This is a genomic window from Pseudomarimonas arenosa (assembly GCF_014841215.1).
Classification (GTDB): domain Bacteria; phylum Pseudomonadota; class Gammaproteobacteria; order Xanthomonadales; family Xanthomonadaceae; genus Pseudomarimonas; species Pseudomarimonas arenosa.
In genome coordinates this window covers 1-57,671 of the sequence record NZ_JACYTR010000023.1, presented here as the reverse complement: position 1 = coordinate 57,671, position 57,671 = coordinate 1, and the positions used below count along the sequence as shown (strand labels likewise).

The window sequence follows — 57,671 nt, the reverse complement described above, 5'->3', positions numbered from 1 at the left end:
CAGGGCCTGTGGCTACTATGCCAGCGTGACCCTGATTCGGCCCCTGCTGTGGTGCCTGCTCGGCCTGCTCTGGCCGCCCTTGCTCGTCGCCAGCATGGTGGGCGAACCACTGTTCCAGACTGTGTCGGGCACTGACGAGACGGCCAATGGCATCATCACGGCGATTGCCCAGGACCGGCGCGGCCTGATCTGGTACGGCAGCACCGAGGGTCTGTTCCATTTCGATGGCTACCAGCTGCGGCGCTATCGGCATCAGCCCGGCGACCCCAATTCGCTGGGCGATGACTACGTGCGGGCTCTGCTGGCGCGCCCGGACGGCACCCTGTGGGTTGCCACCCAGAGCGGTGGCATCTCGGTCTATCACCCGGATCGTGATGCCTTCGACGTGCTACAGCCGCAGGAGGGGAATCCCAACAGCCTGGCCCACGTCGGCGTGGTGTCGCTGGCCGCCGATCCCGATGGCAGCGTGTGGATCGGCTACGGCGTGCGCGGTTTGGACCGCTACGACCCGAGCAGTGGCGAGTTTCAGCGCTTTCGTGCCGATCATGATGATCCGACTGCCCTCAGTCATGACACCGTGCGCAGTCTGTTGGTCGACCGGCGCGGCGACCTGTGGGCGGGCACCAGCGACGGCCTGAATCGCCTGCGCCGCGGTCAATCCTCCTTTGAGCGCATTGCGCCAGGCAGCAAGCTCGACAATCAGTATGTGTACTCGTTGTTCCAGGCCAGTGATGGCCGAATCTGGATCGGCACCCAGTCCGAGGGGGCTGCCGTGCTGCAGCCGGAGACGCTGGAGCTGCAGTTCTTGCCTCTGGGAGAGGCGGGGATCAGTCACCCCTGGGTCGATGGCTTCGTGGAGCCGCGCCCCGGGCGGATCTGGATTGCCAGCTTCGGCGGCGGCCTGGATGTTTACGACAGCCTCACCCTGCAGAAAGTGCGGCGAATCCGCAGCGATCCGAGCATCCCCGGCAGTCTGGCGATGGATCGAATCGTGCAGCCGATGCGGGCCACGTCGGGCTTGATCTGGATTGGCACCTGGGGCGGTGGATTGCAATGGCACAACCCCCGCAATGCCGACGCGTTCCGCATGGTCCGCTACAGTCCGATGCGCCCCGATGGTCTGTCGAATTCCTCAGCCATGAGCCTGATGGAGCTGGAAAGCGGCCATATCTGGGTCGGTACCGATGGTGGCGGCATCGATGAGCTGGATCTTGAGCGCGGTGTGGTACGCAACTGGAATACCCGCAACGCCGCGTCGGTCGGGCTGGGCGACGATACCATCCGCGCCCTGGCACGCACCGCGGATGGCAGTCGCTGGGTTGGCACCCAGCAGGCTGGCTTGCTGCGATTTGATCCCACTCGCCAGACCTTTCGTCGTGTTGCCGTAGGTGCGCAGGATCGACGCATATCGCATCTGCTGGCCTCGCAGGCCGGCGGGCTGTGGGTGGCGGCACAGCGCGGCCTCGCCTGGCTGGATTCGGCCAGCGAAGCGGTCGAGATGCTGAACCTGGAGGACGGTCGACCGTTCAGTGATTCGGTCTGGGCGTTGCGCGAGGATGCCGAAGGTCGGCTGTGGATAGGCACCGCCGGCGCCAGCTATGTCTGCCTGCCCGGCGAGCGGGTGATGCGTGCGCTGTCCGCGGGAGCGCCCGAGGCGGTGATGGATTTCTGGTTGCCGGCCTCCGGAGAGATCTGGACCATCGGTCCTGCCGGCATTCACCGTGCCGCCCATCGCCATCAGGAAACTCTGCGCTTCGCGCCCTGGGGCAAACAGCTGCAGCCGACCGATCCGAGCTTTGGTCGGCAGTTCCTGCCCGACGAGCAGGGGCGGCTTTGGACGCCCAATCATCTGCTGCAGCCCGACCCGGCGCAGGCCATCGAGATCGGACGGGCCGACGGCGTTGACGTCGGCAATGTCGATATTGGCGCTCGCCTGAAGACCCGTGAGGGCATCCTGCTGTTCGGCGGCACCCGCGGCCTGCTGGTGATTCGCCCGGAGCTGTATCAGCCCTGGCAATTCCGGGCGCCGATCCTGGTCACCTCCTTGGAGATCAATGGTCAGAAGCAATCGCTGGCGCAAATGGAGGCAGGACTGAGCGTGCCGTTCGGTCGTCGGATCGCGGTCGAGTTCGCCCTGCTCGACTACTCATCGCCCAATCGCCATCACTACGCCTACCGCCTGTTCGGTGTGGACGATGAGTGGATCAATACCGACAGTTCGCGCCGACTTGCCAGCTATACCCGCCTTTGGCCCGGCACCTATGAATTGCAGCTGCGCGGCATGGGGCGCAACGGCGAGTGGAGTGATGTGTACAGTCTGCCGCTGCGCGTGCTGCCGGCCTGGTGGCAGACGAACTGGTTCATCGCCCTGAGTCTGGTTCTGCTCGGGCTGGCCACCTATGCCCTGATCCATTGGCGTACCCTGCGTCTTCGCCAGGCCCAGGTGACCCTGCAGCAGCTGGTAGCGGAGCGGACCGCTGAGCTGTCCACGGCCAAGCAGCACGCCGAGCGCGCACTGGAGGAGTTGCGCGGCGCACAAAGTCAGTTGGTGGTGGCAGAGAAGATGGCTTCGCTGGGTCAGCTGGTGGCTGGCGTGGCGCATGAGATCAATACACCCATTGGCATCGCGGTGACGGCCGCATCGCATCTGCTGGAGGAGAATCGAAGCAGTCAGGCCAAGCTTGACTCCAACACCTTGACCCGCGGCGATCTCAAGCGTTGGCGGGAGACCGTCGACGAGGCGGGACGGCTGGTGCTGAGCAGCCTGGAACGCGCCAATGTGCTGATCACCAGCTTCAAGCAGGTCTCGGTGGATCAGACCAGCGAACATCGCCGACGCTTTGACCTGGCCACCTTCCTCGGTGAAGTGAAGACCTCGTTGTTGCCCAGCTTCCGCCGATCGACCCATCGGCTGGAGATCGACTGTCCGAGCGGACTGGAACTCGATACCTATCCCGGCGCCTTGTTCCAGATCATGATGAACTTGGTCAACAATGCCGTGGTGCACGCGTTTGAGCCCGATCAGGCCGGTATCATGCGCATTCGTGCCGAGTTGCGCGGCGAGCGAGTGATCCTGGTGTTCAGTGACAATGGCAAGGGCATGGAGGCCGCCACCGCCACTCGCGCCTTCGATCCGTTCTTCACCACGCGACGCGGTCGCGGTGGTTCCGGCCTCGGGTTGCATGTGGTGTACAACCTCACCACCCAGTTGCTGGGCGGCAAACTCGATATGCATACCGTTCCCGGTCAGGGCACCGAATTTGTATTCGAGCTGCCGCGGGTGGCCGGAACCCCGCTAAGCGAGAACTGAGCGTTCGTTGGCGCCGTTGAGGCTCAACCACCACGGCTAGCGGGAGCCACCGCCGGCTATTCGACGTAGTGCGGCTGCTGCAGTTCGATCGCCGGCTGGTAGCCGGCCTGCTGGCGTCGCAGCACGCTGTTATGAATCTTGAGTTCGGGGCCGGGCTTGCGTGCAGCGCCGCGATTGCGAATCCACACCGTTTCCCAGCGGTCGGCATCGATCGGGCGACGGCGTGGGATCGGCAGCGGTTCGATTGCCTTCCACCACCAGCGCGCTTCCAGCTCGTCGTGAGCAGGCGCCAGCGCGTGGCGCTCACTCAGTTGTTCGACAAACCGGGCTTGCGAGTCGAGCTCGGTGCCAAGCAGGTGACGGCTTACCCGGGGGCGAAAACGCAGCCCGGCAGCGCGCGCTTCGCGCACCATCCAGGCGAGCGGAATCAGACTCAGGCCGGCCTCGGGTTCGGCATAGCCGCCGCCGACATCGGAATGCACCCCCGCGAACCAGACCTGCTGTACATCGGTGCTGCGCAGTGCCGCCTCATCTTCGCGCCAGCGGTTCTGTACGAACATAACACGTCGTTCGTCCAGGGCCAGGGCGTGGCGGACGGTCTTCACCCGCGGGTTGTGCGCGGTGCGGGGGAAATAGCGCGGTACCCAAGGTAGCCCCACCGCACTGACAGAATCGAACAGGCCGACAAAACCGATCCGTGAGACATAGCGGCCGTAGTGGGCGCGAAAGCGCCGTGCCACATCGCGGTTTCCCGGCGTGCGATAGGTGTCCCAGGCGAAGCGGATCATCGGGTCGAAACCAGGGTGCAGGACGCCGACCTTGCTGATCATGCCGGCCAGCACGCGCACTGAAAAGGCGCCGCGACTGAAGCCAAAACAGCAGATTTCATCGCCTTCCCGATAGTGATTCATCAAGAAGCGATAGGCCGAGGTGACATGCTGCTGCATCAGCCAGGCTGATGCGCCATCCACCGCCATCATCAGCTTGCGGCCGATACGGCTGGTGACCGTGCCGGGTTCGATCGTGCCGACCCCAGGCTGATAGTAGGTCAGCTGGGTGTCGTCGCGAGCCAGCATGCGAAACAGGCGCTGGATATTGGTGTAGCCGCTGTTCGGATAGTTGTTGGTGCCATCGATGCAGATGATCAGGCGGCGCGACATGCAGTTTCCCCGGCTCAAGGCGCCGCTGCATGGTAGCGCGAAGTGCTGCCGTCGGCTCACCTGCGGTGGGCAGTGGCATCGCGCCGCCCTGGTTTCATCGTCAAGACCGGTCAGCCATAGTGCATGCGCGACACGCTTTCCGCTTCGATGCTGTGACCGAGCTTGCTACACAGCCGCCGATACCAGTTGCTTTGCAGCACGGCGTGCGGGTCGAACAGTTGCTTGGCCCGAATCCAGTGATCGATGTCCGGATAGGCCTGGCGCAGCTGGTCGGCCCGGGCGTGCAGACCGTAGGTCAGATAGAAGCTGCCGCCGCGAGTCAGTGCCAGGTCATACAGTTGCTGCATATCCAGCTGCAACTGGCGGAAGCCCTGGTCGTCGTGGCGAACATGCAGGTTCAGCACGACGCAGGCCCAATCCTGCCGCGCCCAGGCCAGTACGGTCTCGGCGTCGCGACGAATGACCCGTACGGTGCCGTAGACGACATCAATGGCCCGCTGTCGGCAGGTCTCCGCCAGCTCGCCGAGGAAGGCATCCAAGTCATCCAGCGGAACATACAGCTCGCAGATGGTGTCTGAACCCTTGTAGCCGAGTCGCTCGTCGATCTCCTGATGATAGCCCTCGAGATAGACGCCGAATTGATGCTCGTCAGAGGTGTAGTGCTGGCCGTCGCTGTTGAGATAGAACTCGCTGTAGCGGCGAAAGGCTTCGCTCTTGTTGCAGTGCGCCAGCCACAGCAGTTCGCGCCATTGTTCGGCTGACAGGCTGGATTGCGAACTGGCCTGCGCTGAGGCGGCGCGCGGCGTCAGCGCACGGGTTGGCTGATAGCTGGCAAACACGCCGAGGTTGAGGAAGTCCTTGCTGGCCGGGTCGATGGCAAACTGAAAATCGCCGAACTCGGCACCCTGTGCACGAGCCTGAGCAAACGATGCGCTCAGTTCATGGCGCCGCAACATCTGAACATTGCGTTTCAGTGTCGTGCGCGGCCGCAGGCGCAGGGTGAGGTCCGAGACCACGCCGAACATGCCGTAGCCGCCCACGGCCAGCGAAAAAAGATCGGGTTCGCGTTGCCGGTCGACCAGTAGGGTGAAGCCATCGGCCATCACCAGATTGAAGTTCTCGATGTCGGCCACCAGCGGGGCTGAATCGAGTCCGCGGCCGTGAATATTGGAGGCCAGCGAGCCACCCAGGCTGAAATCGTCGGCGCCGGTCTGCTTTTGCCGAATGCTCCAGCCAAAGCCCTCGGCGTCGAAGCGGGCGGAAAGAAAACGCTGAACTTGCGGCCAGCGGGTGCCAGCGGCGACCTGCAGCAGGCCCTGCTCACGATCAAAATCCAGCACACCGTTCAAGCGGCGCGTGTCCATCAGCCAGCCATCGCCGAGAAACTGCTGACCCCCCATGGCATTCTGCGCGCCGGCAACGGCGACGTTTTTGCCGGCGCGACGCGCTTCCTGCAGGACATCGGCGACTGCTTCGGCGGTTTCCGGCACGAACACTCGAGCGTGCCGGGTTACGTTCATGCCGCTGTGCAGATCATTGCGGAATCGATTGCGTTCGTTGCTTTGATTGTCCATGGCGATTTCCCCGGTGAGTGGGGCAAGACAACCGCAAGCCGCGGCGCCGCTCAAGCGCTAAGAGCAAAGTATCAGAATGCGATACGTCGGGGTCCGTTTCGAGCGACTGCCGAGTTAAGGAATTGCAAAGTCAACCTTGGGCCATCTCGGACCTGCGGGCGCCGGAGTCGCTAATCGTCGGCGAGGCGCGCGCCCGAGACTGAGCCACTCTTGGCATTTGCTGTGGCGACCGAATCGTTTGTTAAAGGATCGTTTTCCGCTACTCGCTCCGTGTGTTCATGGCGCCGTCGTTGAGGCCAGGGAAACGATATCTGCATGTTTGCTTTCCGGCAATCGGATAGCGTGACTGCCGGAATTCGAGATGCCCTGAGGTTCTCCAGGATGAGGATCTCAGAGGCTGGTAGCCGCCGGTCTCGAAGCCGTCATTGAATAGCACCCCCGGCTCGAACAGCGCGTACCAGCCGGCGCGACAGGCGCTGAACTCGAAGCGAGTGGCGCCCGCCGATACCGCCTGCCGGCGACCTGGGCAGGCTTGCTCGAAGGGCTGCCAGCGCTGCGTGACGGGGTCGAACACGCGTAGGCTCACTACGCCGTCGAAGCGGCCCGACGCTACAAATGCGGCGTGGGCATCTTGCGACAGGAGCAAGTCGCCGCCATCCAGTGCGCCGAAGAGCATACCCATACCTACCGGTTGCCAGCCCGGGGGGTTCGTCGTCTTCGCCGCTTGCTGGTCGCCGGGCACGTATTCGGAGAGATAGAGTTCGCGCGTCGAAGTCACGCTCCCCGCCATCACTTCGAGTTCCGCCCAATAGTCCTCCAGGCGCTTGATCGAGGCCGGTGCACCTGCCGTCGTCATGTTGGTGCCTTGATTGGCCGACGCCTGGCCTACCGATTGCGGCAACATGGCGACAAACTCGATGACCCGATAATTCAGGTACAGCGAAGCCTCCGCGGGAAAGACGTTGCAGCCCGGGTCGGGTAGCACGGGGTGGGTGCGCCAGTTGGGTGGGTCGACCTCGGGGTGACCTGCTGTCGCGCCGAGCAGCACCCGTCCGGCGATCGGCGGGATCTTGATCACCGACGGCACCCGCGCCCGGCCGTCGAACAGCATGTCGCCATTGCTCAACTGGGCGAAGGGGCCAACGATCTGCGGTGCGCCGGCATCGGGCTGATGGAACGTGTAGGCGGGCGTGATGGCGTTTCCTGGAAACAGCTGGGTCCGGAGGATGAGGCCGGAGCGCTCAGTTGTGCTGAAGTTGATGTCTGCGACGTGCTCACCCAGCGTTACTGGAAACCAGCCGGTGACGCCGTCGTACTGGGTGTCGCCGACAAAGTCGTTGTCGCCGCCGCCGGGAGCCGTGCCCGTTGGGGGCGCCAGCGCGAACTCGTGACAGGCGGCACCTTCCCAGGCGAGGCGATAGTCGCCGGGATCACTCACCACGAAACTGTGTGTTGCGGTGACCGGCGCGCGGGCCAGAGGGAGAACGACGCCGCTTCGGAAAAGCAGCCATTCACCTCCGCCGTTGCGGTCGGGGTCGAACGGGCCGCGCACGCCGTCGAAGTCGAGGTCGTGCCAGGCACTGACCGTGATCCGCGCGCGCTCGGGGTTGAGTCCGGCATCCACGCTGGCGCGTGGCCGGTCGGGCCGCAGGGCAAACGGGGCCGTTTCCAACCGGCCTTCGGAGACCAGATCAAAGTTGCTGTCGCGGGTAGGATCGCTGCCGAGGCCACTGGGAACCGCCGCGAACACCGAATCAAAGTCGATGCTGAGCAAGGCATTGGTCGGCTGATTGCACAGACAGTGCGCGCGCAGCTCGTAGTCGCCATTGGCATCGGTGATCGCTTGCGCCAGCGGGCTGGTCGACCCTTCTAGACGTACCGACACCACGTGGCCGGGCAGGCCGGGTTCGCCGTCTTCGCGCGTGCCCAGCGGCGTGCCGTCGCGCCATACCTTGCCGCGCAGCAGGGTGCCGCGGTGCAGGCCGGCATCCAGCGTGTCGTACCAGTCGATGGTTTGCAGCGGCGGGGTCTGCTCAGCAAAGAATCCGCGTTCGCCGCCCGGGGCTTCGGCAGTGGGCACTGGCCGTTGGGCTGAGAAATCGCTGTCGAGGGTCGGATCGCTGCCCTGCAGCCAGCGGCTGGGCAGCGACGGTGCCAGGTCGCTCAATGCGCTGAATACGGCAAGCTGGTAGTCGCCTGGTGCGATGTCTTCGAAAGCATAGCGACCGTCGCTGCCGCTCTGCACATAACGCGGGGTTCCGTTGGCATCTCGCAGGCCGAAGCGGATGCCTGCCAGGGGCGGCTCGCCCGGGTCGCGCAGGCCGTCGCCGTTGAGGTCTTCCCAGGCAATTCCGCGCACCCGCGACGCGAACAGCCCGGCATCCAGCTCGCTGCGCTGCGCGGTCGGCGCGCTATCGGGCAGGCGCAGCTCCGCCCAGCGTTGACCGGCACTGCCGCCGAGCGAGAAGTCGTTGTCGATTTGATCGTTGGTGGTGACCTGTCGCGGCGAAACAGCCCGGCCGCCCAGATCGGCCACTCTGAGTTCCACATCCAGTGTGGTGCGGTTGCAGGCGCAGCCGACACCCCTGAGCTGCCACCATCCGTTGGCGTCGGTCAGCGTTTCCGCCCGTTTGCTACCGTCGATGTAGAGTTCAATCCGTTCACCGGCAAGCCCCGGCTCCTGCGGATTCTCGATGCCGCGCTCGGTGGTTTCACGCCATACGCGGCCCGAGAGCTGTAAGCCATGATGCAAGCCTGCGTCGATGTCGAGCCGCGCCTCGCCCTCGGCCACCGTCACATTGGCGGCGTATTGCAGCCGGTCATCGCGTTGCGAGCTGATCCGCGTCGGGTCGATGTCGCTGTCGCGTGTGGCGTCGCCGCCGATGCCCTGCGCCGTGGGCAGCCAGGCCGAGCCATCGCTCTGGTTTGGCAGCACGCCGACCTCGATCGTGTAGGGACCCGCTTGCAGGCCGTCAAAGCGATAGCGGCCCTGCAGGTCGCTGGTCTGGCTGGCGATCAGCGTGCCGGTTGCAAGGAGGTAAACCGGTACCTGGGTGACCGGGCCGTCCTCGACATCCTGAATGCCATTGCCATTGCGGTCCTCCCAGATCCGTCCGCCGATGCTGGCCGGTTGGGCCACCGCTTGGTATTCGACTTCGGTCTGCGCTCCGTTGTCGCCGGGATTGGCATCGCCCGGGGTCGACTGCAGCAGGGCGCTAGCGAGGTCGTAAAGACCTGCCTGGTCCGGCGTGTCGACATCGGTGACCAGGCGCAGTTCCTGGCTGGCCCCCACGTCGAGGGCGCCCAGCGTCCAACGCAGGGTGGCCGGGTCGAAGCTGCCCCCAGCCGGCACGGCCTGCACCAGGGTCTGGCCCGGCGAGAGCTGGCCCTGAATAGTGACGGCGGAGAACGGTCGTGCGACCTGGCCGTCGTGGCTCACGCGCAGCGTGTAGACGATTTGCGTGCCTGCCTGCACCGCCGTCTGAGTGACGCTCAGATTGGGCAGCTCACGCAGCAGGGTGAAGCGAGCTTGGTCGTTGCTGCTGTCCTGGTTGCCGCTGGTCGCGGTGAGGTCTGCCGACAGCGTCAGCTGGTCGCTGCCGGTAGATGGGTCGAAGTCCACGTTAAGCACCAGCGTGGCCTGCGCGCCGGTGCTTAAGGCGCCCGCGCTCCAGTTGCCGGCGCTGTAGCTGCCCTGGCTGGGCGTGGCGCTGAGCGTCCGCAGGCCGCTCTCTGGCAGCACGCTGAGGCTGACACCGCTGGCGCCATTGTTGCCGAGGTGACGAACCCGCAGGGAAATCTGGAAAACCCCTGGCTGGAGCTCCTGGTAGAGCGGCTCCAGTGCGAGATCGTCGAAGCTCTGGCTTGCGCCCAGCAGTTCGCAGTCGGCGATCGCATTCATGCCGCCGTTGTCCACTCCGCCGCAGACCAGCAGTCGGCCGTCCAGAAGGCGGACGGCGCTGGCCCTGGCACGTGCCTTGTTTAGGTTGGGACCCGAGACCAAAATGCCCCCCGTGTCGATCAGGGTCGACGCCAGCGGGTTGACTTGATCGTCCCAGCCGCCGATGACCATCGGCCCCGACGGGGATTCGACCAACGCGTAGTGCGAACGATAGGTCATGGAGGCAGCGAGCCCGCCCAGCACCTCAACCCTGTCATTGCTGCCAACCACCACCGCCCCGTTGCTCCTCCGCAGTAGCACGGCATTGCCGACGACCCGGCTGGGGAACAGCAGCAGGGTGTCCGGGGCGCTGCCGTCCAGCGGGTGGCGGATTAGGCTACCGCCGTTGATCGCGAACAGGGGCAGACCACTGTCCATCAGGACGCCGCGGAAAGGCGGCTCGAAGACTGATCCGTTCTGGCCAGCGCGAATCAGCTGCCAACGGCTGTCCCCGGAGCGCCAGCGCCACAGAGCGGTGCCATTGAGTACGGCGACATCGCCCGAATCCAGCCGGACCGCAGCGTGCGACTCCGCGGCACCGATCGCGTTGTCCGCAAGAGTGAAGCTCAATGTTGCGGGGTCGAACAGTTCGACGACGTCGCTGACGCCGCCAAAAGCCTCTCGGCCCCCGACCACCAGCACCTTGCCATTGGGCAGGCGCGTGGCGGTGTGGAAATACCGCGTCGAGGTTGAGCTGCCGACATCGGTCCACAGGCCGGTTGACGGATCGAATACTTCGGCGTTGCCGATAAAGTTGCCGGCGCTTATCCCGCCCAGCGCCAGCACCCGCCCATCGGCGAGCAAGGTGAGGCTGTGGCCAAAGCGCGGGATCGACATCGGGGCGGCCATCTGCCACTGCGCCCACGATCGATCATAGGGCAGCAAAACTAGCAGCAAGCACCAAACCAGTCGGACGACCATGACGTTCTACTCCAGGAAGAGGGAGGCGGATTTGCAGGACCAAGGCATGGCAGCTCGTGGCGCGCCTGCTTCTCGAGGCAACCGGACAGCCTGCGCTGCTCCGGCCACCTTTCGCTAAAGAAGCCCCGGGCGGAGCTTCCCGGCAGCCTGCTAGGGGCCTTCGAAGCCGTTTGAGAAGATGCGATTGCCGGCGGGCGGTGGACTGCTGTCGTCGTTGCGAATACGGCCAGAGGCGGCATCGGCCAGCGGGTCGATCGAGCCTCCGTTGCGCGGATTGCCTAACTGCACGCGGAAGTCCTCATCGCCTTCTGCGGCGGTATCTCCTGCGACTTGAACAGTGAGTTCAACGCTTAGCACGCCCGGTGGAAAGCTCACTTGCCCAGAAGGAAGGGTTGCACCAACAAAGTCGTCGGCGCTTGCGGGCTGTGCGCCACTGCCTACCGCCGACCAACTGATGGTGGCGGCCTGCTGGGTTGTTCCGCTGCGGTCGACACGGAAGCGATACGGGTTCGCGCCGGCGTTGCCCTCTGCCCGGTCAGCATCAACCGCGCTGATGCTGAACAAGCTGTCGTCGTTGAACACGGTGCTAAATACTTCGCGCGCATTTTGGTTGATGACGCAGCCGGAAGGGGCGCCGAGACTGACTGCAAACTGCTCGTCACCCTCGAATTCACTGTCGGCCTGGATCCGAACCTCGAGATCCGCTGTGGTCTCTCCTGGCGCCAGCTGATAAGGCAGGGCCACGCCGAGATTGCCGCTGAACAGGTCGCCCTGCTCGATCGGATCCGAACTAGCCCCTTGGATGGTGAGCGTGAAACTGCAGAAGCCGGACGTGTCTTGGGTTCGGGTGACGCGGAAGCGATGGGTGCCATAGAAGGTGGAGCCTTCGGGCTGATTGATCACAACAGGCGTGAGCGCCAGCGTGGCTACCGAGCCAAAGCTGCTGTCATCGTTAAGTACGATGCCGCTGGCGCTGGTACGCGTGCCGGGCAGGCCACCGCTGATCTGAGTCAGTTGCAGCCTGAACGTCTCATCAAACTCGGCATTGGAGTCGCCGGCGACCTGCACGGTGACGGTGGTCTCGGCTTCGTCCTGGGCAAAGAATGCGCTTCCGAACGGAAGCGCCGCGGCTGCAAAGTCAGCGGCGTCGACCGGATGCGATCCCTGACCCTGAACTTCCCATTGCACTGAGGTCGAACCTCGCAGGTCGCCGTTGCGGCGTAGGTTGAACGTAAATGGAGTCGTTCCACTGTTTCCCTCGGGCAGGGCGACTTGAGCCGTGTCGAGATCGACTTGCGGGTCCTGCAGTTCGAACGCGCCAATGTCGACGCCGTTGCCGTCGTCGCGCGCGAAGCCTGCACCACGTTGATCATTCGGCCTGCTGGAGTTGCCGGTATTGATGATGGACGTTGCGAATGAAGAGTGCGGTCGCAGCTTGACGCAGCGATCGCCGAGGTAGCCGATCTTGGTTGCGCATCCATAGTCACCCAGGCTGCCAAAAGCCGCTACTGCGGTGAATACGTTGTTGCTGTTGCTGCCATTGATCTCACCGGCCGAGTCCGGTGGCGTGAGCAGACTGTGCTGCATGTTGACGGTGGTCGTGCCACGTCGCCACAGGTTGCCCTCACCAAACTGGGTGTTCGACAACACGCTGTTTCGAATCGAAACGTTGGCATTCATCGCTTCGATGCCGCTTGCGCCCTGGCCGCTTGAGGCAAAGGTATCGTTGTTGATCAGCGAGCTGTCGTTGAGCTGCAGGGAGCCGCCGTCCAGTCGGATGCCCGCCGTGGTGGCACCTACTCCGTCACTGCCGTGGTTGGACGTGTTGTCGGCGAAGGTGCTGGAAACGATGTCCAAGTTTGCAGCGCCAGCAGAAATCGCCGCCACATTGTCCGCAACCTGATTGTTGCCAAAGCTGCTGCCGACGATGCTTACCTGCGAGTACGAGCCCACCCGTAGTGGCGTTGCAGTGTTTCCCTCGAACATGGAGTTGCCGACCACCAGGAACGCCGGCTGGCCATTGTTGCTGGCAAAGAAATCGACTGCAGGACTTGCCGCGTTATTTGCCACCAGGCTGTCGAACATCAGCAAGTTGGCAAAGCGCGTCGATATCGCCGAGCCACCGCCATTCGACGCATTGCTCTCGAACGTGCTCCCTCGCAGGGTAAGCTGGCTGCCCAGCGAGTAGATTGCGCCACCCTCTCCTCCGCTGGTGAGCACCTGTGCGATGTTGTTTGTGAACAGGCTTCGCTCGACGGTCAAATTGGAGGCGACGGAAAGAATCGCCCCGCCGTGCCCGTAGCTGGCGCTGCCGCTGTCCTCGACACGATTGTTGTTGAACACGCTGTCTTCGATCTTGATCGAGGATGCGGCATTCAAGCTGATGTAGATCGCGCCGCCGCCGCTGATGTTGGACGGATCCACGGCAGTGACTTGATTGTCTGCGAAGAAGAGATTCTGCAGTCGCACATGGACGTCGTTGAATGCGCTGTCGACGCGCATCGCGGCGCCGCGGCCCTGGCCAAAAACGCCCGCATATGCGTATCGGGCGCCGCTGAGCTGCAGGTTTCGAATCGTGTAATTGCCATCGGCTGAGGGCAGGACATCGAGCAGCCGTGTGGTCATGCCGGTCGCAGGTCGAATGATTTGCCGATTGTTCGGGCCGACGATTTCGGCGGGCCGCTTGAGTTGTAAGGTGCTGGTAAGTTCGATGGCTGAGAGCCCGCTGGCGATCGTGATTCTATCCACGCCGTTCCCGCCGGCGCAGTCGCTCCATAGCTGGGTTTGGAATTCATTGTTGTCCAGCGCTTCGCGCAAGGTGCAGGCACCGTCGTTCGCCAGCGTGTCGGCATTCGAATCGACCAGAATGTCCGCGGCCTGAAGGGCGAACGGTGTGTTCATCACAAGAAGCGCGATTGCGTACTTGAACGCGATGTTTCGCCTACTTGGTGCACGGGATTGCGAGGCAGTTAGGATCATTGTTTTTCCCCAATGGTGTTAACGTGGTCATGTCAAACAGGGTCGGTCCGCGCATCCCACTCGGTTGAATGGGCGTGACGAGTTGTTCGCGAGCGCTCCGGGCGATCAGATGTCGGGCGCTGCGCTACCACTGGGCTGCCCGGGCGATCGCCGATGGCTTTCAGCCTCTGGCGTGGCGCCGCTGGTCGTTTGCTCTTCGACGATCTCCAGCTTGGTCGTGCGCTCTCAGAGCAGGGAGCAAGGTGAGGATCGAAAGATGGGCTGGCATGGCCGACGGACTCCTGGGTGTTGAGATGTAAGGGCCCCAGAGCAATCTGCGTGCCAACATGAGAAATGACGTCGAATCAGCGAGTTGCGATGATGTTCGGCGCCCCGCTCGTGCGGAGACGCGAACTCGATGCGCGCTGGTTTGGGTACCTCGTTCGGCAACGCGAACGATGCGAGTTGAACTGTGGCCGACGCACTTGGTTGCGCAGCAGGCGATTCAGAGAGACGTGGGTGGTTGAACCTCGATGAACGCGAGCGAGCGTTCGGAGTTCGCATTTGCGAACTGCCCGACTTATCCTGCGACTTTGATTCCTTTGCGTTTCGTCCATGGCCGATATTCGCTACAGCATTGAGGTCTTGCATCCGCCGGGTTTGCCCCTGACCCGGCGGCAACTCGCGGTGGGCCGCTTTGTCCTTGGGCGCTCTTCGAGCTGCGATCTTCCCCTTGAGGCACGCGGGGTCTCGCGCGAGCATGTCGCCCTACAGGTCCTGGAGGACGGTGGCATATGTTTGAGCGATTTGGGGTCGACCAACGGTTCATTGCTCGATGGCAAGCGCTTTCACGAGCGGGCGATCAGTGGCGACTTTGTGCTGGAATTAGGCGAGGTGCGGCTGCGATTTAGGGAGCACGAACCTGAGCTCGGCGCGCTGGCTTTTCGTACAGGGCCGCAGATGGCGCCGACGAAAGAAGCAATGGCGTCGGCCAATGACGATGAGCCGCAGACTCAGGTCGACAGCCAGTTTCGTCGCTTGCGCGAAAGCCTCTCCTCATTTCTGATCATCAATCCAACGCAGGCGCCGCTCAGTGCCCTGCTAGGCGCTGCACTGCCAGCGCTCGGCGCGCGCGCCCTTTGCCTTCGCGATGCCGCCGGGCGGGTGCTCGCTGCGGCGGGGGAATCGGGCATGACCTTGCGCGACTGGATCAAGACTGAGGCGCTGAGCCTCGCGATGGATGCGGAATGTCAGCCGAGCGCCGCCACCGAGCGGGCGCTTCGACAACTGCTCAACTGGTGGTCAGTGGAGACCGGCCAGATTCAGGCCAAACCCGAGGCGACGCCGGTGTTCCCAGGAGTGGCCAGCGAGCACTCCCCTCTGAAGACTTCCTTGCGCGCCCTGGCTCGGGTGGCCAAGACACGGGTGGGGGTGTTGATACTGGGCGAATCTGGTACGGGCAAGGAGTTGGTGGCGCGCTGGGTGCATGCCTGCTCGGCGCGAGCTGCGGGACCATTCATTGCGATCAACTGCGCGGCATTGCCGCGTGACCTGCTGGAAGCTGAGTTGTTTGGCATCGAAAAAGGGGCGGCTACGGGCGTTGACGCCCGCCCGGGCGTCTTTGAACGCGCGCACGGCGGGACCTTGTTCCTCGATGAGCTGGGCGATATGCCACCGGAGACGCAGGTGCGGTTGCTGCGCGCGGTGGAAGACGGCCGAATTCATCGGGTAGGTGGCAAGCGCTTGATGGAAGTTGATGTCCGGTTGGTGGCGGCCACCCATGCCGATCTGCAGCAAGCCATCGAAAGCAAACAGTTTCGACTGGACCTTTTCCATCGAGTGGCGGGATTCGAGGTGCTGTTGCCGCCCTTGCGCGAGCGCGTGGCAGACATCGCGCCGCTGGCCTTTCATTTCTTTGCCGCTGCCCTGCAGCAAAACGGCACCCGCAGCCCTGGGATGACCGAAGCTGCCTTGCGCTGCCTACAGCACTGGCACTGGCCAGGCAATGTCAGAGAGCTGCGTCAGGCCATAGAAGGCGCCACGGCAACCCTGCTCGACGGTGAAGCGCTCGACGCGCAGCATTTGCCGCCACGCATCGCGCGCCGCACTGAGCCTTCAGCGGCGTCGAGCAACCACTCCAGCGAAAGTGCGGTGTTGAGTCTGGCCGAAGCCGTGGCGCGGGCCGAGCGTCTTGCGCTTGAGCGAGCCCTGCACGCAGCGGGTGATGTGCCGGAGCTTGCATGGGGATTGCTTGGAATCGGCAAGACCACCTTTTACAAGAAGCTGAAGGAACATCGCATTCAACGCGAGCATGACGACTCAGATGGCATGGAGGCATCGCCTTGATGCAGTACGAAGACGGCGACAAGACCGATCTGCTGGCGCTCACCGAGCGCGTTCGCAAGGTTCACAAGGAGGACAAGCGCACTCTGTCGTCAGGAACCTGCTTCGGTCGCTACCGAATCGAGGCGTTGATTGGCGAAGGCGGGATGGGCGCGGTGTACCTTGCCACGCAAACCGAGCCGGTGAAGCGGTCTGTTGCGATCAAGGTTTGCCTTGAGCGCAGGCTGGAAGACGAGGACCTGTCCCGCTTCTTGGTTGAGCGGCAAGTCCTGGCGCGAATGAGCCATCCGGCCATTGCCCAGCTCTTGGATGCCGGTACCTTGGACGATGGTACGCCTTTCTTCGTGATGGAATACGTGGCCGGTGACCGGGTGACGCGCTTTGTTCGGCAGCGTCAGTTGACGGTTGAGCAGCGTATCCAACTGTTCTGCGAATTCTGCCACGGTGTGGAACACGCACATCGCCGCGGCGTGATTCACTGTGATCTCAAGCCGTCGAATCTATTGGTCACCGAAGTGGAAGGGCGGCTGCAGCCCAAGGTGATCGACTTTGGCATCGCGCGCGCGATGGCGCACGAGTCCACGCAAGGCACGTCGGCCGGCACGCCTGGCTACATGAGTCCTGAGCAGGCCTCGGGAATGGTCGACCTCGATACGCGAACCGATGTGTTCAGTCTCGGTGTGCTGTTGTACGAGCTGTTGGCCGAGCGTCCGTTTGCGCAGGCCGATGCGGCGGCTGCGCCAGCGCTTGAACAGCGCTTGTTGGCGTTCGCAGGTGACGCCGGGCGGCCTGAACTGCACAGTTTGAAACTGTCCGGCCTTGCGCGGTCGCGCTGGCGTGAGCTCGACGCAATCGTCAATCGAGCGACCGCGGGTGCGCGCGAGCAGCGTTACGGAAGCACGGCCCAGCTGGCCGAGGATCTTCAGCTTTGGCTGCGGCGTGAGGCCATTCCTGCCTACTCCTCGTCCTGGATATATCGGGGCGCCTGCGTCTTACGTCGTCACGCGCTGCTCGCCACCATCTCCGGGCTTGCGCTTCTGAGCATTGCAGTGCTCGGCGCGCAACTGGTTGCTCAGTATCAGGAAGTCAGTCGGCAGCGCGACGTAGCCGAAGAGACCTCTAGGCTGCTGTTATCGACCTTTCAGGCCGCCGATCCCTATACCTATCCCGGAGCCAGCATCAGTGTTCGTGAGTTGCTCATTCGCAGCGCTGGGCAGGTCATGCAAAAGCCGCTTGAGCCAACGATCAAGCTTCGATTGCTGAGTGCATTGGCAGATGTGCAGGCCAATCTTGAGCTGTGGGACGATGTGCTGGTAACGCGCATGGAAGCCGAAAAACTCTCAGATTCGGCGGGTGTGTCGCGGGACGATCGGGCCGATTTCGCCTTGCAGCGGCTTCGCGCAATGGTCGATCTTGAGCAATGGGATGAGGCGGCTAATAAACTTGATCGTTTCGCGTCGCGGTTTGATCTGCCGCCCACCCATCCTCTGGTACTGGAATCGCAGATCTTGCGTGTCGAGATCTGGGAGGCCACCGATCAGGCAGACCGGTCGGCACAGCTACTGCGAGAGCTGGAGCCGCTCGTTCGCGCCTCGGACAAGCCTGAGCTGCGCTACCGCTGGGCGCGTTTTCGCGGGCGTGCCGCGGTATTGGCGCAGGATGGCGAGCGCGCATTGGCACCGCTCAACGAAGCCTATCGGTTGGCGGTGGACTTTTGGGGGGAAGACGATGCACGTACGGCGGCCACGCTGTCTGATCTGGCCTTGGCCGAAGCCCTGGCGGGGAACCTCGATCAGGCTGAGCAGCATCGGCGTGCCATTGTCGCCTTCAGTGAGCGCCTCTTCGGCGGCGACAGCGTTGGATTGGCGGTTGATCTGAGCAATCTCGGTGCGTTTCTGCAGCGCCGCGGCGAACGCGACAAGCTGGTGGAATCGGTGGCTGTGTATCAGCGTGCGCTCGACATCTTTCGCCAGCGCAGCGGCGAGAGCTCGGTCGATACGGCGACCGCCGCCAACGGCTTGGCGAGTGCGTTGGAAAGTCTAGGTGAGTTTGATCGCGCGAGTGCGGCTTATCGGCAGGCCGCCGATGCGATGCGTGCGGCGCGGGGTGATCAGCACTCCCTAGTGGGGATCGTCCTGCATAATTGGGGACGCAACGAGCTACAGGCCGGTCGACTCGCATCGGCTGAACGGTTGCTCAGTGAATCGGCGCCGCTGCTAGAGCAGGGATTGGGTAAGGATCACCCGCGCTACGCAATTTGGCGGCATACCATGGCTCGCTTGCGTTTGGCGCAGGGAGAGCGCGTCGACGCGTTGGTCTTGATCAAGGCCGCGTTGCCGGTCCTTGTAGCAGCTTACGGCGAAGACTCTACTGAGGTGAAAGCTGGCCAAGCCACTGAGAACGCAGCGCTTGAGCCATAAGCTAAGTTGCCTGGCGAGTGAACGGCCCCGGGCACCAATGGCCCGGGGCGCGCTCATGCTTACTTGCCGAACAGTTCCTTGCTCAGGTGCTTGGCCGCGTACACCTTGTCCAGCGCGGCCTGAATCGCCGCACTGTGTACCGACACCGTGCGGTTCACCGCTTCATCAAAGAAGTAGGCGCCGCCGAGCGAACGGATATTGCCGTCGAACACCAGGCCTACCACTTCGCCCTTGGCATTGATCAGAGGACTACCCGAGTTGCCGCCGATGATGTCATTGGTGGACACCTGGTTGAACTTGGTGTTCATGTCGAGCTTGCTCTTGGCGCTTACCCAGCTCGGTGCCAGCTTGAACGGGTCGAAATCGGTGGCGCGGGCGTACAGACCTTCGAAGGTGGTGAATGGCGGCACTGCCTCGCCTTTTTCCTCCCAGCCGCGGATCACGCCATGCGACAGGCGCAACGAGAAGGTGGCGTCCGGGTAGACGCTGGTGCCCTTCAGCGCAAAGCGGGCGGCAGCGAGTTGTTCAGCGCCGCGCTTTTCCACTGCCTCGACTTCGGTCTCGTAACGCTGACGGATCTGCCGTGCCTGTTGGTCGATCAGCCGGGCCAGTACGATGGCCGGATCGCTGCTGGCATCGACTGCCTTGGCGCCGCCCTCCCACAGCGACTCGCGCAGCTTGACATCGCCCAGCTGGCTGCCTTCGACAATCCGCTTGGCCACTTGCTCCGGTGAATCCTTGCCCAGCAGCTGGCGTACGAACGGATGGTCGACGCCGAGCTTTTCGCGCACCTTGGCCAGCGACCAGGTCAGGCGCATGAGCTCATAGTCCGGGTACACCGGCGTTTCGGCCAGCAGGCCGGCACGCACGGCCGGCATCCGCGCTTCGGCAAATTCGCGCAGCCGCTCGCCATCTGGCTTGGCGCGTTCGGCGGCGCCGCGAACCAGAGTTTCGGCCCAGCCGAGGTGCTGCGACTGAAAGCCCAGGCCGCCCTCAAGCATCACGTAGTCCATGTACAGATCGCGCATGGTCTTCTGCGCGGCGTCAATGTCGGCCCACGGGTTGCCGTAGCGCTGGCGGCGTTGTTCGTCTTCGGCCACCCAGGCTTTCAAGGCGTTCTCAGCATCGCGTTTGTCCTGCATCACCTCCGGCGCCAGCAAGGCCTGGAACATGCCGGTGCGGGCCTTGATGCCGTTCTCCACCGAGACCAGGTCGGTCTGCGCAATACGTGCCTGTTCCTCGCCCTGATTGCTGTACTGCAGCAGCAGGCCGCGGAATTCGTGGGCCAGCATCAGTCGCCAGGGCAGCATGGCGTCGCGCTGGGTTTCCAGCTGTGACACGGTCAGCAGGCGCTGGGTCGAGCCGGGATGGCCAAGGGTCATCACCAGTTCGCCCTCGGCGGCGCCGGCCGGGTTGATCGGGAAGAAATTCTTGACCTTGACTGGCTTGCCGTCCTGATAGACGCGCAACAGGCTCATATCCAGGTTGTAACGCGGGAAGTTGAAGTTATCCGGGTCGCCGCCGAAGAAGCCGGCGTCGTATTCCGGAGCAAAGGCCAGCCGCACGTCCTGGAAGCGGCTGTACTTGTACAGGTGTTGCACGCCCCCTTGATACAGCTCGACCACATCACAACGCAGGGTTGCGCTCTGCTTGCCGGCGCATTCGGCTTCGATCTTCGATTGCTCGGCCTTCTTGGCGTCGTTGTAGGCCTTGCCGCTGAGGCCGGCGGTGGCCTTCTGCACGCGCTCGGTGACGTCGGTGGTCGACTCAAGCCGGTTGATCTCCATCCCCGGACATTGCTTTTCTTCGCCTCGATTACCGGCAATGAAGCCGTTGTTGACGTAGTCGTGTTGCTTCGATGAGAGATCCTGCACGCAGCCAATCACGCAGTGGTGGTTGGTCAGCACCAGGCCTTCTTTCGACACGAACGAACCCGAGCAGCCGCCGGCCAGACGCACCGCGCCTTTCATCGCGTGGTCGAGCCACTTGGCATTCGGATCGAAACCATAGGCCTGCTTCATGGTGTCGAGCGGCAGGTTGTCCAGTGTCCACATGCCTTCGGCGGCGAAAGCGAACGGTGACACGGCCATCATCACGGCCAAACTCAGGGTGCGCATATAGGGTCCTCGGAGGGGAAAAAACCGCAGCAGGGTACCGGGTTGTCGGCGCCGACGACAACGCAGCCGGGGCGGCATGCGCTGTAGCGATGGTTTCAACGCCGCCAATCGCGCGGCGCGCGGCCATAGCGGCGGCGAAACGCCCGAGTGAAGTTGGCGCCATCGCTGTACCCCAGCCGGTGGGCCAAGGCGGTCAGTGATTCATCGCCTGCGGTCAACGCCTGTTCCGCTGCGCGCAACCGGTAGTCCAGGCTGAGTTGCCGAAAGCTGCAGCCCTCGGCCGCCAGACGGCGGGTGAAGCTGCGCTCCGACATGCCCAACAAGGCGGCCAACTCCCGCTTGTTCGGCATGCTGTGGGCCGCATGGCGCAGCATCATTTGGGTCCAATCGGCCAGGCCTCGCGTCTGCAGTCGTTGGACTGTGGCTTCGCAACGCTGGCGCGCTCGTAGCAGGCCCGGCTGGTTGGCTTCATCGCGGGGAGCGAGCAGATCAGGTGCTGCAAACTGTAACTGGATGCCGGGCAGGGGCAGGGCAGAGAACGCAGGCGTGATGCCGAGCAGTGCGTTGTAATTTGAGTGGTGATCGGGTCGCGGCCAGCCTAAGTCAACGCGCAGCGGCTGCAATCGGCAGGCATTGAGAAAATTGATTTCGGTGAGCACGGCCGCCAGCACGGTGTCCAGGTGCAGGCGCAGCACTTCATCGCGGAACGCCAGGCGTGGGTAGATCGCCAACTCGCCGTGTTCGGGGTCGAGGTGATAGCGCATGCGAAAGCCCGGGCTGAGCAGGGAGAAGTAGCGCGCCGCCAGGCGCAGCGCAGCATCCAGGGTGGGTGCCTGCTGCATGGCCAGACCCAGCACGTCATGTGAGGCTGGCTCCAGCCGTCGGCCCAGCTGTAGACCCAGATCGGCGCGGCCACACAGCCGAGCTGCGTTGAGCGACAGCGCCTGCACTTCATCCAAGCTAAGCGAGGCCGAGGGCGCTAGCAGCCGATCGGCGGCAACCTTGGCATCATTCAGCAACGCCTCGAGGTCCACCCCCAATTCGACCAGCAGCTCAGCCAGGCGCAGGTAATAGCGAGCCGGCAGGCTGGGAGTTGACGAATCGGCTGCGGCGCTTGGCGTTGGCTGGCCCATCGTTGCAGTCAAGCCCGGTTGGCACAAAATGACAAGTGCTGGCATGCCCGGCACGGCAACCTGAGCCAACCCAATCGCCTTGAGTTCCGCCGATGTCGACCTTCGATTCCGTGACCCTGCACTCGCCGCCATGGCGAGATCCGCGCCGCTTGGCCTGGATTGCTGCTTGGGTAGTGCCGCTATTGCCCTGGATCGGCTTGGGTCTGTTCCAGGCCACGGGCAATGAGTGGGTGTGGTGGATCGGTCCGCTGGTGCTCTATGGCCTGGTGCCGCTGCTCGATCAGTGGTTGGGCGAGGATCCGGCCAATCCACCGGCCGAGGCGATGCAGCAGCTCAGCGAGGATCCTTACTATCGCTGGGTGTTGTACGCCTGGCTTCCGCTACAGCTGCTGGCCCTGGCGTTGGCCTGCTGGGTGGTCAGTCAGTGGCAACTGGGCTGGGTCGGCTGGGTCGGGCTGATTGCCACCACCGGTTTGGTGGCTGGCGGCGGCATCAATGTTGCCCACGAACTTGGCCACAAGCGTGAGGCCAGCGCACGTTGGCTGGCCAAGTTGACCCTGGCACCGGCGTTGTACGGTCATTTCTTCGTTGAGCACAACCGCGGCCATCACGTTCGCGTCGCCACGCCGGAGGATCCGGCCAGCGCGCGGCTGGGCGAATCGTTCTGGCGCTTCCTGCCGCGCACGTTGGTCGGCAGCCTGCGTTCGGCCTGGCGTCTGGAGACCGAGCGGCTGAGCAGGCAGGGGCACGGGGCGTGGCACTGGCGCAACGAGAATCTGCAGGCCTGGTCGCTGAGTCTGCTGCTATTCGCTGCCTTGATCTGGCTGTTTGGTTGGATCGCCCTGCCGTTGCTGTTGCTGCAGGCGGCCTACGGCTCGATGACCCTGGAATCGGTGAACTATATCGAGCACTACGGACTGCTGCGCCAGCGGGGTGCCGATGGCCGCTACGAGCGCTGCCAGCCCTGCCATTCTTGGAACAGCAATCGACGCCTGACCAACCTGATGCTGTATCAGCTGGAGCGGCACTCCGATCACCATGCACACCCCTTGCGGCCCTACCAGGTGCTGCGGCATTTCGACGACAGCCCGCAGCTGCCGGCCGGCTATGCCGCCCTGGTGCCCTTGGCCTATCTACCGCCCGTGTGGTTCTGGCTGATGGATCGGCGGGTGTTGGCGTTCTACGGTGGCGACCGTCAACGCTGCAATCTGGGCCTGACCGCGTCGCCGACTTGATCGGCATGCCTCGCTTGCGCTGAAATCGCAGCTACGCCGAGTCGATGCAATCGGCGTAGCATCGTGGCACTACCGTTCTTGGCCGGCGCAGGGGGCAGCATGAGCAAGAAGTATCGGTTGATCACGCGCAGCGATTTCGATGGTCTGGTCTGCGCTGTGCTGTTGAACGAACTGTCGATGATCGATGACATCATGTTCGTGCATCCGAAGGACATGCAGGACGGCAAGATCGAGGTCACCGACCGCGACATCACCTGCAACCTGCCCTATGTACCAGGTGCCTACCTATCGCTCGATCACCATCTCTCGGAAACCATTCGTAACCCCGGCGAGCGACAGAACCACGTGATCGATGCCAATGCGCCGTCGGCGGCACGGGTGGTGTTCAATCATTTCGGCGGCAAAGAGCGCTTTCCGCAGATCAGTGATGACATGATGACGGCGGTCGACAAGGCCGACTCGGGACGTTTCAGCATTCCTGAAGTGCTCGACCCGAAGGGCTGGGTGCTGCTCAACTTCCTGATGGATGCGCGCACCGGTCTGGGTCGGTTTCGCGAGTTCCGTGTGTCGAACTATCAGCTGATGATGGATCTGATCAAATACTGCCGCGACCACAGCATCGATGAGATCTTGCAGCTGCCGGATGTGCGCGAACGCGTCGAGCTGTACTTCGAGCACGCCGAGCGCGCCAAGGAGCAGATCAATCGCTGCACCACGGTGCACAAGAATCTGGCCGTGCTCGATCTGCGCAATGAAGAGCTGATCTACGCCACCAATCGCTTCACCATCTATGCGCTGTTTCCGGAGACCAATATCTCCATCCACGTCATGTGGGGGGTGAAGAGGCAGAACACCGTATTCGCCACCGGCAAGTCGATCATCAATCGCACCTCGAAGACCAATATTGGCGAGCTGATGCTCACCTACGGCGGCGGCGGCCACGAGAACGCGGGCACCTGTCAGGTCGACAACGAGCGGGCCGATGCTGTGCTCGGCGAATTGATCGGCAAGATCAACGGTGATGGCTGAACCGCGGCTGGCAGCGGTGGGCAATGATCTGAACCGCAGCTGGCCGGCGCTGTCACACTAAGTGCATAGCGCCGTCGCGGACTGTGTCCGTTCGGAGTTGGCGGAAGGAGAAATCAGATGACGACCACCTTGTTCATTCTCGCCTTGATTGCCTTCAGCATCGTGCTGCTGCCGGTCATGCTGTTCAAGATGGCGGCCGGTGTCTTCAGCCTGATCGGCAGCCTGTTCTCGGCGCTGTTCGGTTTGCTGTCCGGCTTGTTGGCCGCAATCACCGGCCTGTTCGCTGCGTTGTTCGGCGCATTTCTGCTCGTGCTGCTGTTGCCGCTGATTGTGCTCGCGGTCGTGGCCAGCAGCCTGATCCCCTTGCTGGTGCCGATCCTGGCCCTGGTCGGCTTCATCTGGCTGCTCAGCCTGATGGTCCGCCGGCCGTCGGCCACGCCAGCCTTGCCGGCGCCGGCTGGCCACTGATGCCTGATTGCGGATCGGCTGATCGCGGCCGGTTCGCGTCGCCATCTCGTTTCCAAGCATCGGGAACTTTGCTCGGTGGGTTGTGGTCGTAGCCTCACCGGGCCAGTCACGCCCATCCACTCGGTGCCCTTTCATGCTCAAAACTTCCTTGTTGGCTGCAGCCTTGGCGCTAGGCAGCTCAGCCGTTCTTGCCGCTGATGTCGAGCCTTCCGCGGTCAGCAATGCAATCAAGTCCCTGGTGCCCGATGCCAAGATCGACAGCATCGCCGAGTCGCGCCTGAAGGGCTTGTATGAAGTGGTGCTGGGCGGGCAGGTGGTGTATGTCAGTGAAGATGGCAAGTATCTGGTTCAGGGCTCGCTGTTTGATGTCGGCAACCGCCAGGATCTGACCGAACTGGCCCGCGCCAAGTTGCGCAAGCAGGGCCTGGCGGACGCCGCTGGTGCTACCCGCATCGTCTATGCGCCGAAGTCGCCGAAGTACACCATGACCGTGTTCACCGACATCGACTGCGGCTACTGCCGCCGTATGCATGCTCAAATGCAGGAATACAACGATCGCGGCATTGCCATCGAGTACCTGTTCTTCCCGCGTGCCGGCGCTGGCTCGGAGTCCTTTCAGAAGGCCGTGTCGGTGTGGTGCGCGGATGATCGTGCCAAGGCGCTGACCGAGGCCAAGAGTGGCGTGGCGCTGGACAAGAAAGAGTGCGCCAACCCGATCGCCGAGCAGTTCGATCTGGGCGCTCGGATCGGCGTGTCCGGCACGCCCGCCGTCTACACCTCCGATGGTGTTCAGGTCGGCGGCTATGTGCCGCCCGATGATCTGCTGAAAACGCTGGAGAAGATGGCAGCCTCCAAGTAAGCCCTGCGCGACGACGTCGCGCGTCATCTCAAAACCCTCTGAGACGCCAGCGAGGCCGAGCCCGCTGGCGTCTTCGTTTGCGCTGGGCGCCGAGGCCAGTCGGCCCAGACCGCAGGTCAATCCGCTATCCTATGGGGTTCTTTGGTTGGCCTTTCCGAACCTCTCATGATCGTTCTTCTCGGCCGCGCGGCATTTTCGCGCTTTCGTCTCGATCGACTGCAAGCGCGATTGCAGGGCGAAGTCGACCCTGGGCTGCAGCTGCAATCCGCCGATTGGTGGTACCTGTTGGACGCCGATTCGAGTGCCCTGGACGCCTCGGCCTGGCAGCGCCTGGAGCAGATTCTGCAGGCGCGTCGCGTGGAGTCCGGTCAGCCGGTGGATCTGCTGGTTGTGCCGCGCCTGGGCACATTGTCGCCCTGGTCGAGCAAGGCCAGCGAGATTCTGCAGGGCGTTGGCCTGCCGGTGCGACGAGTCGAGCGCGCAATCGGCTATCGGCTCGTCGCTTTCAGCGAGGAGCTGCGCAGTGCGGTGGCCAAGGTGCTGCACGATCCGCTGACCCAAAGCGTGGTCAGTCAGATCAGTGACGCCGACAGCTTCGATCAGCCTCGCCCAGCGCCACTGGTCAAGGTCTCGCGCGCCGGCCTGGCTTCGGCCAATCGCGAGCTGGGCCTGGCCTTGTCGGACGATGAGCTCGAGTATCTGGCGGCGCGCTACGACGAGCTGGGACGTGATCCCAGCGATGCTGAGCTGATGATGTTCGCTCAGGCCAACAGCGAGCATTGCCGACACAAGATCTTCAATGCCCGCTTCTGCATCGATGGCGAAGACAGGCCTCATTCGCTGTTCGGCATGATTCGCAACACCCAGCAGCAGGCGCCGCAATTCACCCTGAGTGCCTACAAGGACAACGCCGCGGTCATCGAGGGGCATCGGCTGACACGCTTTCACCCCGACCATGAGGGGCGCTATCAGCGCAGCGCCGAAGAGCCGGCCGCCTTCACCATCAAGGTTGAGACGCACAATCATCCCACCGCCATTTCACCTTTTCCCGGCGCGGCCACCGGTTCCGGCGGCGAGATCCGCGACGAAGGTGCGGTGGGCCGTGGTGGCAAGCCGAAGGCCGGTCTGGTTGGCTTCACCGTCAGTCACTTGCGCCTGCCCGAGCTGGCGCAGCCCTGGGAGGCGCCGCGTTCGTTCAATCCGCGCATGGCCTCGGCGCTGGATATCATGACCGAAGGGCCGATCGGTGCGGCCGCCTTTAACAATGAGTTTGGTCGACCGAATCTGACCGGCTATTTTCGCAGCTTCGAAGCGGTGACGCCGGAAAGCGAGCTGCTGCGTGCTTACGACAAGCCGATCATGATTGCCGGTGGCCTGGGGCGAGTACAGCCGGATCACGTGGAAAAGCGCCGCCTTTCCGAGGGTGATCTGGTGGTGGTGCTCGGCGGGCCGGCCTTGCTGATCGGTCTCGGCGGTGGCGCGGCTTCATCGATGGCCTCGGGCCAGAGTGACGAAGCGCTGGATTTTGCCTCGGTGCAGCGCGATAACCCGGAGATGCAGCGGCGCTGTCAGGAAGTAATTGATCGTTGCTGGCAGATGGTCGACGCCAATCCGATCATTTCGATTCATGATGTCGGCGCCGGCGGTCTGTCGAACGCCGTGCCCGAGCTGTTGCACGACGCCGGTCGCGGCGGCGACATCGATCTGCGGGCAATTCCCTGTGATGCGCCGAGCATGAGCCCGATGCAGATCTGGTGCAACGAGGCGCAGGAGCGTTATGTTCTGGGCATAGCCGCCGAGTCATTGCCGGCCTTCCGGGCGCTGTGCGAACGCGAACGCTGCCTGTTCGCGGTGATCGGCACGGTGACCGAGCGTCAGCACTTGCTGGTAAGGGATGAGCTTCTAGGTGAGGCGGCGATCGATCTGCCGATGGATGTGCTGTTCGGCAAGGCACCCAAGATGGAGCGCAGCTCGCGCGTGCCGCCCTCAATCAGCTGGCCCCGGCTCGATACCGCCGCCATCGACTTGCAGGAAGCGGGTATCCGCGTGTTAAGTCATCCGACGGTGGCGTCGAAGAATTTCCTGGTCACCATTGGCGATCGCAGCGTGGGTGGCCTGTGCTCGCGCGACCAGATGGTCGGGCCGTGGCAGCTCCCGCTGGCCGATTGCGCGGTGACCCTGGCTGACTTCGACGGCGTGGCCGGCGAGGCGATGGCGCTCGGCGAGCGCACGCCGCTGGCCCTGATTGATGCCGGCGCCAGTGCGCGAATGGCGGTGGGCGAGGCAATCACCAATCTGCTGGCGGCACCCATCGCCAGCCTGAAAGAAGTCAAGCTGTCGGCCAACTGGATGGCAGCCACCAGCCATGAAGGCGAAGACGCCCTGCTGTTCGAAGCCGTGCAGGCGGTGGGCATGGAGCTTTGTCCCAAGCTCGGCATCGGAATTCCGGTGGGCAAGGATTCCCTGTCGATGCAGGCCCGCTGGCAGGATGCCGGTACGACACAGCAGTCGGTTTCACCGGTATCGCTGATTGTGACGGCCTTTGCCCGCGTCGACGATGTGCGCGGAACGCTCACTCCCGACCTCAAGCGCGGTGAAGACAGTGAGTTGTGGCTGATCGGTCTCGGTGGCGGCAAGCAGCGTTTGGCCGGCTCGATTCTCGGTCAGTGTTATCAGCGCATCGGCGGCTACAGCCCGGATCTCGATTCGCCGCAGCGTCTGCTTGATTTCGCGGCACTGATCCAGGCCGCCCGTCAGGCCGAGCTGTTACTCGCCTATCACGATCGCAGCGATGGCGGCGCATTCGCTACGCTGTGCGAGATGGCGTTTGCCGGACACTCCGGGCTGGAAATCAATCTCGATGGTTGGGGCGACGATCCGATCCGCACCCTGTTCGCCGAAGAGCTCGGCGCTGTGGTGCAGATCGCAGCCGAGGATCGCGTTGCCTTCGCCGACCTGGTCGATCGCCATGGGCTGACCGACTGCGCCCAGCGCATTGGCAAGCCCAATGGCGCGCCACGCATTCGCATTCAGCGCGGCGGCAAGACTCTGGCCGATTGGGCCTGGGATCAGCTGTTCAAGGCCTGGTGGGATACCAGCCACCAGATTGCCCGACGCCGTGACAACCCGGCCTGTGCCGACAGCGAGCTCGAGCAGCGGCTCGATTTCACCGACCCCGGACTTAACGTTCAGTTGAGTTTTGATCCAGCTGAGAATGTCGCCGCGCCCTACATCGGCAATGGCAGGCGGCCGCGGGTGATGATCCTGCGCGAGCAGGGCGTCAATGGTCAGGTCGAGATGGCCGCGGCCTTTGATCGCGCTGGCTTCGAAGCGGTCGATGTGCATATGACCGACCTGATCAGCGGGCGGGTAACGCTGGATGACTTCCGTGGACTGGCAGCCTGCGGCGGCTTTTCCTATGGCGACGTGCTCGGCGCCGGACGTGGCTGGGCCACCTCGATTCTGCAGCGCGCATCCCTGCGCGATCATTTCGCCGCCTTCTTCCACCGCGATGACACCTTCAGCCTCGGCGTGTGCAACGGCTGTCAGATGCTGTCGCAGCTGCACGAGCTGATCCCCGGCGCGCAAGGGTGGCCGAGTCTGCAGCGCAACGCCAGCGAGCAATACGAGGCGCGCCTCAGTCTGGTTGAGGTGATGGATTCGCCCTCGGTATTGCTGCAGGGCATGGCCGGCTCGCGAATGCCGGTGGTGGTCGCGCATGGCGAGGGGCGGGCGGAATTCCTTGATGCCAGACAGCAGACGGCCGTCATCGGTGCGCTTAGATTCGTCGACAATCACGGCCAGGCAACCGAGCGCTATCCGCTGAATCCGAACGGTTCACCGCAGGGAATGACCGGCTTCACCAGTGAGGACGGACGCGCCACCATTCTGATGCCGCATCCGGAGCGCGTGTTCCGCAGCGTCCAGCTGAGCTGGCGCGCAGCGGAGTGGGGTGAAGACTCGCCCTGGATGCGCATGTTCCGCAACGCGCGGGTGTGGTGCGAATGAGTCGGTCGCCGCTTCGTCCCTTCGTGTGGTCGGCCGCGCTCTGGTTGCCGGCCTGTTTTACTCTGTGGGCGCTGAGCTCGTCGCTGCTGGTGTTTCTGGTGGTCAGCGCCATGAACTGGCTGTTGCCGGCACTGTTTCCCTACGCAGTGACGGCGGTGGAACAGCACGGTGTGGTCTTCGAGGTCGTGACCACACTGCAGACCGAGACGCTGGCCGATGGCCGCGTGGGCGTGCTGGTGCTGACTGGTACGCCGCTGATCTATGCCTGGTGTCTGGCCCTGTACGCCGGCCTGGTCATGGCCACGCCGCTGGAACGCCGGCAATGGTTGAAACAGCTGGCCATCGGCCTGGCGATTCTGTCGCTGGTGGTGCTGTGGGGGGCCTGCTTCAATGTGCTGAAGCAACTGACCTTCGATGCCGGCCCCCTGGGGGCGGCGGTGATCGAACGCGCCGGTCTGAAGCCTGACCTGATTGCCTTGGGCTATCAGTTCGGCTACCTGATTCTGCCGCCGGTGGCGCCGATCGTGCTCTGGATCGGGCAGAACCAGGCCTTCCTCCGCTATCTGGTTGGCTGGGCCGGGGAACCTGAAGCCGCTGTCGAGAGTCAGAGTCGCAATGAGCAGGCCGCGTCGGCCTCTTCGTCTGTCACCGATCAGGATTCCGCATGAACACCGCACTTCAGCCCGATCAGGCCGAGTCGAAGGCTGTTGCCGTTGACTCGGCGGATCTCACGGCAACCACCGAGCCGACGATGGAAGAGCGGATCAGCCGGCAAATGCTATCGCGTGGTCGGCTGAAAGAAGCTGACCTTGGGCGCGCTCGGCGCCTGCTGGAAGAGTCGGGCGGCTCGCTGATTGGCTTGATGAACCGCATCGGCCTGGTGTCAGAGCGCGATGTTGCCGAAGCGGTGGCCGAGGTCATGCAGCTGCCGTTGCTGTCAAGCAAGGAATTTCCTGAGCAGCCTCCGGCCAATGTGCAACTGTCGCTGCGCTTCCTGAAGCAGATGCATGTCTGTCCGGTGGCCGAAAGCGACACCTCTATTGATTTGCTCACTGCCGAACCGTATGACGAGTACCCCAGTCAGGCGGTTGGTATGGCGACCGGCAAGCAGGTGAAACTACTAGTTGGGGTGCGCTCGGAGGTCGACGATCTGATCGAGCGCCTGTACGGCGCTGGCCGATCGGCCATGGGCACCATCGTTGAAAATCTCAGCGATGGCGATGGCCGCGCCGAAGACGATATCGAGCATTTGCGCGATCTTGCCTCCGAAGCGCCAGTGATTCGTCTGGTGAACCTGGTGATCCAGCGTGCCGTCGAAGCGCGCGCCTCGGATATCCATATCGAGCCATTCGAGAACCGCCTCAAGGTGCGTTATCGCGTCGATGGTGTGCTGCAAGAAGTGGAATCGCCGCCTGCCGGATCGACTGCCGCGGTGATCTCGCGCGTCAAGATCATGGCCAAGCTCAACATCGCCGAACGGCGTCTGCCGCAGGACGGCCGCATCATGCTGCGGGTGCAAGGCAAGGAGCTGGACCTGCGTGTCTCCACCGTGCCGACAGCGCATGGTGAATCGGTGGTGATGCGTATTCTCGATCGCGAGTCGGTGGTGTTTGACTTCCACACGCTCGGTTTCACCGACGAGTTCCTGCCGAAATTCGTCGATGTGCTGGAGCTGCCGCACGGCATTCTGCTGGTCACCGGGCCGACCGGCTCCGGCAAGACCACCACGCTGTATACCGCGCTGTCCAAGATCAATACGCCGGACGTCAAGATCATCACGGTGGAAGATCCGGTTGAGTATCAGATCGAGGGCATCAACCAGATCCAGGCCAAGCCCAGCATCGGCCTCGATTTCGCCCATGCCCTGCGCTCGATCGTGCGCCAAGACCCGGACGTGATCATGATCGGCGAAATGCGCGATCTGGAAACCTGCCGCATCGCGATTCAGTCCGCCTTAACCGGTCACTTGGTGCTGTCCACCCTGCATACCAACAACGCCGCCGGCGGCATCACCCGCCTGCTCGACATGGGCGTGGAGGACTACCTGCTCACCTCCACCGTCAACGGCATCCTCGCCCAGCGTCTGGTTCGACGCCTTGAGCCGACCCATCGCGAGGCCTACTCGGCGATGCCGGAAGTGGTAGAAGAGTTCGGCCTGCAGCGCTACACCCAGGCCGACCCGGTCACCCTGTATCGCCCCGGCCCCTCGGCACTCACTCCGACCGGCTACCTGGGCCGTACCACCATCATGGAATTCCTGGTGATGAACGACCCGATCCGCCGCCTGGTCATGAAACACGCCGACATGGGTGTGATCGAGGAAGAAGCCCGCCAGCACGGCATGCGCACCATGTACGAAGACGGCCTGGTCAAATCGCTCAGCGGCGTGACCACCATAGAAGAAGTACTGCGCGTGACGCAGGAGGGGTGATGAAGAACGGGATTCGCTTAGGAGCCGTGATTCGTGATTCGGGATTCGTGATTGGTAGGAGCGGGGCGCGGCAACCTGCTCGCTTGGGCTCCGCCGAGGCATTGAATTTTTGCCGATCGCTCGATGCACGCGGGCTTTTTCCGAATCCCGAATCCCGAATCCCGAATCCCGGCTTTCCAGCCAATCACGGCTCTTAACACCCATGCCCTTGTTCCGCTACAAAGCCTATACGCCGGCCGGTGAGTTGCTCGATGGGGCGATGGAAGCGTCGTCGGCTGATGAGGTGATCGCGAAGATCCAGGACGCGGGCAATCTGCCGGTGGAGGCCAAGCTCAGCAGCGCCTCAGCGGGCGGGTTCGGTCTGTTCACCAAGCGCGCCGAATTTGGCGCCGATCAGGTGCTGCAGTTCACCCAGCAGCTGGCCACCTTGCTCGGCGCCGGGCAGCCATTGGATCGCGCCTTGCAGATCCTGCTCGATTTGCCGGAGTCGGAGTCGGCGCGCAAGATGATCGAGCGCATCCGCGATGCGGTGCGCGGTGGCGCGCCCTTGTCGACCGGGTTGGAACAGCAGGGCACGGTGTTCTCCCGGCTATACATCAATATGGTGCGCGCTGGCGAAGCCGGTGGTTCATTGCACGACACCCTGAGCCGCCTGGCCGACTACCTTGAGCGCAGCAAGGCGTTGAAGGAAAACGTCATCAATGCCCTGATCTATCCGTGCATCCTGGTGGTGATGGTGGTCGGCTCGCTGATCCTGCTGCTCGGCTATGTAGTGCCGCAGTTCATGCCGCTGTTCGAGGACATGGGTGGCGATCTGCCCCTGATCACCCAGATCGTGCTGACCGCGGGCGATACGCTGAACCAATGGTGGTGGGTGTTGGTGCTGGCCCTGGTATTGAGCGTCGTGGCGGTGCAGCGGCAGTTCAGTGATCCGCTCAAGCGGGCTCGACTGGATGCCTGGATGCTGGAACGCAAGCGCTTGGGTGATCTGCTGGCCAAGGTGGAAACCGCGCGCCTGGCACGTACCCTGGGTACCTTGCTGCACAATGGCGTGCCCTTGCTGGCCGGACTGTCGATTGCCCGCAACGTGATCGGCAATCGCGCCCTGGTCAGCGCCGTCGAGGCCGCCGCCGAGGACGTCAAGACCGGTGGTGGCCTGTCGGTATCGCTGGCCAAGAGCAAGCGCTTTCCGCGTCTGGCGCTGCAGATGATCCAGGTGGGCGAAGAATCCGGTGAGCTGGACGGCATGCTGCTCAAGGTCGCCGATACTTTTGATGTCGAAGTGCGGAACACTCTGGATCGGTTGCTGTCTGCATTGGTACCGGTGCTCACCATCGTCATGGCGGGCCTGATCGCAATGATCGTCCTGGCGATCCTGCTTCCCATTCTTGATCTCAGTTCCATGGTTGGATAACGCATGAACTCAAAACGCTTTGCTGTGAAAACCCGCGGCCGTCAGGCTGGCTTTACCTTGATCGAAATTCTGATCGTGGTCGGCATCATTGCCCTGATCGGCACCATCGTCGCCGGCCGTATCTTTGGCAACAAGGATCGCGCCGACTACAAGCTGGCCGAGTCGCAACTGCAGACGCTGGCGGCGAAGATCGACAGCTACGAACAGGACACCGGCGAGCTGCCCAGTCAGCTGCAGGACCTGATCTCACAGCCGGGCAATGCCTCCAGCTGGCTGGGCCCGTACTCGAAAGAGAGCGAGCTGAAAGACCCCTGGAACAACCAGTTCGAGTATCGCGTGCCGGGTCAGAGTGGCAAGTTTGATCTGGTCAGCTATGGCAAGGATCGCAAGCCCGGCGGCGACAGCTACAACCGCGATATCGTCTTCAGTCCTTGATTCACATCCGCCACCACCGTAGCGCGGCACCGCGTCACTCCAGAGGCTTCACCCTGGTCGAAGTGGTGGTGGTGGTGATGATGCTCGCCGTGTTGACGGTCGTGGTGGCTTCGGTCACCACCGGTGGCATGGCGCAGGCTCGGGTCAGAGCTGCCTCAAAGGATCTTGTCGCCGCACTGCGCTACACCAGAACGCAAGCCATAGTTAAGCGCGAACCGCAATTTCTGACCTTGGATGTCGAGCGGCGTGCTTATCAGGCAGCCGATCGCGACTGGGTCGAGCTGCCCAAGGAAATGGAGCTGGCGATGACCACCGCCGCGCAGGAAGTGGTGGAAGAGGGGGTTGCACGAATTCGCTTTTTCCCTGACGGCGCGTCCACCGGCGGCCATGTCGAAGTCATCCGTGGCGAGGCTGTCTGGCGCATCGATGTCTCCTGGTTGACCGGTGAGGTGCGTATGCATGCCGGCTCCCCAGACTGAACTTGCAGTTACGAATCTTGTCAATCCCTTCATGCGCATGCTTTCTCGCCACCATCAGCCCGCGGCCACCGCCGCCCAGCAAGGTTTCACCTTGTTGGAGGTGGTTGCTGCACTAGCGGTTCTGGCGTTGGGCCTGGGGCTTTCGATGCAGGCACTCAGCGGTGCCATGAATCAAAGCCGGATCTCGGCGGAGCAGACCCATGCTGCCCTACTGGCCCAGACTGTGCTGGATAACCTGGGCGCGGTCGAGCCGTTGGAGGAGGGCGAGTACAGCGGCGAGTTCGAACATGGATATCGCTGGTACGTCAATGTCACTCCCTACCTGTTGGAGGAGGAGGGGGTAGACCTGATCAGTCTCGGTCAGTCGGTGGAACTGATGCGGGTCGATTTGGAAATTGAATGGCAACGCGGTCAGCGTGAGATGCGATCACGGTTCTCCACGCTGCGCGCGATGTATAGGCGAGACCCATGACCGCGCCCACCCGCCCGACGCCGGCTCAGTCAGGTTTCACCTTGCTGGAAATCTTGCTCAGCGTCGCCTTGCTGAGCCTGATCATCACCCTGGCCTACGGTAGCCTGCGGGTGGCAGCGCGGGCCAGCGCCAGCGGTGAGCGGCTGATCGAGCGCAGCGAGGAGTTGCGTGCCACCCAGGGCTTCATGCGTCGCCAGTTCATGCAGGTGATGATCACGCCGTTTGAACGCCCTGGCGATGGTGATGCCCTCAACGAGAAACGCTTTGAAGGCAGCGCCGATGCGGCGCGCTTTGTGGCGCCCATGCCGGGCTACCTGTCGCGTGGTGGCGCGCACGTGCAGGAATTGGCCCTGGTGCGTGATGCCAACGGCTATAGCTTGCAGTTTCGCTTTTCGCAGTTGAACGGTTTTGACGCCGAGCAGGGCATTCCCGCCGATGTCGAACCGGTGGTGCTGATGGACGGCCTGGCTGACGCCCGATTCGAGTTTCGCGGCGTGATCGAAGGCGAGCTGAGTGACTGGTCCAGCGACTGGGAAGAGCCATGGCAGCTACCGGCCTTCGTTCGCCTGCTGGTCGAGTTTCCGCAGGGTGATGCGCGCAAGTGGCCGGCGTTTGAAGTGCCGATTCCGGCCGGTGCGCAGAATGCCACCTTGAGTTTCGACAATATTCGTCGGGCCGGAGCGCCCAACGATCCGCGTGCGAGGCAGGCGCCATGAGTCGCCAGAGCGGCATCGCCTTGCTGATCGTCATGTGGTTGCTCGCCTTGCTGGCCATCGTGCTCGGAGCCTTTACCGTGCTGGCACGCAGCGAGCGTATGCAGGCGCGCCATTTGTTCGAAGGCACCAAGGCGCATTACGCCGCCGAAGCCGGCATCCATCGGGCGGTGATGGCCTTGGCCGTGCCCGATCCGCTGCAGCGCTGGATACCGGATGGACGCGCCTATCAGTTCCAGTTTGAGGGTGCTGAGGTGGAAATCGAAATCCACGACGAGTCCGGCAAGATCGATCTCAATGCCGTTGACCCGGCCTTCTTCTCGCGCTTTCTGCAGGGCATGGGCGTGGACATGGTCGAGGCCGATGAGTTGGCAGCCGCGGTGGCCGACTGGCGCGACACCGATGATCTACTCACACCGGGCGGTGCTGAGGACGATGACTACGAGGCCCTTGGGCTGAGCTACGGCGCCAAGGATGCACCGTTCGACCTGATTTCGGAGTTGCAGCAGGTGCGTGGCGTGAGCTACGACCTGTACTCCCGGTTGGCGCCGCATCTAACCCTCTACTCGGGCCTGTCGCAGCCGAACGCGGCATTCGCCCCCGCGGCCGTGTTGGGAGCGCTGCCCGGCATGGATCCCAACCAGGCGGCGTTCACCGTCGACACGCGGCGGCAGTATGACCCGAACAGCGGCCTGCCGCCGCTCACCCTCACCGATGGCACCCCACTCGTGGTGGCGGCCGGAAGCGGCACATATAATGTGCGCTCTCGTGCTCGCCTCAACAATGGCGCCTGGGCAGAGCTGGACGCCGTGGTGCGGCTCGGCGGTGCCCCGTCGTCGGGGCTCGCGTTTACCGCCCTGCGTTGGCAGGACGGCACTCAGCTTTGAGGCTAAATCCTTGAGTTCAATACCATTTGCCGACGCTTTGACGCCGTTCTTGGTGCGCCTGCGGACACGCTATACACAGTCACCGCTGCCCGCGTTCCTGAACTGGTGGTGGGGCGAGCTGCGGGCCTGCCTGCCGCAGCGGCTACAAGCCCTGCTGACCGGGCAGGAGGCGGAGATCCAGCTGGTTGCTCACGCCGATGGCGTGAAAGTGTTGCGGCGTGGCGCCGATGGCGCAGTCGAACTGGCGACCTTCAGCGCCGAGCAGTTGGACGACAGCGGGCTCGATCTGTCTGCCTTGCTTGGTGAATCGGAGCAGCGCCTGCCGCGCGTCGCCTTGCTGGCCGAACGCCAAGTGCTGCTGCGCCGCCTCAGTCTGCCGGTGGCGGCAGCCGCCAATGTCAGGACCATGGTGGGCTACGAGATTGACCGCCAAACCCCGTTTCGTGCCGACCAGGTCGAGTTCGACTGCAAACTAGGCAAGCTGGCGCCGGGGGCCAAGATGGTTGAAGTGGAACTGGCTGTCGTGCCGCGCGAGCAGTTGCAATCGATGCTGCGATCGATCGGTGCGCAGTCGCTCACCCTCGATGCCATTGACGTACAACGCAACGAGCATCGGATCGGGTTCAATCTGCTGCCGGAAGGCAAGCGTCGCGTGCGCGATCCGCGTCCGATGCTCATTAATATCTTGCTAGTCTCGACGGCGGTGATTCTGTTGCTGTTGTCGATGGCACAGGTGGTCGAGAATCGACGCCAGGCGGTGCAAGCCATCGAGGCGGACGTGGAGACGCAGCGTGAGTATGCGCGTTCGGCAGGCAAGCTGCGCAGCTCGTTGGAATCCGCGGCCGAGGGCGCCAACTTCCTGGCTGAGCAGCGCCGCCAGCGACCCTCCGTGGTCGAGTTGTTGCGTCTGCTCACCGACACCCTGCCGGACGATACCTTTGTCGAACGGATGGCATTCAGTAACGATGTGCTAAGTGTCACCGTCCAGAGTGGCTCTGCGGCCAAGCTGGTCGAACTGCTGCAGAAGACACCGATGCTGCGCAATGCGGCCCTGGCCGGTGCGATACAGCCCGATCCCCGCAGTGGTAAGGATCGCGCCACGCTGACGGCAGAATACGCGCCGCATGGAGATCAGCCGTGAATCTTCCGAGCAATACGCCGCGCAGCCGCGCTTACGCGCTGCTGCTGCTGGGGCTGGCCCTGGCACTGATCTATCTGCTCGGCGTGCACTGGTGGTTCACCGCGCCCTTCCTGGAGGCGCGTGAGGACCTGATCGAGGCGCGCGACCAGGAAGCCAAGTTCCGCCACATCGCGCAGCAGCGCAGCCTGATCGAGCAGCGCTTGTTGGAAGTGCGTGAGTTCGAAGCGTCCAACCCTGAGTTCCTCGCTGAGGAAAACTTCGATCTGGCAGCCTCGAGTCTGATCCAGCGGCTGCAGAACCTGGTTGACGCACAGAGTGCCGGCCCAGCCTGCACGGTGATCAGCCGGACGCCGTACCGCGGCCAGACCGAAGAGCCGTTTGAGCGGGTGACAGTGAAAGTCAGGCTGCGCTGTGAACTTGAGTATCTGACCCCGGTGCTACACGGCCTGGAGACCGAGAGCCCGCGGCTGTTCCTCAGCGACTTTGTGGTCAGCAGTCGGCGCCAGTTTGCGCAACGCGGCCGCAACCAGGCCCAGCAAGGGGTGATCGATATCAGCTTCGACGTCTACGGCTACCTGCGCAAGGCGCTTGAAAAGGGCAAGGCATGAGCGACAGTCGGCAACTGATTCAACGCACCGTTGCGCTCACGTTTCTGACCTGGTCGGTGGGCACCACCGTGGTGGTCTACAGTGGTCTCGGCGCGCGCTATTCGCTGCACCCCGATCAGGCCATCGAACCGTCTGACGTGCCAGCGGTTCGACTGGAACGCAATCAGGCCGGCATCGAGCAGCTGGAACGTTTCGCCATGATTGGCGAGCGCCCATTGTTCAATCCCGATCGTCGACCCATTCCGCCGGAAGAGGCGGCGCCGGATGACAAGGCCGGGCCGGTGGAGTCCGTGCCGCTGAATGTGGTGGTTACCAGCATCATCATCACCAAGAACGACCAACTCGCCATTGTCACCGATCCCAACACCAAGAAAGCAACGCCGGTGCGGGTCGGCAAGTCGCTGGAAGGCGATCAATCAGCCTGGCGATTGGTGGAACTGACGCCGCGCAGCGCGGTCTTTGAGGGCCCGGGCGGGCGCTCGGGGCTGGATTTGCGGGTGTTTGATGGTCAGGGTGGCGAGCCGCCGACCCCGGTGTCGATCCCGCAATCGAGTGCCAGTGCCCAGGCTTCGAATACCGGCGCCAACCCCGAGAAAGAACAGCAGCATGCGGCGAATGAGGCCAACGATGCCGGCGCCGAAACACCGGAGTCACGGGCTGAACAGATTCGTCGACGCATTGAAGAGCGTCGCCGCCAGTTGCGTGAAGAGGCCGAACGCGCCAAAGCGGAGCGTGGCGAATGAAGGAGATCGGAGTGAAGCTGCACACCACGTTGTTGCTTGGGGCCGTTGCTTCCCTAGGCGGTTGCTGCCACGCGGCATCCGAGCAACAGAATCTGTCTGCCGATGTTGCTGACGAAGCAGCGGCCAAGTTGAAGGCTGAGGAAATGCGTCAGCTGATAGAAGAACGCCGTCGGCTGATTGAAGAGCGCCGTCGCCTACTGCGGGAAGAGGCCGAGCGCGCCCAAAAAGCGGAGCGTGGCGAATGAAGGAGATCGGAGTGAAGTTGCACACCACGTTAATGCTGGCGGCCATCGTCGCCCTCAGCGGATGCGCCACAACCCGGCAAGATCCCGGTGTCGGCCTGGCCATGGAAGGTCGGTCGATCTTCGCTGACCCAGTCGGTGGACAAGGGCCGGTGCGCGAGCAGGAAGCCGAGCTGTTGGGCAGCAACGATGCTGGCCAGCCGGCCAGCGACATTCCCACCGAACATAGTGGCAGCGGCACCTTCATTAATGAGTCGGCCTCCAGCAAGGTGCCGCCGGCGGCCGGCGCGGTGGGCGAGGTCACCTTCAATTTCGAAGGCGAGTCGTTGCATGCCGTGATCAAGACCATTCTCGGCGAGATCCTGCAACAGAACTACGTGATTGCGCCGGGCGTCAGTGGCCAGGTCACCTTTTCCACGGCCAAACCTTTGCGCGGTGACCAAGCGCTATCAATCCTGGAAATGCTGCTGCGTTGGAACAACGCCACCTTGGTCTGGCAGGATGGGCGCTACACCATCCTGCCGATCGGTCAGGCCCTGCCCGGCAATCTCACCCCGAGAACCGGTCCGGTGAATACGGCACGCGGCTATGAGGTGCGCGCGGTACCGCTGAAATTCATTTCGGCGATGGAAATGGAGAAGGTGCTCAAGCCTTACGCCAAGCCGGAAGCGGTCATCAGTGTTGACCCAGCGCGTAATCTGATTGTCCTCGCCGGTACCCAGGCTGAGCTGGAGAACTATCTGCAGACGGTCGATGTGTTCGATGTCGACTGGCTGGCCGGCATGTCGGTTGGCATGTTCTCCCTGCAACAGGCCGAGGCCAGTGCGGTGGTCGGCGAACTGGAGAAGATTTTTGGTGAGGGTAGCAATACCCCGCTGGCTGGCATGTTCCGTTTCATGCCGCTGGAAGGCATCAATGGCGTGATGGTGATTACGCCGCAGCCAAAGTATCTGAAGACGGTGGAAGAGTGGCTGGAGCGGTTTGATCTGGGTAGTGGCGAAGCAGGTCAACGGCTCTACGTCTATGACGTCAAGAACGTCAAGGCGGCCGATCTGGCCCAGGTATTGGGCGATGTGTTTGGCGGCAGCGGCAGCTCCGGTTCGCGTGGTTCGGGCTCGGTAGCGCCCGGTCTTGAGCCGGTGCGGATCAGCTCGATGACCGGCAATCGCGGCAGTGATCGCAGCGGCAACAAGTCAGCGGGCGGCGGTGACGGTGGAGCTGGTGGTTCCGGCGGTGGCGCGGGTGGCGCGGGCGGAGCGGGCGGCGGCAATGTGTCAGTCAGTGGCGACGGTGACGTGCGCTTCTCTGCCGTGGAAGAGGGTAATTCGCTGATCGTGCGCGCCACCGCGGCGCAATGGGAATCGATCCGGCGGGTCATCGAGCGGCTGGACGTAGTGCCGCTGCAGGTGGCCATCGAAGCGCAGATCATCTCCGTGCAGCTCAACGACACCCTGAACTATGGTGTTAAGTACTACTTCGAGAATGCCGTGGCCGGCGGCCTCGGCGAGGCCGCGGGACAACTTTCGCGCAACCGCAATATCTGGGGCGACACCCAGGGCGCCGTCGCCTTCGAAGGCAACAATGCTTCCAGTATCGGTTGGAGTTTTGTCGGCCCCAATGCCGGTGCCATCGTCAGCCTGCTTGACTCGGTGAGCAATGTGCGGGTGCTGTCGGCGCCCAGCCTCGTCGTGCTGAACAACAAGGCGGCCTCGATCAACTCAGGCGCCTCGATTCCGATCAATTCTTCCTCGATCGATTTTGGCAACGGCAATAACAACACGGTGAACTCGACTCAGTATCTGCAGACCGGTATCACGCTGTCGGTTACCCCGCGGGTCAATCCCGGTGGGCTGGTGTTTCTGGAGATCGAGCAGGAAGACAGCACGCCAGGCGATGTCGGCGCCGGCGGCAACCCGCAAATCTCGCAGAACACCATCAGCACCGAGATCGCCGTGCAGAGTGGCCAGACCGTGCTGCTCGGCGGCCTGATCAAGCAGACCGACTCGAAAGGCTCGTCCGGCGTCCCCGGCCTGCACAAGATCCCGGTGATCGGCGGCCTGTTCGGTAAGAAGAACGATTCCAGTGTGCGCCAGGAGCTGATTGTGCTGATCACCCCGAAGGTGATTACCAATGGCGATCAGGCCAAAGAGATCACCGATCAGTACAAGAGTCAGTTCCGGGCGCTGCAGCCGATTACTGCCGGTGCTGCGGCCGTGCGGGGAGACTGAGTGGCATTGGCCTCTCCCTCTGGCAGGCTGCTGAGACTCATTTCAGCAGCCTGATATCGCGCGCCAAGGATGGCACGCTCGGAAAGCAAACACGCAAGTGATTGATTTCCGGCAAAGGTGACGCGGCTTTGCCGCGGCCGATTGCGCTGAAAACCACCAGGATGGAGGTTTTTCAGCTGCCTGCGAGAACCATCACATCGATAGATAGGGACAACAAATACCATGATCCGTTTACTGCAAGGCGCTCTCGCGGTCGCGCTCCTCTTCACTCTCGCCGCCTGCGCCACTTCGCCGGGCAAGCCCAAGACGCCCGAGGGCCGGGTGGCATTGGATGCTGACCTGCGTTGGAAAGCTATGTTGACCGGCGACTGGAAAACCGCCTACGCGTATTTCACCCCCGGCTATCGGGAACTCAACCGTTATGAAGATTTTGAAGCCCGGATGATGAATCGTCGCATCAATTGGACGGCCGCGGTCGTAGACTCCGTGACCTGTGAGGCAGCCGAGCGCTGCACCGCCAGAGTCCGGATAGAATTTGACCTGATCGGGGGGCTGCCGGGAGCCGGCGAAATCAAGTCATTCCGCACTGTCGATGAGGTATGGCTGCTTTCCGACGGCAAATGGCGCATGCTGCCGGAGCGGCAACTGTAGGACCCTGTTCCTGATGTGGGCGAGTGAGAACATCGTTAAGATGTCATTGCATCGCCAGAACCAGTATGCGTATACTCCCGCCTGCTATACCCCTCATGCCGAGCCTGGGCTCAGATCCAAGAGGCTAAGACGGGATACGCTGCGAAAGCCCTGTTAAAAATCGTAGGAGTGTTGTGATGAAGAAAAATTCGCTGTCCTCCGCCGTAGTCGCCGGTATCGCCGGTGTCGTCGGCCTGGCGGGCGTGGCCAATGCCGTGAACGTCAATCCTGACGGTCTCGGTCAGGTCCTCCTCTACCCGTACTATTCGGTCAACGGTTCGAACACCACCCTGCTGTCGGTCGTCAACACGACGAACGAAGGCAAGGCGGTCAAGGTCCGTTTCCTCGAGTCGCTGAACAGCGCTGAAGTCCTCGACTTCAACCTGTACATGTCCCCGTTCGACGTCTGGACTGCCTCGCTGTCGCAGATCGCCGACGTTGACGGCACCTCCGGCGGTGGCGCTCTGTTCACCACCGACACCACCTGCACCGTGCCGAATGCTGTCGGTAAGGACTGGGTGAACGGCGTGCCGGGTGCGAGCTCGACCTTCAAGTACTTCGAGTTCCAGTCGAACAACCCGGACATCATCGGTACCGATAACGTGATCCGCATTGGCGGCTCCGGCGGTGCGCTGGTTGCCAGCGATCCGGCCGAGCGCGTGCGTCAGGGTCACTTTGAAGTGATCGAAATGGGCGTCCTGTTGGACACCGCGACCACCTTCGATCCGCTGACCTGGGCGACCCACACCGGTCCGATCACTGCTCGCGTTCCGGCTAACTGCGGCGCGCTGCAGGCTGCCTGGACCACCCCGTCGGGCACCTGGATCGCTGACGACGGCGTTGCCATCAATGCCCCGTCGGGCGGTCTGTTCGGTGCGGCCACCATCGTTGACGTCGAGTTCGGCCGTGCGCTGCCGTACAACGCTGACGCGATCGCTGGCTTCTGGAGTGCGATTGGCCTGGCTGCTGAAGCCAATGGCACCACCGACGACCTGCACGCTGAGCCGGGTGACACCTTCCCGAACCTCAGCCAGGCTCGTACTGAGTCTGACGGTTCCGCCACGTCTCGCATCTTCGACGACAGCGGCGCCCTGGTGACCTTGAACTTCGCCGGTGCTCAGAGCGGTCTGCGTGCTGTTTCCTCGGTGCTGATGTCGCGTTACATCTACAACGAGTACAGCATGGAAACCGGTCTGGCTGCAGCCTCTGAGTGGGTTGTGACCTTCCCGACCAAGCGTCTGCACACCTACAATCGTCTGGCTGCTGACAACCGTCCGTTCACCGACAACACCGACGACGATCCGACCGCTCTGGACGACGCTGAGCCGTTCGACAGCTTCGGTATCTGCGAGACCTACACCTTTGCGCGTTGGGATCGTGAAGAGTTCACCCCGGGTATCACCTCCGGCCCGCCGGTCGTGTCGCCGCGTCCGCCTGGCGTGACCGCTGTGTTCCCGGAACTGTGCTGGGAAGCGAACGTGATCGCGTTCAACCAGACACTGACCAACACCTCCCCCACTCAGGTCCTGGGCGTTACCCCGGTCCAAGGTGCGCACGGTCTGAACATCAACTCGGGTAGCAACACCTTCATCAATGGTTGGGCCCGCATTGAGTTCAACGACCCGCAGACTGCTGGTTTTGACAACTACCTCGTCGCCACCACCCCGACCACGGCTGTGATCGGTCTGCCGGTGATTGGCTTCTGGGTTGCTGACTACACCAACGAGAACGTAGCTCCGGGCGTCCGTGGCAACTTCGGTGGCATTCATAAGCACCGTGGTGACCGTGACGGCTTCATCCTGACGGCTCCGGCTCCGGCGTTCGGCACTCCGCTGGACAGCACCGGTCTGGCCACCTGGACCAGCAGCACCCCGTAATTCGGGCTGGCTGTCAAGCTGTACCTCATCGGGGCCTTCGGGCCCCGATGTCTTTTGCACGGCTCGAAAAGGGGTGTCGGCCCGTCCCCGATCATTGCTCTCGAGCACCAACAGCTGGGCTCATTGCCATTGGTCCGCCCAATTGCGCCATAGACTGCGTTGATCTCGATATTCGCTATGAATTGGACGGCGACTCGGTCATCATTCCGTGCAGAGCGAAGCAGGTTTATGTCCACGTTCATGCCATGCTGCGCATACTTTCAAAAGCTGAAACCGTTTAAGGCTGGAGTTTCAACGAAATGGCAAAATTCAATACGCTTTGGATCGGTGCGACCGTCTTGACGCTGGTTCCGCTGTTTGCTGTCGCGCAAGTCTCATCGCCCAAAGTCACCGTGCTTCATGGATCTGAAGCCACTGAGATTCCGCTTGACCCAGCAACCTCCGTGCAATACTCCTCGAACGGTGATCTCACCGTAGAATGTCTGGAAAACGGAGACAGCTGTCCCGGCATCGGCGGTACGGGTGGCGGCCTGGGTGCGCCGGGAGCCCCGACGGTGACGTTGACCGCCAATTCGACCAATATCACTACGATTCAGAGTCTGACCTTGAATTGGTCCACCGCGGGCGATCCCGCTGCGCAAGCGTGCTACTCCTATCCTGCCCAGGGCACAAGCTCCTGGGCCGGCGTGGCGCGTCCCGTCAATGGTCAACAGGTGCTCAACAATCTGGTTGCCGGCACCTATGTGTTCGGGCTGCGCTGCTTCAACGAAGCCGGCTACAACGTTGACACCACCGAAACCGTGACGGTCACCCAATCGCAGTCGCAAGGCCAGGAATACTGCAGCGTGGTGTACCCGACCCAACCCACGCAGCCGAGCTTCACCGCGCATGGTTTTGCCCGTACCAATGCCACCATGCAGGAAATCTGGGGCATCAATCCGGGTGAGACACAGACTCAGAAGCAAGTCGTGCCGCAGTTCATCATGGCCAACACGCGAGACCGTTATCTGTCGATTGAGTTCGTGATGACGGACGAGACTGGTGGCCCGCTGTCGCAGTTTGGACTCGGTTGGATTGAAGGCGGTGTCTTCGGCAATGCGGGCGCCATCGACGTGACCATCAGCCCCTGCCCGGGCGATTTCCGTCCGCCCGTGGGCGGTTCGCCCGATCCGTATCTGAGCTTCCAGTGCCGCACAGGCGAGGCGAGTGCGACTGGCCAGATCAATGTTTCCAGCGTAGCCCAGCTGTCGGGATGTCGTGCCCCGGTAGGCAAGCGCATGTATATAAATATCGCCACCTACCAGGGCATGGGAGGCGCGACGACGCCCACCGTGTTTACCTGCGGTTCCAACAACACGTGTGGCGGCGCGATGCTGATCAACAACTAGTCCAAATCTCCTTTGGAACACGTAGATGCCGCGGCCTTGAGCCGCGGCATTTTTTTCGACACTTGATCACGTGACTGCCAACAGTTCGGATGAACTATTTGGCTCGTACTCTGTCAAAGGGCCCGTCGTTAGGAGTCCCCCCATGAAGATTCAATTCATACTCTGCCTGCTCGCGTTGCCAATGACTGCCCAAGGGCAGGCCTTGGAGCCCGAGCTTTCCCTTGATACCGTTGTAGCCAGCCGCGGTAAGGCATCGCTTACCCTGGGTGAGATCGATGCCAAGGTGCGTACCATGCCGCCCGAGCTCCGCGCCGGTTACCTTACCGAGCCTGACAGAATCGCACGCTTGATTGATGCAATGCTTTTGTCCGAGCAAGTCGCGATGGAAGCCGAAGAGGCGGGCGTAGGCGAGACCAGGGAGCTGCGTGACGACGTCAAGCTCATGCGTAACGAATTGATGGCCAATCGCTTCATCAACGCTGAGATGGCGAAAGTGAAGCTGCCAAACTTTGAGCTCTTGGCAAAGGAGCGTTACACCGCAGATCCGAAAAAGTACGCGCCAAAAGATCGGGTGGATATCCGCCACATCCTGTTTAGTACCGACGGACGCGATGAGGCCTGGGCGAAAGAAAAGGCCGCTGACGTACGCAAGCGAGTGGACAGTGGCGAGCCCTTCGCCGATGTCATCGCGGCGATGCAAGAACAACACGGTGATGCGGTCGTCTCCGATCAGATTCCCAACGCTGACCTTAGTCGTCTCGATCAGCGCTTTGTGGTTGCTTTCAGTCAGATCACCAAGGTTGGCGGATTTGCCGGGCCGGTGCGTTCGCGCTTCGGTTGGCACGTGATTCAGCTCGAGAATCTGGTCAAGTTCCCGCCCCCCAGCTTTGATGAAATCAAAGACGAACTGGTTTCCGGCCTGCGCCAAGAGTTCATTGCGGCGGAGAAGAACCGCTTCCTGTCTTCGCGCTCGCAGCTCGAGGTTGAGCTAAACGGTGAAGCTATTTCCACACTTCCCGGTCGTTACGCCAAGGATGTGGCGGGCTCTGCCGAGGCCGCACGCGCGTTCGGGGTTGCTGCTGAAGCTCCTGCGCAGAACTGAGAAGACCATGCCGCGCACCGAGGTGCGCGGCATCTACGAGGTCTGACTCTTTGAATTCGCGGCCCGCTGTCGTCATCCCGATTTTCAATGCGCGCTCGCAGCTTGAGCGTTGCCTCAGTTCGGTCATCCGCTGTCTTCGAGCCGACGATCAGGTCTTGCTGGCCGATGACGCATCGACCGATGCAGAAATTCTGCCGCTGCTTGAACGGGTCGCGCAAACCCACGCCGCTCAAATCTCGATCCTGCGCAATGAGCGCAATCTTGGCTTCGTTGGCAACGTCAACCGCGCGCTGTCGGATCTCAGCAAGCATGACATCGTGCTATTGAATTCGGATACAGAGGTGACGGCGGGCTGGCTTGATGCCATTCAAGCAACGGCACAACGCGTTCCGTCAGCCGCCACCATCACCCCCTGGTCCAACAACGCCGAGATCTGCTCATTCCCGCAGTTCTGCCAGGCAGCACCGATGCCGACGGTGGATGAAGCCGAACAGATCGCCCGTGCGGCCCTTGAGCTGCGTGATTGTGAGATTCCCGAATTACCGACTGCAGTCGGCTTCGCCATGTACATCCGGCGAGCCGCGCTTGATCAACTCGGCGACTTCGACGCGGCCACGTTTGGCCGCGGCTATGGTGAAGAGAACGACTTCTGCATGCGGGCAGCGGCAATGGGCTGGCGCAACGTGTTGTGTCCGACAGCCTATGTCGCACATCAAGGCAATGCCTCCTTCAGCGAGGTCGGCCTGAAGGCAGGCGGCGACAACTTACAGCGCTTGCTGGCGCGCTATCCCGACTACAATCGCAGGGTTGCCGAATTTATCGAACACGACCCGCTGGCCCCACTGCGTGCGCGATTGCAGTCCGCGCTGGAGCGGCAGCGGTTCAACATCGCACCCACATGAATACACCTCAACTTGAATTTACCGGTGAGCGTTTCACTCCCGAATGCGTTCGCGAGATCTGGTACGAGCACTGGCACCGCTATGCCTTCGCCCAGCCGCTGGCAAAAGGGCGGCGTGTGCTGGATGCCGCCTGTGGTGAAGGGTATGGCAGCGCCCTGCTGGCAACGGTCGCGCAGTCGGTCGTGGGTGTCGATATCGAGCCGAGCACAGTTGCGCATGCGCGAGCACGCTATGGCGATCGGCCGAATCTCAGTTTTGAACAATCCGATGCTTCCAAGCTGGATGCCCTTGAGGATGGATCGTTCGACCTGATCGTCAGCTTCGAAACACTCGAACATCTCGAGCAGCAAGAGCAGCTGGTAGGCGGCTTCTCACGGCTATTGGCGCCCGACGGGGTGCTGCTGCTGTCTACACCGGACAAGCGCACCTATAGCGACGAGCCCGGGTACCAGAACCCGTTCCACGTGCGTGAGCTCTATCGCCACGAGTTCGAAGACTTGCTCACCCGGCATTTCGCTCACCACACACTGTTTGCCCAGCGGCTGATGTTCCATTCGGTGCTATGGAATCTCAGCGGCGGCGATCGAGTCGAGGTTTCCATGCTCAACCAGGCCGGAACGATCACCCAGGGTATTCAAGGAGATCCTGTGTACTACGTCGCGGTGTGTTCACAGTCTGCCTCGTCATTGCAGCAGCTGACGTCGATGCATTTGTTCGGCGATGACGTGCAGTCGGTGTATCAGCACTACAACGAAGAGATTCGAAAAGGCATTGCGGCTGGCGGGCGCATCGCGGAACTGGAAGCCGAGGTCGAGCGGTTGAAATCGAAACTTGCGGAGGCCTCTCAATGAGCTCAACCCCAGCACAGACAGTTCCACTCTACGCCGTGGTCGACGGCCGTTCGGCTGCGCTCGGGCCTGATGAAGTCGTGTTCTACGATCCGGTGCTTGATCGTAGCCACGTAATGGCCACGCCTGTGGTCCAGGCCCTCGACCTCTGTCGTGAATTTCAGCCGCTGGACGTGCATGTTCAGAGGATCTGCGAGCGGCTGCCGAATATGGCGGGCCAGCAGGCGGCGGTGAAGCGCGTGCTGGAGAATCTGGTGGCGCGTGGTTGTCTGGTCACCGACGATGCCTTCGTTCGAACCTTGAGTGATGTGCCGGGTGTCGGCCGCCTGTCCACCGCCGGCATCTTCATCCGTGCCTGCGATCGCCCCGAGCAGCTTGAACGATTGCTGGCCAGCTTGATTGAGCATCAGGCGCGTTTCAGTGCACCGGGCACGCTGGTAGTGGTTGACGATTCCAAGCGCCCGGAAAGCGTCGAGCGGCATGCCGCTCTGCTGGCCACATTTGCCCGGCAGTGGAATGACTCTACCCACCACGTCACGCCGAGCTTGTGGCGTAATTGGGCTGAGGCCTGGAGCGAGCAGACCGGGCAGGGTGTTGCCTTGCGCCGGATGCTGTTGGGCGATGCGAGCTATCGCGGTCCGCGCGGCGGCGGTGAGGGGCGAAATCTCATCACCCTGCTGGCCGCAGGTGGAAAGTACCTATTGTTTGATGACGACCATCTGTTGCCGATGCGTCGTCATCCCGGTGCCCAGGATCTGTTGGCACCCCCGGCGATGGGCTGGGCGCCGATCACCTTTGCCTCGATGGACGAGGCCCTGGCGCAGGGCGACGAATGCAGCAGCGATCCCTTGGCACTGCATCTGGATCTGTGTGGCCGCCGTCTGGGGGAATGCCTGGGTGAGGGCAGGCCGGTGGGGTTCTCGGCGCACAACATTCGTGGCCTGGCGCCGAGCCGGGAACCTTTGCTGCGCGGCGAGTCGCGCATTCTGCTCACTCAGCACGGCCACCGTGGCGGCTCCTGCTCTGCCGGCATCAGCTGGTTGTTCATGCTGCCGGAAGGCGCCCGACAGGGGTATGCGGCGGATTCCGCGCGCTACCAGGCTCTGCGCGGCGATGTGCCGGTGTGGTTCGGTACATCGCACTACGTGTTGGATCGCAGCGGACGCTTCCCGCCGCTGGCGATCGACAACAGCCGTCTGATGCCCTGCACGTCGCCCTATGGTCGCGGCGAGGATGCCCTGTTCAATTCGCTGGCCCTGGCCTCAGACGCCAAGGCGGTGCAGCTGCACCTGCCAATGTCGGTGGGACACAAGCCAGAAGCTGGCCGCGATCGCAGCGCCTTGTTCGCCGCGCCGCACCGCCCGGAAGTCAGCTCCTGTCTGAGTGATCTGGTCGACGAATTGGCGCCTTCGCTGTACGGCGAACACGCATCCAAGCGTTTTTCGGTGCTGAGTGCCAGCATGCGCGACCTGATAGACGCCTCCGATAGCGGCCTGCTCAGCTACCTGCGAACCTATTTCACCCATCGTCGCTCGCTGCTGGTGGAGAACCTCAAGCGCACCGCCAGTCAAGCCACAAACGCCTGCAGCGAATGGCAACAGGATTTGCGGAGCCAGCTCGAAGTCAACGCCCGAGCCATCGTCGAACGCGGCGCGCCGAGGTTTCAGGGCATGGCTGAAAACGCGACCGGGCAGGACTGCGTCGAGCGCTTCCGGCGCGAGGTCGAGAGCCTGGCCGATGGCCTGGATGCCTGGCCGGCAGCCTGGGAGGTGGCGATCGAACGGCAGGCTAAGTGCCTGGAGCAGAGTCGAGTCACCGCGTGAGCCAGCGGGGTGCGACGGTGTCAGCCATTGTCGTCACCCATAACAGCGGTGCCACGCTGCGGCGCTGCGTCAGCGGCGTGCTCGCTCAGCCCGAGGTTGCTCAGCTGATTCTGGTCGACAACGCATCGAGCGAAGCGGTTGACCCAGCGCTGTTGGCCGATGCCCGCGTGCTGCAAGTACGTAATGCAGAAAATCTGGGCTTTGCGCAGGCTTGCAATCAGGGCGCTGCGGCGTCGACCGCGAAGTGGCTGCTGTTTCTGAATCCCGATTGTTTCCTGCGGCCAGGGCAATTGGCCGAGATGCTCAGCTTGGCCAACAGCGAACCAAAGCTGGGCCTGCTCGGCGCGCAACTGATCAACCAGGATGGCACGCCGCAGGCTGCCTCACGTCGCGATACGCCGACACCGCGCCGACTGCTGTTCGGGGCTTCGCGAGAACCCTCTCGGCTCGCGCAGATCACCCCGGGCCTGGAGCGTGTCGATGCCATCAGTGGTGCGCTGATGCTGATGCCGCGCTCCGTCTTCCAGCAGCTTGGCGGATTCGATCAAGGCTATCGATTGCACTGCGAAGATCTGGATCTTTGCCGCCGCGTTCAGCAGGCTGGACACCTCGTCGCCATAGCCCCCGACATCCACGTCACCCACCTCAAGGGCACCTCCAGCCAGCAACGACCGATCTGGGTCGAGTGGCAGAAGCACCGCGGCATGTGGCGCTACTACAGCAAGTTTGATCGGGCGAGCGTGCCCGTTGGCCTCAGTGCCGTGATTCTGATCGCCTTGAGTTTCAGGTTTCCTTTGGCTGCCGCTCGCGCTTGGTGGCAGGCACGTCGCGCAGCAAAAGCGTAGGCCTGCGTTGGCTGAGCTTGTCGAAGCCAGCCTGAGCGGAGCCCGCCAGTGAGCTGAAGGTTGAAGTCGGCTCCGAGTCCGCTACGGCGTTGCGGTGACCGAGCCGGAAAGAGTGCGCCAACATCCCGCTGGTAAAGCCCGTCGAAGCCAGCCTCCATTCACCCGCATCACCGGGCACCCTTCGACAAGCTCAGGGTGCGCTACGGCTGTGTGGCGGCCGAACCGTGGAAGGGTGCATCACCATCCCGCTGGTTAAGCCCGTCGCAGCCAGCCTCCATTCACCCGCATCACTGGGCACCCTTCGACAAGCTCAGGGTGCGCTACGGCTTTGCGGCGGCCAAACCGTGGAAGAGTGCACCAACACCCCGCTGGCTGAGCCCGTCGAAGCCAGCCTGAGCGGAGCCAACCAGTGAGTTGCAGGCCGCAACCCAACATGCCCTGGCAATTGAGCCACAACATGGAATCTCGCCAAAGGCCCGGGCCCGCCGCCGCTCCATCAAGGGTCAGCGGGCACCAAATCGTCGTTAGCTAAACCAAGCGCTAAGTGCCCAGTTCCTTACTTCAGGGCCTTGAAGCGCAGACGATGCGGCTGTGCCGCTTCTGCACCCAGTCGGCGCTTCTTGTCTTCTTCGTATTCGCGGTAGTTGCCCTGGAAGAACTCGACATGCGAGTCGCCTTCAAAGGCCAGGATGTGGGTGGCGATGCGATCGAGGAACCAGCGGTCATGCGAAATCACGAAGGCGCAGCCGGGGAATTCGAGTAGCGCGTCTTCCAGCGCACGCAGGGTTTCGATATCGAGATCGTTCGACGGTTCGTCGAGCAGCAACACGTTGCCGCCCTGCAGCAAAGTCTTGGCTAAGTGCAGACGACCGCGCTCACCGCCTGACAGCGTACCGACCAGCTTCTGCTGATCCTGGCCCTTGAAGTTGAAGCGGCCGATATAGGCGCGCGACTGAATTTCGATGCCATTGATGTTCAGGATGTCGGAGCCGCCCGACACCTCCTGGAACACATTGTGGTTGCCTTCGAGCTTGTCGCGGCTCTGATCGACATAGGCCAACTTAACGGTCGGTCCCATCGAAATTTCGCCGGAGTCCGGCTTCTCCTGCCCGATGATCATCCGGAACAGGGTCGACTTACCGGCGCCGTTCGGGCCAATGATGCCGATGATGGCGCCCGGAGGCATGATGAAGCTCAGGTCGTCGATCAGCAGTCGATCGCCAAACGACTTTGACACGTTCTTGAACTCGATCACGCTGTTGCCGAGGCGCTCACCGGGCGGAATGAAGATTTCATTGGTTTCGTTGCGCTTCTGGTAGTCGACCGACTGTAGCTCTTCGATGCGCGCCAAGCGGGCCTTGCCCTTGCTGCGGCCACCCTTGGCATTCTGCCGCGCCCACTCCAGCTCTTTGGCGATGGCTTTTTGTCGCGCCTTTTCCTGGTTTTCTTCCTGCTTCAGGCGCTCTTCCTTCTGCACCAGCCAGTCGGTGTAGTTGCCCTTCCAGGGAATGCCGCGGCCGCGGTCGAGTTCCAGAATCCACTCGGCAGCGTTGTCGAGGAAATAGCGATCATGGGTGACCGCCACCACGGTGCCGGTGAAGCGAGCCAGGAACTGCTCCAGCCATTCCACTGATTCGGCGTCGAGATGGTTGGTGGGTTCGTCGAGCAGCAGCATATCGGGCTTGGAGAGCAGCAGACGGCACAGCGCGACACGGCGCTTTTCACCGCCCGATAGCTTGCCCACCACCGCATCCCAGGGCGGCAGACGCAGGGCGTCAGCGGCGATTTCCAGCTGCTGCTCCAGCGTATGCGCATCGCCCGAGGCAAGAATTGCTTCGAGCCGTTCCTGCTCCTTGGCCAGGGCGTCAAAATCGGCGCCCTCCTCGGCGTAGGCCGCATAGACCTCTTCCAGCCGAGCCTGAGCCTGCAGCACCTCACCCACGCCTTCTTCCACCGCCTCGCGTACCGTCTGCTCGGGATTCAGCCGCGGCTCCTGCTCCAGGTAGCCGACCTTGATCCCCGGCTGCGGCCGCGCCTCGCCGACGAAGTCCTTGTCCACCCCGGCCATGATGCGAAGCACGGTCGATTTGCCGGCGCCATTCAGACCCAGCAGGCCGATCTTGGCGCCCGGGAAGAACGACAGCGAGATGTCCTTGATGATCTGGCGCTTCGGGGGAACAACCTTGCTCACCCCGTTCATGGTGTAGATGTATTGCATGGAATGCCCTTGGCAGCCGGGCCCGCGCGGCGCGCAGGCGAAACAGCCGAGCATTATCGCTGAATAGTGCCCTGTGGACAAAGTCGGCTGATGGGCTCAAGCGCGCTAGCTGGGCATTGGCGAGTGACTTTTTCACGCCTGTACGTTGACCTTTGAGTCCGAAGTTTCCGATAGCATCCCGCGCCTATTTCACCTCGCGTTCATGGGTCAACCAATGCAACACCTCATCTCTGTCCTGCTTCTCGCAATGGCTACTCCGGCCCTTGCTTCATCCCTCTCGTTGTCCGAGCTACCCTCGGAGGCCGGTTTCAAGATCAGCTCTTCGACCAGTCTTGACAGCCTAGGAAGCGGAGGCATCGGTTCGGCGGGTGATCTCAATGGCGATGGGCTGAACGATTTCTTTGTGGTTCGGAACGGGGGCGAAGGTGGCGTGCTCGTTGTGCTTGGAAGCGCTGCGGGTTTTGTTGGTGACTACGGCGTTGATGTGAATGCCTGGAGTGGTGGATTCGAAGTGCGAGGTTCCATTGCCGGCGGTTACATTGAGACAGCCTCAGCGGTAGGCGATATCAATGGCGATGGCTACGACGACCTTGCTTTGGGCGCGCCGAACAGCTTCCCCATATCCAGCGGCTACGCCTGCATTCTGTTTGGTCGCAGCAGCTTCCCCGCGCAAATGAGTACCGATGCCCTTAGTCACTCGGCCTGCTTCAGTGGCGGCCAAGAATACGACAACGTGGGTTATTCGATTTCGGCTGCTGGAGACTTCAACGGCGATGGCTTCGATGATTTCGCGATCACGGCGCCACTCGCCAACTTTGGCGATACGGATTCCGGTTCCGTCTATCTTGTCTTTGGCCAGAGCTTGTTTCCTTCTCAAGTTGAGTTTGGCGCCACCACTGGCGTGACGTTCTCTCGATTTGATGGGCTCGCACAAGGCGACTACTTTGGAATGTCTGTGGCCCACGGAGACTTCAACGGAGATGGAAAATCCGATCTGGCCATTGGCGCTGAGGATGTGCAGGGCGCGCAAGGCCCCGGTGGCTCGGTTTATGTCGTGTATGGCCAGTCCGAGCCACTGGATGCAGTGATTCCTGCCGATACGATCAGCGGAAACTTGGGCTTTGAAGTCACCAGTGTCAGCTTGTACGGCAATCTGGGGCGCACGCTCGCAACTGGCAACTTCAACGGAGATGGGTACGACGATCTGCTGGTGGGCGACGGCAACGGAGGCGGTGATTCTTCGGTCGTCCTTGGCAGTGCGGTTATCATCTTTGGTTCGCCAAGGCGGAATCAAGAGTTAAGCGTAGGCGTCCTCAATGGCCTCAACGGAACGGTGATTCAGGGCGTTTTGCTGAGTGATCGTCTCGGCGAGCGTGTAGGAAGTGCGGGTGACTTCAATGGCGATGGCATCGAAGATCTGTTGCTGGGCGCGCTTGGCGACAGTCGCGTTGCCGCGTCTGCCGGCAGCGTTCGAATCCTGTATGGTCGTCCGGTGGGGCAATGGTCGGCCTTGATGAATGTGGACCAGTTTGGCGATGCAGAAGTCGTGGATGTGCAGGGGGCAAGCGCGTCGGGGCAATGTGGGGTACGTGTCTCAGGCGCCGGTGATTTCGATCGCGACTACAAGCACGACGTGATCGTTTCGTGCAATGGCGAAGGCGCGCTGGATGAGTATATGGGCGCTGTGTACGTGCTGCATGGTCAATTCGTACCGGTGGTGTTCAAGAGTGGCTTCGACTGAGCGAGCAAACGCGCCCAGTGGCAGCACCGTCCACTGGGCCCCAGTACTCGTGCGCCAGGGCAAAAAAGGAAAAAAGTCACATTTCACATAAAAGTTGTGACTTAGACGTGATGCTCAAGTGAGTCTGACGTAAACTCCGCGACCCTTGCGCCGAGGGGATTCCTTGGCTCACCAGTTTAGGATGGCATCGCATGAAACACCTCCTTCTTGTCCTCGCATTGATTGCGACATTGTTGACCGGCTGTGTTCCGGCCCCCCTGATCAAGCTTGAGTCGTCCTTGTCTGAGGCCGACAAGGCAGAGCACGTTGTCATCTTCTTGGCCCAGTCAGAGGTCACCGTCGACGACGCCAATACCGGCAATATGGGGGGAGGGTTGATAGGCGCGCTGATCCAGGCATCGGTGGAGTCGACAATGACCCGTAATCGGCAGGAGGCGCTTGCGCCGATGCGCGACCAACTGCTGGACTTCCAGTTTGAGTCACGGCTCACCGCCGCGATTCAGGCCAATCTGCCCACCCGACTGGTGCGGGCAGATGCCGGGGTCAAGATCATCCGCAACGAGGACGAACTGCGGCAGCATCTCGCCGATGTGGTTCCGGCAAATGTACTGCTGGTTACGCCGCGTTACGCGTTCGAGCAGAATTTTGAAATTGCCTATGTGCATGCGTCTGTCGGACTGTGGCGCTATGAACAGGTCCCTCCCACCGCGGCTGAGCTGAGGAAGATAAAAAAGGAGGAGCGCAAGTCGCGTCTGCCCGCGCTGCTGCACGGAGGCAGCTATATGTCTCAGCAAGTTATAGCGGCGCCGTTCGAGAAGTACGAGAAGCAGCCCGGCGAATCCATTTACGAACGCCACGCTCGACTGTGGTCTGCAAATGGCGCAAGTGCGGTGCGCAAGGCGTTTTCCAATAGTTTGGACGAGGTGGCCGCCTTGATTCAGCGCGATGCGGATGGCGGCCTGCCCGCTGCCAACGGTGCGCACAAGGTGAAAGCCCTGCTGGCTCAGCCGGCGTTCGGGCCATTGCAGGTGAAAGTAGACCTGTTGGCATCGAATGAGGGTCGCAGCTTGGTGCAGATTGGCCAGAACACGCATTGGATCGATGATCGCCAGATCAAGCGCTGAGGGCGGGTCGATGACTCGCGCCGTTCTACTGGTCTCAGCGGTGCTGACTTTGACTGCATGTGTGACCTCGAATGTGAAGTTGGCCGATCGCCACGTTGTGCCGCAAAGCAGGAAGGCAGTGGTCGGCGATCTGAATTGTCGACTGCCGAACTTTGAGCTTGTGGATGGCCGGGACTACAAGGGCTTGGGGTGGGTGGGTAGGCATGAATTGCTTTACCCGAACCTTGAGCAGTTCGTGCGCGAAACAACCGCACAGACTGCGGTGCTAGCTGGAGGCGAGCCGAGCCTTATCATCGAGTTGAGTCGAGCGTATATCGAGAGTCATCGGAGCGCTCACTCGTTTCAGCTTGTTCTTCGAGCAAGGAACAGCGACGACATGAATGCGCCCTGGCGGGTTTATCGCGGCAGCGAGTCGCGCCTGACTTGGTGGGGTAGCGACGCTGAGTTTGGCGCCTATGTGGAAGATGCGGGCCGCAAAGCGATTCGTGCCTTGGTGCTGGGTGAGGGCAGTTGCGAGGTGCAGTCATAGCGGGCCGATGAGACTCAAACAGCACTCTGCCGTCTGTTCGATGCATGCACGCAGTACCCATGCCAGAGATCGGTTTTCGGTGCCCTTCGGTAGCGGGACCGATGTTCGACGGGCTCATGGCAAGCGTAGAGTGGCGCTGTTGCGGCCTTTTGCATTGAGTCGCCTGGATGTAGTTTCTTTGTCAACCCGGCTCGGGTTGCGCTGCAAGAATATTGAGGAGCGTGCGTGTAATGAAGCGGTTGGCTATTGTGCTGTTTTGCGTACAGGCCCTGTTGGCCGGTTGCGCGACGCCCCCAGTGTTCGACACTTCCGTTCATGCCACCAAGCCGGAGGCCCCGGTCACGGATGCTCTGCGCACGCTGATGCTTGGCCGATGGTATGGCGACCAGCCGGTGAAGGGCGGCGGTAGACGTCAATGGCTGGCCGAGCGCTTTGTCGATGGAACGTTTCGCATCGACTTCCTGATCGAAACCCCAGAGGGAACTACTCAGCTGACCGAGGTGGGCTTCTGGGGCGTGGCGGGCGGGGTGTACTTCACCATCACCCGGGGCTGGCTGGATGGTGATTCATTTGGTCCTGCAGACCCAAGCGACCCTTCGATGTACGATTCGTACCAGATCTTGGAAGCTTCGGACGATCTGCTTCGATATCGAGGCAATGAATCCGGTAGTGAATTCACGCTACGAAAGGTTGGCGATGATTTCGATTTTCCGCCAACCGAAACGTAGTTCGCTCGATTGGGCTTACCAAGCTGGCAAGCGAGCCTGCGTGCTCGTGACCGCAGCGCTACTACTGGGTTGCGCTGCTCGTGCTGGGCAAAGTTCGTTGCAAAATTATGATGCCCCACCCCAGAGTATCGGCGAGGCCCGCATGCTGGAGGATGGAACGATCTGGCTCTATCTTCGCGCACAGACGGGTGATGCAATCGGCGACGCTGCGTTTGAGTACAAGCCCGACTCGGCGGGCTATGAAGCGGTCAAGAAGCATATAGACCCGATAGCTTCGGGGCAGACAAAGGCTGTTCCGCCCTGGCCTGGCACCGGGCCGGAAAAACTACCGTAAGTTCGCTGGCGGCGTTTTCCGCTGGGCGGTTTCAGCCGGGCTCTGCGCTGTTTGGCCGAACCGATCGCTCGCGAGGTGAAGCAGAAAGACGGCTGCACCGGGCGCCTCTGGGAAGGGCGTTGGCAAAGATTTGGACACCCAGTGCGCCGGCACAAACCGGCAGAACATCGGAGGGGCAGTTCCTCTACTCGCGAAGGGCTAGCCACCCAGCGGGGCACCGAGTCATGGACCGAAGCCGGTAACGGTGAGGTTAA

41 protein-coding genes are annotated in these 57,671 nt (G+C 62.3%); 34 read left to right on the top strand and 7 right to left on the bottom strand.

Annotation, left to right across the window (positions count from 1 at the left end; all coding sequences use genetic code 11):
- Nucleotides 1-25 precede the first annotated feature (25 nt).
- Nucleotides 26-3,310, top strand: coding sequence for a sensor histidine kinase (locus tag IFO71_RS12050; RefSeq protein ID WP_192029890.1), 3,285 nt, complete (start codon nt 26-28; stop codon nt 3,308-3,310).
- A 56-nt stretch (nt 3,311-3,366) separates the two neighbouring features.
- Here IFO71_RS12050 and IFO71_RS12045 read toward each other — a convergent pair whose 3' ends face one another.
- The 4 genes from IFO71_RS12045 to IFO71_RS12030 form a co-directional block, all read right to left on the bottom strand.
- Nucleotides 3,367-4,470: a T6SS phospholipase effector Tle1-like catalytic domain-containing protein gene (locus tag IFO71_RS12045; protein ID WP_192029889.1), complete on the bottom strand. Its 1,104-nt coding sequence runs from the start codon at nt 4,468-4,470 to the stop codon at nt 3,367-3,369.
- Nucleotides 4,471-4,580: 110 nt separating this feature from the next.
- On the bottom strand, nt 4,581-6,044 hold the full coding sequence (locus IFO71_RS12040) for an FAD-binding oxidoreductase (RefSeq protein ID WP_192029888.1): 1,464 nt from the start codon (nt 6,042-6,044) through the stop codon (nt 4,581-4,583).
- Between the two features lie 259 nt (nt 6,045-6,303).
- The gene (locus IFO71_RS12035) at nt 6,304-10,833 is read right to left on the bottom strand and encodes an SdrD B-like domain-containing protein (protein WP_192029887.1); all 4,530 of its coding nucleotides are present in this window, start codon (nt 10,831-10,833) and stop codon (nt 6,304-6,306) included.
- 222 nt (nt 10,834-11,055) lie between these two features.
- On the bottom strand, nt 11,056-13,806 hold the full coding sequence (locus tag IFO71_RS12030; RefSeq protein WP_192029886.1) for a Calx-beta domain-containing protein: 2,751 nt from the start codon (nt 13,804-13,806) through the stop codon (nt 11,056-11,058).
- Nucleotides 13,807-14,478: 672 nt separating this feature from the next.
- Here IFO71_RS12030 and IFO71_RS12025 point away from each other — a divergent pair.
- The gene (locus tag IFO71_RS12025; RefSeq protein ID WP_192029885.1) at nt 14,479-16,209 is read left to right on the top strand and encodes a sigma 54-interacting transcriptional regulator; all 1,731 of its coding nucleotides are present in this window, start codon (nt 14,479-14,481) and stop codon (nt 16,207-16,209) included.
- On the top strand, nt 16,209-18,626 hold the full coding sequence (locus tag IFO71_RS12020) for a serine/threonine-protein kinase (protein ID WP_192029884.1): 2,418 nt from the start codon (nt 16,209-16,211) through the stop codon (nt 18,624-18,626). The genes IFO71_RS12025 and IFO71_RS12020 overlap by 1 nt, the downstream gene beginning before the upstream one ends.
- Nucleotides 18,627-18,685: 59 nt before the next feature.
- On the opposite strand, the gene IFO71_RS12015 is transcribed toward IFO71_RS12020, so the two are convergent.
- Both IFO71_RS12015 and IFO71_RS12010 read right to left on the bottom strand, forming a co-directional pair.
- Nucleotides 18,686-20,743, bottom strand: a complete 2,058-nt coding sequence (locus tag IFO71_RS12015; RefSeq protein WP_192029883.1) for a S46 family peptidase — start codon at nt 20,741-20,743, stop codon at nt 18,686-18,688.
- A 95-nt stretch (nt 20,744-20,838) separates the two neighbouring features.
- Nucleotides 20,839-21,876 carry an AraC family transcriptional regulator gene (locus IFO71_RS12010; protein ID WP_192029882.1) on the bottom strand — a complete coding sequence of 346 codons (1,038 nt, stop codon included), beginning with the start codon at nt 21,874-21,876 and terminating at the stop codon, nt 20,839-20,841.
- A 92-nt stretch (nt 21,877-21,968) separates the two neighbouring features.
- On the opposite strand from IFO71_RS12010, the gene IFO71_RS12005 reads away from it, so the two are divergent.
- From IFO71_RS12005 to IFO71_RS11880, 26 genes are all read left to right on the top strand, one after another.
- Nucleotides 21,969-23,111: an alkane 1-monooxygenase gene (locus tag IFO71_RS12005; RefSeq protein WP_192029881.1), complete on the top strand. Its 1,143-nt coding sequence runs from the start codon at nt 21,969-21,971 to the stop codon at nt 23,109-23,111.
- A 99-nt stretch (nt 23,112-23,210) separates the two neighbouring features.
- A complete protein-coding gene (locus IFO71_RS12000) occupies nt 23,211-24,140 on the top strand; it encodes a DHH family phosphoesterase (protein WP_192029880.1) in 930 nt (309 codons plus the stop codon).
- A 117-nt stretch (nt 24,141-24,257) separates the two neighbouring features.
- Nucleotides 24,258-24,608 (top strand): hypothetical protein, encoded by a 351-nt coding sequence (locus IFO71_RS11995; protein ID WP_192029879.1) that lies wholly within the window; start codon nt 24,258-24,260, stop codon nt 24,606-24,608.
- A 133-nt stretch (nt 24,609-24,741) separates the two neighbouring features.
- Nucleotides 24,742-25,467 carry a DsbC family protein gene (locus tag IFO71_RS11990; protein ID WP_192029878.1) on the top strand — a complete coding sequence of 242 codons (726 nt, stop codon included), beginning with the start codon at nt 24,742-24,744 and terminating at the stop codon, nt 25,465-25,467.
- A 165-nt stretch (nt 25,468-25,632) separates the two neighbouring features.
- Nucleotides 25,633-29,475 carry a phosphoribosylformylglycinamidine synthase gene (gene purL / locus IFO71_RS11985; RefSeq protein ID WP_192029877.1) on the top strand — a complete coding sequence of 1,281 codons (3,843 nt, stop codon included), beginning with the start codon at nt 25,633-25,635 and terminating at the stop codon, nt 29,473-29,475.
- Nucleotides 29,472-30,143 (top strand): exosortase H-associated membrane protein, encoded by a 672-nt coding sequence (locus IFO71_RS11980; protein ID WP_192029876.1) that lies wholly within the window; start codon nt 29,472-29,474, stop codon nt 30,141-30,143. Before purL ends, IFO71_RS11980 begins: the two co-directional genes overlap by 4 nt.
- 83 nt (nt 30,144-30,226) lie before the next feature.
- Nucleotides 30,227-31,906 (top strand): type II secretion system ATPase GspE, encoded by a 1,680-nt coding sequence (gene gspE, locus IFO71_RS11975; protein ID WP_192029897.1) that lies wholly within the window; start codon nt 30,227-30,229, stop codon nt 31,904-31,906.
- A 202-nt stretch (nt 31,907-32,108) separates the two neighbouring features.
- Nucleotides 32,109-33,320: a type II secretion system inner membrane protein GspF gene (gene gspF, locus IFO71_RS11970; RefSeq protein ID WP_192029875.1), complete on the top strand. Its 1,212-nt coding sequence runs from the start codon at nt 32,109-32,111 to the stop codon at nt 33,318-33,320.
- Nucleotides 33,321-33,323: 3 nt separating this feature from the next.
- Entirely contained in the window at nt 33,324-33,755 is a 432-nt protein-coding gene (gene gspG, locus IFO71_RS11965) for a type II secretion system major pseudopilin GspG (RefSeq protein ID WP_192029874.1), read from the top strand.
- A complete protein-coding gene (locus tag IFO71_RS11960; protein ID WP_225444589.1) occupies nt 33,752-34,234 on the top strand; it encodes a GspH/FimT family protein in 483 nt (160 codons plus the stop codon). The genes gspG and IFO71_RS11960 overlap by 4 nt, the downstream gene beginning before the upstream one ends.
- A gap of 31 nt (nt 34,235-34,265) precedes the next feature.
- Nucleotides 34,266-34,706, top strand: a complete 441-nt coding sequence (locus IFO71_RS11955) for a prepilin-type N-terminal cleavage/methylation domain-containing protein (protein WP_192029873.1) — start codon at nt 34,266-34,268, stop codon at nt 34,704-34,706.
- Complete coding sequence (locus IFO71_RS11950) at nt 34,703-35,422, top strand: prepilin-type N-terminal cleavage/methylation domain-containing protein (protein ID WP_192029872.1); 720 nt, start codon at nt 34,703-34,705, stop codon at nt 35,420-35,422. Before IFO71_RS11955 ends, IFO71_RS11950 begins: the two co-directional genes overlap by 4 nt.
- A complete protein-coding gene (locus IFO71_RS11945; protein ID WP_192029871.1) occupies nt 35,419-36,306 on the top strand; it encodes a type II secretion system minor pseudopilin in 888 nt (295 codons plus the stop codon). The genes IFO71_RS11950 and IFO71_RS11945 overlap by 4 nt, the downstream gene beginning before the upstream one ends.
- Nucleotides 36,307-36,316: 10 nt before the next feature.
- On the top strand, nt 36,317-37,447 hold the full coding sequence (locus IFO71_RS11940) for a PilN domain-containing protein (RefSeq protein ID WP_192029870.1): 1,131 nt from the start codon (nt 36,317-36,319) through the stop codon (nt 37,445-37,447).
- Nucleotides 37,444-38,055 (top strand): type II secretion system protein GspM, encoded by a 612-nt coding sequence (gene gspM, locus IFO71_RS11935; protein ID WP_192029869.1) that lies wholly within the window; start codon nt 37,444-37,446, stop codon nt 38,053-38,055. Before IFO71_RS11940 ends, gspM begins: the two co-directional genes overlap by 4 nt.
- The gene (locus IFO71_RS11930) at nt 38,052-38,798 is read left to right on the top strand and encodes a hypothetical protein (RefSeq protein ID WP_192029868.1); all 747 of its coding nucleotides are present in this window, start codon (nt 38,052-38,054) and stop codon (nt 38,796-38,798) included. The genes gspM and IFO71_RS11930 overlap by 4 nt, the downstream gene beginning before the upstream one ends.
- Nucleotides 38,799-38,809: 11 nt before the next feature.
- Nucleotides 38,810-39,043: a hypothetical protein gene (locus IFO71_RS11925; RefSeq protein ID WP_225444588.1), complete on the top strand. Its 234-nt coding sequence runs from the start codon at nt 38,810-38,812 to the stop codon at nt 39,041-39,043.
- On the top strand, nt 39,040-41,268 hold the full coding sequence (gene gspD, locus IFO71_RS11920) for a type II secretion system secretin GspD (protein WP_225444587.1): 2,229 nt from the start codon (nt 39,040-39,042) through the stop codon (nt 41,266-41,268). Before IFO71_RS11925 ends, gspD begins: the two co-directional genes overlap by 4 nt.
- Nucleotides 41,269-41,490: 222 nt before the next feature.
- Complete coding sequence (locus tag IFO71_RS11915; RefSeq protein WP_192029865.1) at nt 41,491-41,919, top strand: nuclear transport factor 2 family protein; 429 nt, start codon at nt 41,491-41,493, stop codon at nt 41,917-41,919.
- A 176-nt stretch (nt 41,920-42,095) separates the two neighbouring features.
- The gene (locus tag IFO71_RS11910) at nt 42,096-43,835 is read left to right on the top strand and encodes a hypothetical protein (RefSeq protein ID WP_192029864.1); all 1,740 of its coding nucleotides are present in this window, start codon (nt 42,096-42,098) and stop codon (nt 43,833-43,835) included.
- A gap of 443 nt (nt 43,836-44,278) precedes the next feature.
- Nucleotides 44,279-45,223, top strand: coding sequence for a hypothetical protein (locus IFO71_RS11905; protein ID WP_192029863.1), 945 nt, complete (start codon nt 44,279-44,281; stop codon nt 45,221-45,223).
- Nucleotides 45,224-45,365: 142 nt separating this feature from the next.
- On the top strand, nt 45,366-46,325 hold the full coding sequence (locus tag IFO71_RS11900) for a peptidylprolyl isomerase (RefSeq protein ID WP_192029862.1): 960 nt from the start codon (nt 45,366-45,368) through the stop codon (nt 46,323-46,325).
- 50 nt (nt 46,326-46,375) lie between these two features.
- A complete protein-coding gene (locus tag IFO71_RS11895; protein ID WP_192029861.1) occupies nt 46,376-47,227 on the top strand; it encodes a glycosyltransferase family 2 protein in 852 nt (283 codons plus the stop codon).
- On the top strand, nt 47,224-48,078 hold the full coding sequence (locus IFO71_RS11890) for a class I SAM-dependent methyltransferase (RefSeq protein ID WP_192029860.1): 855 nt from the start codon (nt 47,224-47,226) through the stop codon (nt 48,076-48,078). Before IFO71_RS11895 ends, IFO71_RS11890 begins: the two co-directional genes overlap by 4 nt.
- Nucleotides 48,075-49,898 carry a hypothetical protein gene (locus IFO71_RS11885; RefSeq protein ID WP_192029859.1) on the top strand — a complete coding sequence of 608 codons (1,824 nt, stop codon included), beginning with the start codon at nt 48,075-48,077 and terminating at the stop codon, nt 49,896-49,898. The genes IFO71_RS11890 and IFO71_RS11885 overlap by 4 nt, the downstream gene beginning before the upstream one ends.
- On the top strand, nt 49,895-50,743 hold the full coding sequence (locus IFO71_RS11880; RefSeq protein WP_192029858.1) for a glycosyltransferase family 2 protein: 849 nt from the start codon (nt 49,895-49,897) through the stop codon (nt 50,741-50,743). Before IFO71_RS11885 ends, IFO71_RS11880 begins: the two co-directional genes overlap by 4 nt.
- Nucleotides 50,744-51,299: 556 nt before the next feature.
- On the opposite strand, the gene ettA is transcribed toward IFO71_RS11880, so the two are convergent.
- Nucleotides 51,300-52,961: an energy-dependent translational throttle protein EttA gene (gene ettA, locus IFO71_RS11875; protein WP_192029857.1), complete on the bottom strand. Its 1,662-nt coding sequence runs from the start codon at nt 52,959-52,961 to the stop codon at nt 51,300-51,302.
- A gap of 214 nt (nt 52,962-53,175) precedes the next feature.
- Here ettA and IFO71_RS11870 point away from each other — a divergent pair, with 214 nt between their 5' ends.
- The 5 genes from IFO71_RS11870 to IFO71_RS11850 all read left to right on the top strand — a co-directional run bounded on the left by IFO71_RS11870 (nt 53,176) and on the right by IFO71_RS11850 (nt 57,417).
- The gene (locus IFO71_RS11870; RefSeq protein WP_192029856.1) at nt 53,176-54,702 is read left to right on the top strand and encodes an FG-GAP-like repeat-containing protein; all 1,527 of its coding nucleotides are present in this window, start codon (nt 53,176-53,178) and stop codon (nt 54,700-54,702) included.
- A gap of 191 nt (nt 54,703-54,893) precedes the next feature.
- Nucleotides 54,894-55,826, top strand: coding sequence for a hypothetical protein (locus IFO71_RS11865; protein WP_192029855.1), 933 nt, complete (start codon nt 54,894-54,896; stop codon nt 55,824-55,826).
- A gap of 376 nt (nt 55,827-56,202) precedes the next feature.
- Complete coding sequence (locus tag IFO71_RS11860; protein ID WP_192029854.1) at nt 56,203-56,355, top strand: hypothetical protein; 153 nt, start codon at nt 56,203-56,205, stop codon at nt 56,353-56,355.
- Between the two features lie 230 nt (nt 56,356-56,585).
- Nucleotides 56,586-57,083, top strand: coding sequence for a hypothetical protein (locus IFO71_RS11855; RefSeq protein ID WP_192029853.1), 498 nt, complete (start codon nt 56,586-56,588; stop codon nt 57,081-57,083).
- The gene (locus IFO71_RS11850) at nt 57,052-57,417 is read left to right on the top strand and encodes a hypothetical protein (protein WP_225444586.1); all 366 of its coding nucleotides are present in this window, start codon (nt 57,052-57,054) and stop codon (nt 57,415-57,417) included. Before IFO71_RS11855 ends, IFO71_RS11850 begins: the two co-directional genes overlap by 32 nt.
- Nucleotides 57,418-57,671 lie beyond the last annotated feature (254 nt).

Coding starts and splice junctions, on each gene's coding strand:
- IFO71_RS12045 (WP_192029889.1), bottom strand. CDS start 4,470: ATGTCGCGCCGCCTGATCATCTGCATCGATGGCACCAACAACTATCCG.
- IFO71_RS12040 (WP_192029888.1), bottom strand. CDS start 6,044: ATGGACAATCAAAGCAACGAACGCAATCGATTCCGCAATGATCTGCAC.
- IFO71_RS12035 (WP_192029887.1), bottom strand. CDS start 10,833: ATGGCCGCCCCGATGTCGATCCCGCGCTTTGGCCACAGCCTCACCTTG.
- IFO71_RS12030 (WP_192029886.1), bottom strand. CDS start 13,806: ATGAACACACCGTTCGCCCTTCAGGCCGCGGACATTCTGGTCGATTCG.
- IFO71_RS12025 (WP_192029885.1), top strand. CDS start 14,479: ATGGCCGATATTCGCTACAGCATTGAGGTCTTGCATCCGCCGGGTTTG.
- IFO71_RS12020 (WP_192029884.1), top strand. CDS start 16,209: ATGCAGTACGAAGACGGCGACAAGACCGATCTGCTGGCGCTCACCGAG.
- IFO71_RS12015 (WP_192029883.1), bottom strand. CDS start 20,743: ATGCGCACCCTGAGTTTGGCCGTGATGATGGCCGTGTCACCGTTCGCT.
- IFO71_RS12010 (WP_192029882.1), bottom strand. CDS start 21,876: ATGGGCCAGCCAACGCCAAGCGCCGCAGCCGATTCGTCAACTCCCAGC.
- IFO71_RS12005 (WP_192029881.1), top strand. CDS start 21,969: ATGTCGACCTTCGATTCCGTGACCCTGCACTCGCCGCCATGGCGAGAT.
- IFO71_RS12000 (WP_192029880.1), top strand. CDS start 23,211: ATGAGCAAGAAGTATCGGTTGATCACGCGCAGCGATTTCGATGGTCTG.
- IFO71_RS11995 (WP_192029879.1), top strand. CDS start 24,258: ATGACGACCACCTTGTTCATTCTCGCCTTGATTGCCTTCAGCATCGTG.
- IFO71_RS11990 (WP_192029878.1), top strand. CDS start 24,742: ATGCTCAAAACTTCCTTGTTGGCTGCAGCCTTGGCGCTAGGCAGCTCA.
- purL (WP_192029877.1), top strand. CDS start 25,633: ATGATCGTTCTTCTCGGCCGCGCGGCATTTTCGCGCTTTCGTCTCGAT.
- IFO71_RS11980 (WP_192029876.1), top strand. CDS start 29,472: ATGAGTCGGTCGCCGCTTCGTCCCTTCGTGTGGTCGGCCGCGCTCTGG.
- gspE (WP_192029897.1), top strand. CDS start 30,227: ATGGAAGAGCGGATCAGCCGGCAAATGCTATCGCGTGGTCGGCTGAAA.
- gspF (WP_192029875.1), top strand. CDS start 32,109: ATGCCCTTGTTCCGCTACAAAGCCTATACGCCGGCCGGTGAGTTGCTC.
- gspG (WP_192029874.1), top strand. CDS start 33,324: ATGAACTCAAAACGCTTTGCTGTGAAAACCCGCGGCCGTCAGGCTGGC.
- IFO71_RS11955 (WP_192029873.1), top strand. CDS start 34,266: ATGCGCATGCTTTCTCGCCACCATCAGCCCGCGGCCACCGCCGCCCAG.
- IFO71_RS11950 (WP_192029872.1), top strand. CDS start 34,703: ATGACCGCGCCCACCCGCCCGACGCCGGCTCAGTCAGGTTTCACCTTG.
- IFO71_RS11945 (WP_192029871.1), top strand. CDS start 35,419: ATGAGTCGCCAGAGCGGCATCGCCTTGCTGATCGTCATGTGGTTGCTC.
- IFO71_RS11930 (WP_192029868.1), top strand. CDS start 38,052: ATGAGCGACAGTCGGCAACTGATTCAACGCACCGTTGCGCTCACGTTT.
- gspD (WP_225444587.1), top strand. CDS start 39,040: ATGAAGGAGATCGGAGTGAAGTTGCACACCACGTTAATGCTGGCGGCC.
- IFO71_RS11915 (WP_192029865.1), top strand. CDS start 41,491: ATGATCCGTTTACTGCAAGGCGCTCTCGCGGTCGCGCTCCTCTTCACT.
- IFO71_RS11910 (WP_192029864.1), top strand. CDS start 42,096: ATGAAGAAAAATTCGCTGTCCTCCGCCGTAGTCGCCGGTATCGCCGGT.
- IFO71_RS11900 (WP_192029862.1), top strand. CDS start 45,366: ATGAAGATTCAATTCATACTCTGCCTGCTCGCGTTGCCAATGACTGCC.
- IFO71_RS11890 (WP_192029860.1), top strand. CDS start 47,224: ATGAATACACCTCAACTTGAATTTACCGGTGAGCGTTTCACTCCCGAA.
- IFO71_RS11885 (WP_192029859.1), top strand. CDS start 48,075: ATGAGCTCAACCCCAGCACAGACAGTTCCACTCTACGCCGTGGTCGAC.
- ettA (WP_192029857.1), bottom strand. CDS start 52,961: ATGCAATACATCTACACCATGAACGGGGTGAGCAAGGTTGTTCCCCCG.
- IFO71_RS11870 (WP_192029856.1), top strand. CDS start 53,176: ATGCAACACCTCATCTCTGTCCTGCTTCTCGCAATGGCTACTCCGGCC.
- IFO71_RS11865 (WP_192029855.1), top strand. CDS start 54,894: ATGAAACACCTCCTTCTTGTCCTCGCATTGATTGCGACATTGTTGACC.
- IFO71_RS11860 (WP_192029854.1), top strand. CDS start 56,203: ATGAATGCGCCCTGGCGGGTTTATCGCGGCAGCGAGTCGCGCCTGACT.
- IFO71_RS11855 (WP_192029853.1), top strand. CDS start 56,586: ATGAAGCGGTTGGCTATTGTGCTGTTTTGCGTACAGGCCCTGTTGGCC.
- IFO71_RS11850 (WP_225444586.1), top strand. CDS start 57,052: ATGATTTCGATTTTCCGCCAACCGAAACGTAGTTCGCTCGATTGGGCT.